Below are 54,039 nucleotides of genomic sequence, written 5' to 3'. Positions count from 1 at the left end.
TGTCGGGGCCACGCCATCGGCGCCGGCGCGCAGCCCGCCGCCCGCGCCGCCGACCGCGTAGCCGGCGTTCAAGGTGGGGCCGCCCGCGCCGCCGCCTCCGCCTATGCCACCGCCGCCGCCGGCGCCCGTGAATCCCCCGGTGCCGCCGTCTCCACCGCTTCCGATCAGGCCATAAGAGGCCGGCCAGGCGGCCGGTGAGGCCAGCGCCAGGGCGATGGCCAGCGTCAGGGGACGAAGACGGGGGCGGGCAACAGAGGGGTGGGGCATGGGCGGTTTGGCAGCTTTTCGAAAGAAAGGTAAGAGATGAGCAACAGAAACCACAAAAAAGTTCCTACCACCACCACGATTGTTGCTCGCGATAGAACAAACTGTCTCACCCCAGGGTAGGAATTGAGGTCAATAAAGGCTGGATCGGCGATAGGGCGACTAGGTAGAATCCCTAGGCATCCTCTCCCTATCTACTCGTCGAAAGGCAACAAAGCTCATGAGCAACGCTTATATCGAGGCCCTCAAGCAGCGCCGCACCCAGTACGCCCTGGGCCGCAACGTCTCCCTGTCCAAGGACGCCCTGGTCGCCCTGATCCAGGACGCCGTCAAGCACAGCCCGTCCTCCTTCAATTCGCAGACCTCGCGCGCCCTGGTGCTGTTTGGCGCCGAAAGCGAGAAGCTGTGGGCCCTGGCCATCGACGAAGTCCGCAAGGTCGCCCCCGCCGAGGGCTTTGACAAGACCGAGGCCAAGCTCAAGAGCTTTGCCGCCGGCGTGGGCACGGTGCTGTTCTTCGAAGACCAGGACGTCGTGCGCGGCCTGCAAGAGAAATTCGCCCTCTATGCCGACAACTTCCCGGTGTGGTCGGAACAGGCCAGCGGCATGGCCCAGCTGTCGGTGTGGTCGGCCCTGGCCAATGCCGGCGTGGGCGCCAGCCTGCAGCACTACAATCCGCTGATCGACGCCGCCGTGGCGCGCGAGTGGAAGGTGCCGGCTTCCTGGAAGCTGCGCGCCCAGATGCCCTTTGGCTCGAACGAAGCGCCCAAGTCCGAGAAGGCCTTCATGGATGACGCCGACCGCTTCATCGTGGCGGGCTGACCGCCGTCCGGCAATGCGACAGGGGCCCCCTCGGGGGCCCCTGTCTTTTTTTGGCCGCCGGGCCGGCCGGGACAGCGCATCCCGACGGGTCCGCCGGCATGAGGCGCGGCCTGCGGCGCTCAGGTTTTATCCGCCGTCTTGGTATCGAAGTCGCTGGCGTCGTGGCGTTCGTGCAACTGCTCGGACAGCGGGCCGCGCAGGCGGTTGACGATGCGGCCGCGGTCGACGGCGGGGCGGGCGAGCAGGGTGTCGGCCCAGCGCTGGACGTGGCGGTACTCGTGCACGGCGAGAAATTCGGCCGCGTCATAGAGCCAGCCCTTGATGAGGCCGCCATACCAGGGGAAGACGGCGATGTCGGCGATGGTGTACTGGTCGCCGGCGAGATATTCATGTTCGGCCAGGCGCCGGTCCAGCACATCGAGCTGGCGCTTGGTTTCCATGGTGAAGCGGTCGATGGCGTATTCGATCTTCACGGGCGCGTAGGCATAGAAGTGGCCGAAGCCGCCGCCCACATAGGGCGCGCTGCCCATCTGCCAGAACAGCCAGGACAGGCATTCGGCACGCGCCGCGGGGTCGGCGGGCAGGAAGTCGCCGAATTTCTCGGCCAGGTAGAGCAGGATGGCGCCGGATTCGAACACCCGTATCGGCGTGTCGCCCGAGCGGTCCACCAGGGCCGGAATCTTGGAGTTGGGGTTGATGTCGACAAAGCCGCTGCCGAACTGGTCGCCCTCGCCGATGCGGATCAGCCAGGCGTCATACTCGGCCTGCGCGTGGCCACGGGCCAGCAGCTCTTCGAGCAGGATGGTGACTTTCTGGCCATTGGGCGTGCCCAGGGAGTAGAGCTGCAGCGGATGGCGGCCCACGGGCAAGGTTTTCTCGTGTGTGGCGCCCGCGATGGGACGGTTCAGGCTGGAGGCATTGGAAGCGGTGCTGGCGCTGTTCTTGTTCCAGGTCCAGACCTTGGGCGGGAAGTATTCCGTCGTCATGAGTGCGCGTTCCGTTGGGAGGAGGACAAGGGGATTCTGCCGTGTTTTCCGGCCGCCCCCCCGATTACCCCTACCGCGCCCGCCAGTTTCCGCTTCGCCTTTCAGGCGGCCAGGTGCTGGCGCACCAGCTTGAGCAGTAGGGGCAGCGAGCGGGAAAAAAAGTGGTCCGCGCCGGGCACCACGGTGACCGGATGGCCGTTGGGCCGCGCCCACTCCAGCAGCGGGGCCAGCGGCGCCTGGGCATCGTTCTCGCCATGGATGAGCACGACTTCTTCGGGCAGCGGTGGCGTGTCGTAGACGCGCTCGGCCGGCACTTCGCCCACGGGCAGGCCGGCCAGGACCACGCGGTCGGCCGGTGTGCCGGCGTCCAGCAGGGCGCGCGCCACGCGAGCCTGGACGTAGGCGCCGAAGGAGAAGCCCACCAAGGCCAGCGGCAGGGCGGGGGCCTGGGCGCGCAGGGCGCGCGCCAGGGCCAGGATGTCTTCGCTTTCGCCGTCGCCATGGTCATAGTGGCCGGCGCTGCCGGCCACGCCCCGGAAGGCCGGCCGCAGGGCCAGCCAGCCGTCGTCGCGCAAGCCGTGGGCCAGGCGGTGCGGGATCTTGTGGCGCGGGCTGCCGCCCAGCAGCGGCTGGGGATGGGTGACCAGGGCGATGCCGCGCGGCGCCTGGGCCGGCGCGTCGGCCAGCACTTCCATGGCGCCGGCCGGGCCGGCAAAAAAATGGGTTTCGGTTTTGCCGGCGGCAGCGGCGAGCATGGACCCGGGGGCTCCGTGGATGAAGGCAGCCGCCATGGTAGCCGGCGCCGCGGGCAGGCGCAGGCATGGGTATTTACCCTCGGTTCGCGCGGGATCGCTCTCTAGGTAGTTACCACTAGGCGGCGGCCCCTCTTCCAGGAGGCGCCGGCGGGTTTCCGGGCCGGGTATAACCCTTTGGAATAGGGTGTGCAGGTAAAGGACTTTGACGCCATGGATCATGGGCTTTTAGTCTGCGCCTGACCGGACAACGGCCACGCCGGGGCGTGGCGATATTCAAGGGGGAAATCCATGAAGCGGAAAGTCTTGATGCGTTGCGGCCTGGCCTTGGCGCTGACGGCCTGTGGCCTGGGGTCTTCGGCCTGGGCCGAAGAGCGGCCCATGCTGCGCCTGAGCTCGGGCGCGGCCGACAACGCCACGCTGGACCCGCATCGGGCCACGTCCACGGCCGACAAGGGCGTGGCGGCCGAGATGTTCAATGCGCTGGTGCGCTTTCCGCCCGGCAGCGCCGATCCCAAGGCCCTGGAGCCCGACCTGGCCGAACGCTGGGAAGCCTCGCCCGACAGCAAGACCTGGACCTTCCACCTGCGCCGCGGCGTGCAATTCCATGGCGGCTACGGCGAGCTCAAGGCCGAGGACGTGGTGTACTCCATCCAGCGCGCCGCCGACCCCAACCGCTCCAGCTTCGCGGCGACCTTCGGCCTGATCGACAAGGTCGAGGCCGTGGACGACCACACCGTGCGCTTCACGCTCAAGTATCCCGACGCCGCCTTCCTGGGCCGGGTGTCCAACTATCACGGCGGCAATATCGTGAGCAAGAAGGCGGCCGAGAAGCTGGGCGACAAGTTCGGCGGCAGCCCGGTGGGCACAGGCCCCTTCGCCTTCGGTCAGCACGTCACGCAGCAGTACGTCAAGCTGGTGGCCAACGACAGCTATTTCCGCGGCAAGCCCAAGCTCGCCGGCATCATGTACCGCATGATCCCCTCCGACAGCGCGCGCGAGCTGGCCTTCACCTCGAATGAAATCGACGTGATGCAGGGCAAGCGCGAGCAGCGCTGGGTCGAGCGCTCGGCCAAGCGCGGCATGCAGGTCGATATCTTCGAACCGGCCGAGTTCCGCACGCTGCACATCAACCGCAACATCAAGCCGCTGGACAATCTCAAGGTGCGCGAGGCCATCGCCGCCGCCATCAATGTGGACGAGATCGTGCGCTACGCGGGCAAGGACGTGGCCGACAAGGGCTGCTCGGTCGTGCCCAATGGCTACCTGGGCCAGGACTGCGGCGCGGGCGCCTATGCCTATGACGCCGGGCGCGCCAAGCAGCTGCTGGCCGAGGCGGGCTTTCCGGACGGCATCCAGATCAAGTCGGTGGTCTCCAATATCTCGGCCCAGCAGCCCATCATGGAAATCGTGCAGGCGCAGCTGGCCAAGGCCGGCATCAAGCTGGACATGGAGGTGGTCGATCACGCCACCTACCAGGCCAAGAGCCGCCAGGACTTGAGCGCCCTGGTGTTCTACGGCGCGGCGCGCTTTCCCAATGCCGATACCTATCTGACCGAGTTCTATGATTCGGCGGCCGCCATCGGCGCGCCCGGCGCGATGTCGAATTTCTCGCATTGCTCGGTGGCTGACGAAGCCATCCGCCAGGCTCGCATCGAACCCGATGCCCAGAAGCAGCTGGCGCTCTGGAAGGACGCCCAGGCCAGGATCCGGGCCGATGTCTGCGCCGTGCCGCTGTTCGGGCTCAAACAGGTCTGGGTGCACAGCGAGCGCGTGAACTACGGCTACAAGCTGGACGGCGCGCTCAATCTGCAGCCGCCCATCACCGAGCAGACGACGGTCACTGCCCCTTGAGGACTTCGCGAGAGACCTGCGCGGCCACGTCGCGCACCTCCTGCACGAAGTCTTCGACCAGCGCCGCATTGCGCGACGCCTGCGCCCGGCACAGTTGGAAATGGAAATGCAGCTCCGGATCGAAACGCCGCAGCACCAGGCGGCTTTGCATGCCCTCGGCAAACAGCGGATGGATAAGCGAGACGCCCAGGCCGGCGGCGACGAATTCGCAGGCCGTGGGCGCGGTGTTGGTGTCCAGCGCCACGTTGACGGGCAGGCCCGCGGCGTCGAAGGCCTGCTGCACCAGCTGGTGGGTCTGGCTCTCCGGCCCGAAGGAAATAAAGGGCAGGCCGGCCAGGTCGCGCGGACGGATCACGCGCTTGCGCGTGAGGACATGATTGGGAGGCAGGGCGCAGACCAGGGGCTGGCGGAACAGCGGCTCGCGCTCGATATAGGGGTTGTCCACGCGGCTGCCCACCAGGGCCACGTCGATGTGGCGCGTGGCCAGCCAGTCGGCCAGAAAGAGCGAGCCGCGGCTCTGGATGGAGATGCGCACATCGGGATGGCGCCTGAGAAACTGCATGCTCACGCGGCGGATGAAGGCGCCGGCCAGGGCCGGCAGCACGCCCACGTTGAGCGTGCGCTGCTCGGCGCGGCGGATGGATTCGACGGCTTGCTCCAGCTGGCGCAGGCCGTTGAAGACCCGGTCGACCTCGCGGTAGAGGCGCATGCCCTGCGCGGTGGGCGCGAGTTTGCCGCGCACCCGCTCAAACAGCGCCAGGCCGCTGTCGGCCTCCAGATGGGTGAGCAGTTTGCTGACGGCCGGCTGGGACACGCCCAGCGCCGTGGCCGCCTGGCTGACCGTGCCGTGCTCGATCACTGCCTTGAAGGCTTCGATCTGGCGCAGGTTGAGGATGTTTTTCATGACATGAGCAAATCCGGACATGAACACAGAGGGTAGTAAAAAAGGTTATATGCCGGCAGCGGGTGGCGCAAGCGCCGAGGCCGATGTCATCGTGGCCGGCGCCGGCATGGTCGGCGCGGCCATCGCCTACGGCCTGGCGGGGCTGGGCCAGCGCGTGCTGCTGGTCGATGGCGGCGACACCGACTATCGCGCCGCCAAGGCCAATTTCGGGCTGGTGTGGCTGCAGGGCAAGGGCCACGGCAATCCGGACTATCAGCGCCTGTCGCACCGCTCGGTGCTGGACTGGCCGGATTTCGCGCGCGAGCTGCAGGCCGAAAGCGGCATTGATCTGCAATACGAGCGCCGCGGCGGCCTGCATTTCTGCCTCGGCGAGGCGGACCTGCAGGCGCGCGCGGCGCGCATGCAGGCCTGGCGCCGGCAGGCGCCCGAGGTCGGCGATTGCGTCAGCGTCCTGGCGCGTGACGAGTTGCTGCGGCGCTTTCCGGGCCTGGACCTCGGGCCGGAGGTCAGCGGCGCCAGCGTGGGCGAGCTGGACGGACACGCCAACCCCTTGCGCCTGCTGGCGGCCTTGCAGGCGGTATTCCTGCGGCGCGGCGGCACGCTGTGGGGCAATGCGCCAGTGCGCGCCATCCGGCCCTTGGACGGCGGCGGTTTCGAGATCGAGGCCGGCGGGCGGCGCGCGCGCGGCGCGCGGCTGGTCATCGCCGCCGGCCTGGGCTCGGCCGCCCTGGGCGCCCAGGTGGGGCTGGCGGTGCCCCTGCGCCCGCAGCGCGGCCAGATTCTCGTGACCGAGCGGCTCGCGCCGCTTCTGCCCGTGCCGGCCAGCGGCATCCGCCAGACCGGCGAGGGCACCGTGATGGTGGGCCTGACCCAGGAAGAGGCCGGCTACGACCTCTCCACCACCACGGAGGCGGCCGTGCACATGAGCCGCAATGCCCTGCGCATCCTGCCCGCCCTGGCCCAGGCCCGGCTGGTGCGTCACTGGTCATGCCTGCGCGTCATGACCCCCGACGGCTGTCCGGTCTACGCGCAATCGCAGCCGTTTCCCGGCGCCTTTGTGGCGCTATGCCATTCGGGTGTCACGCTGGCCGCCTTGCACGCGGGCCGCTATGCCCGCGCCCTGGCTTCGGGCGCCCCTCCTTCCTTCCTGGATGTCTTTCATCATGAGCGCTTCAATGTTCAGAAAGTTGCATGAATCCGGTGCCGCGTCATTGACGCTCACCATCGACGGCCAGCCCGTGCGGGCCGAGCCCGGCGAAAGCGTGGCGGCGGTGCTGTTGCGCCAGGACACGCCGGCCAGCCGCAGCACGCCGGTCAATGAGAGCCCGCGCGCGCCCTATTGCATGATGGGCGTGTGTTTCGAATGCCTGGCCATCATCGATGGCGTGGCCTCCACCCAGGCCTGTATGGTGCCGGTGCGCGATGGCATGCGCGTCGAGCGCCAGCACGGCAAGCGGAGCGTGCAAGCATGAAGCGCGAATTCGATGTCGTGGTGATCGGCGCCGGCCCGGCCGGCATGAGCGCGGCCATCCGCCTGCGCGAGCAGCACATGCGGGTGCTGGTGGTCGACGAGCAGCCCGCGCCGGGCGGCCAGATCTGGCGCGCGGTGGAAACCGTGGCGGGCACGCGCACCGGGCGCCTGCTGGGCGATGAATACCGCGCCGGCGCGGCCCTGGCCGAGCGTTTCCGCCAGTGCGGCGCCGTCTATGAGCCGCAAACCCAGGTCTGGCAGATCGAGACCGGCTGGCATGTCTATATGACACGCGGCGGGCGCGCCCAGGCCGTGCGCGCGGACCAGGTCCTGCTGGCCATCGGCGCGCAGGAGCGTCCCGCGCCTTTCCCCGGCTGGACCTTGCCCGGCGTGCTGACCGTGGGCGCGGCGCAGATCCTGCTCAAGACTTCCAACCAAGTGCCCGCCGCGCCGGTCTGGGTGGCCGGCAGCGGCCCCTTGCCCCTCTTGTACATGGCGCAGCTGCTGCGCGCCGGCGGCCAGATCGCCGGCTGGCTGGACACCTCGGCGCCGGGCGCCTGGCGCCGGGCCTTGCCCTGGGCCGGCGCCGCCCTGGCCTCGTGGGGCGATATCCGCAAGGGCCTGGGCTGGCTGCGCGAACTCAAGGCCGCCGGAGTCAGGCGCGTGCGCGGCGTGACGGGGCTGCGCGCGCTGGGCGAGGGCGCCTTGCGCGAGATCGAATACACCCTGGCCGACGGCAGCCTGCGGCGCGAACCGGCCTCGGTGCTGCTGTCGCACGAGGGCGTGGTGCCCTCCATCCATATGACGCGCGCGCTGGAGTGCGCCCACCATTGGGATGCGCGCCAGTCCTGCCTGGCGCCCGATCTGGACGACTGGGGCCAGACCAGCCGCGAAGGCGTGTATGTGGCCGGGGATGCGGCCGGTATCGGCGGGGCGCTGGCGGCCTGCGCGCGCGGCGAACTGGCCGCGCTGGGCATGGCCCTGCGGGCCGGGTGCATGACGGCGCAGGCGGCCGGGCAGGCCGCCGCCCCCTTGCGGGAGAAACTGCGGGGCTTGTTGCGCATCCGGCCCATGCTCGATGAGATGTACCCCCCCCGCGCCGGGATTTTCAACCCGCCGGACGAGACCATCGTGTGCCGCTGCGAAGAGCTCACGGCCGGCGATATCCGCCGCGCCGCGCGTATCGGCCAGCCCGGGCCCAACCAGGTCAAATCCTATACCCGCGCCGGCATGGGGCCCTGCCAGGGCCGTCAGTGCGGCTACACCGTCGCCCATATCGTGGCCGCCGAAGAAAGACGGCCGGTTTCCGAAGTGGGTTTCTACCGCATCCGGCCGCCGCTCAAACCCTTGACGCTGGGCGAGCTGGCCTCGCTGGATGTCGGCGACGACGGCGTGGTCCTGGCCGGCGCGCCCGAATCGCCGGGCGAGGCGCCGGCGGCCAGGGAGCCGCGGCCGTGAGCGCGCCGGTTTTCGATGTCGCCGTCATCGGCGGCGGTCTGCACGGCCTGTCGGCCGCCCTGCATATCGCGCGCCAGGGCAAGCGGGTCGTGGTGATCGAGCGCCACTGGACCGGCCGGCATGCGTCCGGCGCCACGGCCGCGGGCGTGCGCACGCTCAACCGCGACCGCCGCGAGCTGGACCTGTCGATGGAGGCGCTGGACATGTGGCACGACATGGCCTCCCTGGTGGGCGATGATTGCGGCTTTCATGCCCATGGCCAGATCTGCGTGGCCGAAACCGAGCAGGGGCTGGCCAAGCTGGCCGGCCGGGTCGACAGCCTGAGGGCGGCCGGCTATGCGCATGAAGACATCATCGATGCGGCCGAATTGCGCCGGCTGCTGCCGGCCCTGAGCCCGCATTGCGTGGGCGCTTCGATCGCCCGGCGCGATGGCGCGGCCGATCCGCACCGCGCCCTGCGCGCCTTTCGCGCCAGCGCCGAGGCGGCCGGCGTGACGCTGGTCGAGCATTGCGCCGTGACCGGACTGCGGCGGCAGGGGGCCGATTGGCGTGTCGTCACCGAGCGTGGCGACTGGGTCGTCCCGGCCGTGGTCAATGCCGCCGGCGCCTGGTCGGCGCGCATCGCCGCCATGGCCGGCGATGAGATTCCGCTGGCCACCAAATCGTCCATGATGATGGTGAGCGAACGGCTGCGGCCCTTCATCAAGCCGGTGGTCGCCATCGTCGGGCGTTCGCTGTCCTTCAAGCAATCCGACCAGGGCACGCTGGTCATCGGCGGCGGGCTGCAGGGCACGCCCGACCTGGATCGCGAGACGTCGACGGCGCGCATGCGCGTGCTGGCCAAGGGCGCGCGCGCGGCCACGGATCTTTTCCCCATGGTGCGCGACATCCGCATCGTGCGCGTATGGGCGGGCCTGGAAGCCAAGACCGAAGACCTGCTGCCCGTGATCGGGCCCTCGCCCCGCGCGCCGGGCCTGTTCCATGCCTTCGGCTTTTCCGGCCATGGCTTTGAGCTGGTGCCGGTGGTGGGCGCGGTGATGGCCGACCTGGTGCTGCGCGGCGCGACCGCGCGCCCCATCGGCGCGTTGCAGGCCGCGCGCCTGATGGGAGGGCAACCATGATCCGCTATGCCATCAAGCGGCTGCTGCTGGCGATACCGACGCTGCTGGCCATGCTGACGGCGGTCTTCATCCTGGTGCGCCTGGTGCCGGGCGACCCGGCCGCGGTGATGCTGGGCGACCAGGCCAGCGCCGAGGCCCTGGCCGCGCTGCGGCTGCGCCTGGGGCTGGACCTGCCCACGCACGAGCAATACCTGCGCTTCCTGGGCGATATGCTGACCGGCAACTTTGGCGTGTCCATGGCCAGCGGCCGCACCGTTCTGCAGGAAGTGGGGCAGGTGCTGCCCTGGACGCTGCAGCTGACGGCCGCCGCCATCCTGATCGGCGTGGTCTTCGGCCTGCCCCTGGGCATCTGGGCCGCGCTGCGCCGCAATGCCTGGCCCGACTACCTGGGCCGCCTGCTGTCGCTCACCGGCCTGTCCTTCCCGGCCTTTGTGTCGGCCATCCTGATGTTGCTGGTCTTCGCCATCCAGCTGCGCTGGTTTCCGGTCATCGGCAGCTCCGCCGCCACCGACTGGGGCACGCAGCTGCGCAATCTGGCGCTGCCGGCCTTCAACCTGGGCCTCATCATGATGGCCTATGTGATGCGCGTGACCCGCTCGTCCATGCTGGGCGTGATGGGCGAGGACTATGTCCGCACGGCGCGCGCCAAGGGGCTGCGGCCACTGCGCCTCATCATGCGTCATGGCCTGCGCAATGCGCTCATCCCCATCGTCACCGTGGTGGGGCTGTACTTCGGCACGCTGATCGGCAATTCGGTGCTCACCGAGATCGTCTTCAACCGTCCCGGGCTGGGCAAGCTCATCCTGGGCGCGCTGAACACGCGCGACTACACCCTGCTGCAAGGGCTGATGGTGGTGTTTGCCGCTTGCGTCATCCTTGTCAATCTGCTGACCGACCTGGTGTACGGGCTGGTCGATCCCCGGGTGAAATACAAATGAGCGCCCTTGCTTCCTCCGCGCGGCCCAATGCCCTGCTGCAGGCCCTGTCCCGCAACCGCCTGTCCTGGGTGGGTATCGGGTTGCTGCTTTGCATCGTGCTGGCGGCCGTGCTGGCCCCCTGGCTGGCGCCGCATGATCCGCTGCAGCAGAACATCGCCTACCGCCTGGAGCCGCCCTCGGCCGAATTCTGGCTGGGCACCGACAGCTACGGCCGGGATGTGCTCTCGCGCTTGATCTACGGCGCCCGCGTGTCGCTGCTGGTGGGCTTCGTGGCCATCATGATCGCCATGTGCATCGGATCGGCCCTGGGCATCCTGGCCGGCTATGCCGGCGGCCTGGTGGACCAGATCATCATGGGCCTGGTCGATGTGCTGCTGTCCTTCCCGACCCTGCTGCTGGGGCTGATGGTCGCGGCCATGCTGGGCGCCAGCCTGGAGAACCTCATCATCGCCATCGCCATCACCGAGATCGCGCCTTTCGTACGGGTGGCCCGCGCGCCGACCATCGCGCTCAAACAGCGCGATTTCGTCGAGGCCGGGCGGGCGCTGGGCTTCGGGCCGCTGCGCCTGATGGGCGTGCACATCCTGCCCAATATGGTCTCCGACGTGGTGGTGCTGGGCTCGCTGTGGATGGCCTCGGCCATCCGCAGCGAAGCCTCGCTCAGCTTCATCGGCCTGGGCGTGCCGCCGCCTGCAGCCACCTGGGGCAGCATGATCCGCGAGGGTTTCGAGAACATCCTCGACGCCTGGTGGCTGACCGTCTTCCCCAGCCTGGCCATCCTCTTGACGGTGCTGGCGCTCAACCTGCTGGGCGATGCCCTGCGCGACGCCATCGACCCCAAACTGCGTACGGAGCGATCATGACCCATCCCGTACTGGAGCTGCGCGGACTGCGCACCGAGTTCCGCATCGGCGGCGCCTGGCATGCCGCCGTGCGCGATGTGTCGCTGGCGGTCGCGCCCAACGAAACCCTGGCCGTGGTGGGCGAGTCCGGCAGCGGAAAAAGCGTCACCGCGCTGTCGGTGCTGCGCCTCTTGCCCGGGACGGGCGCGCGCCACGGCGGCGGCCAGATCCTGCTCGAAGGCCGCGATCTCGCCGCGCTGCCGGAAAAACAGATGATGCGGCTGCGGGGCGATGCCATCGCCATGATCTTCCAGGAGCCCATGACCTCGCTGAATCCCACCATGACGGTGGGCGACCAGATCGCCGAGGCCATCCGCCAGCATCGCGGACTGTCCTGGGCCGAGGCCCGCAAGCTGGCCTTGCAGGCCTTGCAGGAAGTCAAGATCCCGGCTGCCGGGAAGCGCTTCGACGACTATCCGCACCAATTCTCGGGCGGCATGCGCCAGCGCGTGATGATCGCCATGGCCCTGGCCTGCAAACCGCGCGTGCTGCTGGCCGACGAACCGACCACGGCGCTGGACGTCACCATCCAGGCGCAGATCCTGACGCTGTTGTCGGAGCTGAAATCGGCGCATGGCATGGCCGTGGTCTTCATCACCCACAACCTGGGCGTGGTGGCGCAGATCGCCGACCGCGTGGCCGTCATGTATGCCGGCGAAGTGGTCGAGACGGCCGGCGTCCAGACGCTCTTCGAACGGCCCCTGCATCCCTATACCGAGGCCTTGCTCAAGGCCATGCCGCGGGTGGACGCGGACAGCCAGTCCCTGGCCTCCATCCCGGGCTCGGTGCCGGCCATCACCGCCATGCCGCCGGGCTGCGCCTTCGCGCCGCGCTGCCCGCTGCGCCAGCCGCGCTGCGAGACGCAGCGGCCGCGGCTGGAGACCGTGGCGCCCGCGCACGAAGTGCGCTGCGTGGTGAGGGCGGAGGCCGTCCGGACATGACACGCCCGAAACTCAGCGGCAAGGAACACAAGATGGACGATATTCTCCAGGTCAGGAACCTGGTCAAGCGCTTCGAGAGCGGCGGCGGCTGGCTGGGCGGACAAAAGCAGATCGTGCGCGCGGTCAACGATGTGTCCTTCAGCGTGCGGCGCGGCCAGTCCCTGGGGCTGGTGGGCGAATCCGGCTGCGGCAAATCCACCGTGGCCCGCACGCTGCTGCGCCTGATCGAGCCGGATGCGGGCAGCATCGTCTTCGACGGCCAGGATATCCGCCGCGCCAGCGCCCAGGCCATGCGGGCGCTGCGCCGCCGGGTGCAGATCGTGTTCCAGGATCCTTATGCCTCGCTCAATCCGCGCCGCACCGTGCGCCAGGCGCTGAGCGAGCCGCTGCGCGTGCACCGCATGGGCAGCGCGGCCGAGATCGCGCGCAAGGTCGAAGCGGCCATCGTCGAGGTGGGGTTGCCGGCCTCCGCGCTGGACCGCTATCCGCACGAGTTCTCCGGCGGCCAGCGCCAGCGCATCGGCATCGCCCGCGCCCTGGTGCTGGATCCCGAGCTCATCGTGGCCGATGAGCCGGTCTCGGCGCTCGACGTCTCGGTGCAGGCGCAGATCCTGCAGCTGCTGGAGCGCCTGAAACGCGATCGCGGGCTGTCCTTCGTCTTTGTCTCGCATGACTTGGGTGTGATCCGCCACTTCTGCGACACGGTCTGCGTGATGTATCTGGGCCGCATCATCGAAACCGGCCCCACCGCCCAGGTGCTGGACCGCCCCAGGCATCCCTACAGCCGCGTGCTGCGCGACTCCTCGCCCGTGCCGGATCCGAAGGCGCGCATCCGGCTCATGAAGATAGAAGGCGAAATCCCGGCGCCGACCCATCTGCCGCCGGGCTGCGCCTTCCATCCGCGCTGCGCCCGCGTCCAGGCCGATTGCAAGACCGCCGTGCCGTCCTTGGCCGCGCCGGACGGGCAGTGGCCGGCCGCCTGTTTCCATCCCTTGGACTGAACACCGTCCGGGCGGCGTCGCCCGCCCGGACGGCCGCGGCGGCTCAGGCCGCGGCAAGGGCGGCGCGGCCGGCCTCGGTGTCCTTGGCCGGCGGCAAGCCGAACATGCGGCGGTACTCGCGGGTGAATTGCTGGACGCTCTCGTACCCCACGGCGAAAGCCGCGGCGCTGGCCGCCAGGCCGTCGGCCGTCATCAGGCGGCGGGCCTCGATCAGGCGCAGTTGTTTCTGGAACTGCAGCGGGGACAGGGAGGTCGCCTCGCGGAAGTGCTGGTAGAACGACGAGGCGCTCATGCCCGCGGCCTCGGCCAGGCGCCGCATCGGCAGCGGCTGCGCGAACTCCGCGCGCAGCAAGGCGATGGCGCGCGCCACGCGCTGGGCCTGGCTGCCCGGCCAGCCGAGGCGGCGGATCACCGGGCCGTGCCTGCCGACCAATAGCCAATAGTGCATCTCGCGCAGCCGTTGCGCCTGCAGCACGGGCAAGGCGGCCGGACGTTCCAGCAGGTGCAGGAGCCGCAGCGCCGCGTCGGCCACCTCGGCGTCCGAGGGTTCGGCGCGCAGGTGCGCCCCGGGGGCCGGCGGCCCCAGCTTCATCTCCGCGGCAAGCTCGGCGATCGTCCCCCGGTCAAGGTCCAGCACCAGCGAAAGATAGGGTTCGGCGGCGCTGGCGCGCGTGACTTGGCTGACCGTGGGAACGTCGGAGGTGATCAGAAGCGAATCGCCCGCGCCGAACTCGACCGACTGCGCGCCCATGGCCACGCTTTTGCGGCCCTGCAGCACCAGGCAGGCAAGCGGCCGCGAAATGGCGTAGTCGATCCCGCTGGGCCGCGTCGCGCGGATGACCGTCAGCCCGGCAATGGGCGTGCGGGCCACGCCGTTGGGGGCGGCATGCGCCTGGGCATAGCGCCGCGCCGCGTCGAGTAGGGAGTCATTCATGCCAGGGGTACCTTGCCTTCTTGCGTGGACATCGTAGTCCATCCCCGCGGCGGGCGCGAACAGCTTTGGAGGAAAAGGCCAGGAGTTCCGAGATTCAGGCAAAAGGGGCCGGCGCCCGCGGCCACACAATGAAGCCCTGTTTTCACCCCCTGTCACGGAGCAAACCATGAGCACCATTTCCCTCGTCACCGGCGCCAGCCGGGGTCTGGGCCGCGCCACCGCGCTGGCCATCGCCCGCAAGGGCGGCGACGTCATCATGACGTATCAGAGCCGCCAGGCGGAAGCCGGCGCCGTCGTGGCCGAGATCCAGGCCCTGGGACGCAAGGCGGTTGCCCTGGAGCTGGATGTGGGCAAGGCATCGGGTTTCCCGGCTTTCGCCGCCCAGCTGAGGGCGGTCCTGCGCGCCACCTGGCAGCGGGACAGCCTGGACCATCTCGTCAACAACGCCGGACACGGCGAGGTCGCCGCGATCGCCGAGATGAGCGAGCAGGCGTTCGACAAGCTGGTCGACGTGCACTTCAAGGGCGTGTTCTTCCTCACGCAGGCCTTGCTGCCGCTGATCGCCGATGGCGGGCGCATCGTGAACCTGTCCTCCGGGCTGACCCGCGTATCGGCCGAAGGATGGTCCGCCTACGCGGCGGTCAAGGGGGCGGTCGAAGTGCTGACCGTCTACATGGCCAAGGAACTGGGCCGGCGCGGGATCTCGGTCAACGCCGTGGCGCCCGGCGCGATCGCGACGGACTTCTTCGGCGGGGCGGTGCGGGACACGCCGGCGTTCAATCGCTACTTCGCCGACATGACCGCCCTGGGCCGCGTCGGGATGGCCGACGACATCGGCCCGATGATCGCCAACCTGCTGTCCGAGGATAACCGCTGGGTGAATGCGCAGCGCATCGAAGTCTCCGGCGGACAGGGCATCTGAGCGCCGGGCGCTTGGCCGCCGCCGCGTGAGGGGTCTGGGCGGGCGGAAGGGTATATTTTGCTGTCCGCCCCCCGGGGTGGCAGGCCATTCACCGCACAAGGAGATGCCCATGAAGATCCCGTTTCTGGTCCTGGCGCTGGCCGCCACGGCGGCGCAGGCGGCGCCGGCCTTGCGCACGCCGCAGGCCGGCGTGCTGTGCGACCGATATTTCTGCGCGGACCAGCAGGGCGTCTCCGGCGAGTTGACGCGCAAATACCTGGGCGCCGAGGCCGCCGCGAGCCTGGCCGCGCAAGGCGACTTCGACCGCAGCGCCTTCACCTATGCCAATGGCGTGTTCTGCGACACGCGGGAGCGTGTGTGCCGCGAGGATCGCTATTTCGATCCCGACGGCAAGCGCAGCGGCGCAGTGGATCCGGTCCACACCCGGCTGCTGTTTCCGCAGTGAGGCTGGCCGCGGCTCAGGCGCCCCGCGTCACCGGGGCCACGCGCGCCCACTCCGCATCGGTGTACAAGCGCGAGCGCAACAGGAAGCGCCGGCCCTCGGCGCTGTCCAGCGAAAAGGCGCCGCCGCGCCCGGGCACGGCATCGATGATGAGTTGCGTGTGTTCCCAATAGGCGAACTGGTCTTCGCCCATATAAAAGGGGCAGCCCTCCAGTTCGCCCAGCAGCACATCCGTGGCGCCGACCATGAAACCGCCGGCTGGATAGCACATGGGCGAGCTGCCGTCGCAGCAGCCGCCCGATTGATGGAACATCAGCGGCCCATGCTTGGCCTTCAGGGTTGCGATGAGGTCGCGCCCGGCATCGGTGGCGACCACGCGCGGCGTGCGCGGCATCATGCGCTGTCTCCGGGTCGGGGGCGGGGAAGCCCGCGGGCCTCCCCGAGGGGTTTCAGAAAAAGCCCAGCGCCTTGGGCGAATAGCTCACCAGCAGGTTCTTGGTCTGCTGGTAGTGGTCCAGCATCATCTTGTGCGTTTCGCGCCCGATGCCGGACTGCTTGTAGCCGCCAAAGGCCGCGTGCGCCGGGTAGGCGTGATAGCAGTTGGTCCACACCCGGCCGGCCTTGATGCCGCGTCCCATGCGATAGCAGGTGTTGATGTCGCGCGACCATACGCCGGCGCCCAGGCCGTAGAGGGTGTCATTGGCCAGCGCCAGGGCGTCGTCGGCGTCCTTGAAGGTCGTCACCGCCACCACGGGGCCGAAGATCTCCTCCTGGAAGACGCGCATGCGGTTATTGCCCTTGAACACCGTGGGCTGCACGTAATAGCCCTCGGCCAGGCCGCCGGCCAATTGCGCGCGCTCGCCGCCGGCCAGCACCTGGGCGCCTTCCTGCCTGCCGATGTCCAGGTAGGAGAGGATTTTTTCCAGTTGCTCGGCCGAGGCTTGCGCGCCCAGCATGGTGTCGGGGTCCAGGGGATTGCCCTGCTTGATGGCGGCCACGCGCGCGAGGGCGCGCTCCATGAACTTATCGTAGATGGACTCCTGGATCAGCGCGCGGCTGGGGCAAGTGCAGACCTCGCCCTGGTTGAGCGCGAACATCACGAAGCCCTCGATGGCCTTGTCGAAGAAATCGTCATCGGCCGCGGCGACGTTGTCAAAGAAGATATTGGGCGATTTGCCGCCCAGCTCCAGCGTGACCGGGATGATGTTCTGCGAGGCGTACTGCATGATGAGGCGCCCCGTGGTGGTCTCGCCGGTGAAGGCGATCTTGGCGATGCGCTTGCTGGAGGCCAGGGGCTTGCCGGCCTCCAGGCCGAAGCCGGTCACGATGTTGAGCACGCCCGGCGGCAGGATGTCGCCGATCAACTCGGCCCACATCAGGATGCCCAGCGGGGTCTGTTCGGCGGGCTTCAGGACCACGCAATTGCCGGCCGCCAGCGCCGGCGCCAGTTTCCAGGCCGCCATCAGGATGGGGAAGTTCCAGGGGATGATCTGCCCCACGACGCCCAGCGGTTCGCGGAAGTGATAGGCCACGGTGTCGGCGTCGATTTCCGACAGGCCGCCCTCCTGGCCGCGGATGACCGAGGCGAAGTAGCGGAAATGGTCGATGGCCAGCGGGATGTCGGCCGCGCGCGCTTCGCGGATCGGCTTGCCGTTGTCCCAGGTCTCGGCGGTGGCCAGCAGCTCCAGGTTGGCTTCCATCACATCGGCGATGCGCAAGAGCAGCCGCGCGCGTTCGGCCGGCGCCGTGGCGCCCCATTTGGGCGCGGCGCGGTGCGCGGCGTCCAGCGCCATCTCGATGTCGCGCTCCTTGGAGCGGGCGTGGCACGACAGCAGCTGGCCGGTGACCGGCGTGAGATTGTCGAAGGTCTCGCCATCGGCCGGGGCCTGCCAGCGGCCGTCGATGAAATTGCCGTACGTCTTCTTGAGGTCCAGCCGCGTGCCGTAGCTCTCGGGCGTGATGCGGGTCGCGATGTCCATGCTTGTCTCCGGGTCGTGGTTTGTTGTCGGGGCGGGGAGGCCCTGTCCTTCTCCAAGCAAAGTCCGTGCCAGTAGACAGGGCCGGTTGGCGCGTGCGACAGTAGGGCGGCGCGGACCCGCCGCGCGGCGTGCCGGCGGGCCGGCCTGTCGCGTTTTGCGACAGCGCCGCGCAACAGGTGTCGCAGAACGCCGAGAGACGGAGACAATCCATGGTCCATCGACAACGGGCGCTGAGCCAGGCGCGCGCCCTTTTCACCGAGCAGGGCGTCTTGCCCAGCGGGCTGGTGGCCGAGCCCATCCTGCGTTCCTGGCGCCGCTGCGCCGAACTGGGCATAGACATGCGCGGCGCGCGCCAGGACGACCCCCTGACCGCCGCCGAGCTGCGCGCCGCGCGGCAGCGCAACGAGGCCTTGCGGCGGGCGGCCGAACCCGCCCTGGCCCGGCTGCGCGCCGCCGGCGGCATCATCATCCTGACCGACGCCCAGGGCCTGGTGCTCGATTGCGAGGGCGACAGCGGCTTTGCCGAGCGCGCCCGGCGCGTGGCCCTGATGCCGGGGGCCAGCTGGGGCGAGGCCGCCGCCGGCACGAATGCCATCGGCACCGCGCTGGCCGAGGGCCGCGCCCTGGTGGTGCGAGGCGCCGAACACTACCTCGAATCCAACCGCATCCTCACCTGCATGGCCGTGCCGGTGTCCGATAGCGAGGGCCGGACCCTGGGCGTGCTGGACTTTTCCTGCCAGACGGCCCTGGCCCGCCCCGAGCTGCTGGCGCAGGTGACGGCGGCCGTCGACGACATGGAGCGCGCGATCTTCGAGGCCGCCCATGGCCGCCACGACGTGCTCCGTCTCGAAGACCGGGCCTTGCTGGCCTTCGACGGCGAGCGCCTGGCCGGCGCCAACCGCCATGCGCGGGCCTTGCTGGGCCTGGATGGCCAGGCCATCGGCGCCCTGCGTTATGCCGATCTGTTCGACGGCGATCCCGCCCAGGGCCTGGCGCGCACCCGCGAGGGACGCGCATTGCGCCTGCGCGAGCCGCGCCGGGCGGCCGTGGCGCCGGCCGCGGGCCTGCCCACCGGCCGGCCGGGCGTGTATTTCGAGGCGGCCACGCTGGCCGCGCTGGCGCGCGCGGTCCATCTTTGCGATGCCGGCGTGTCGCTGCTGGTGCAGGGCGAGACCGGCGCGGGCAAGGAGGTGTTCGCCCGCGAACTGCATGCGCGCAGCCGCCGCGCCCGGGGCCCGTTCGTGGCCATCAATTGCGCCGCCCTGCCCGAGAGCCTGATCGAATCCGAACTCTTCGGCTATGAAGAGGGCGCGTTCACCGGCGCGCGCCGCCAGGGCAGCAAGGGCCTGTTGCGCCAGGCGCATGGCGGCCTGTTGTTCCTGGACGAGATCGGCGACATGCCGCTGGCCTTGCAGGCCCGCCTGTTGCGCGTGCTGCAAACGCGCGAAGTCTCGCCCTTGGGCGGCGGCAAGCCGGTGGAGGTGGATTTCGCGCTGGTGTGCGCCACGCACCGGCCGCTGGCCCGGGGCCAGGGCGATGCCCCCGTGCGCGCCGACCTGTACTACCGCATCGCCGAATACACCGTGTCGCTGCCGCCGCTGCGCGAGCGCGCGGATCTGCCGGCGCTGCTGCGCCAGATGTGGGCGTCCCAGCCGGGCCCGGCGCTGCCGCCGGCCATCGAGGCCGAGCTGGCCGCCTATGCCTGGCCCGGCAATTACCGCCAGCTGAGCGCCGTGCTGCGCACGCTCAAGGTCCTGGCCGGCCCGGACGGCGTGGTCGAGCGCGACATGCTGCCGGCCGACATCCGCGACCAGGCTCCCGCCGCCGCGGCCGATCTTCAGGCGGTCACCGAGAGCGCCATCCAGGCCGCGCTGGCCGCCCATGGCGGCAATGTCAGCCGCGCGGCGCGGGCGCTGGGGGTGCACCGCAGCACGCTATACCGGCGGCGCATGCACTAGGCGCGGCGGTGCCGCGCGGCGAAAGCATAGGGTTAAATTGATGGGATACAATTAGTTTGTATGCCATCTAATTTTTCCTATCATGCCTGATTCCTCCACCGCCGCGGCGCGCTTCGGCTCGCTGCTGTCCCAGGCCGCGCGCAGCTGGCGCCGCGCCGCCGACCGCCGTCTGCTTCCCTTTGGCCTGACCGACGCCACCTGGCTGCCGCTGCTGCGCGTGTCGCGCGCCGGCCGCCCGATGCGCCAGAAAGAACTGGCCGCCTCGCTGGGCCTGGACGGCTCTTCCATCGTGCGGGTGCTTGACGCGCTGGAGGCCGGCGGCCTGCTGGCCCGCCGCGAAGATCCCGATGACCGGCGCGCCAAGGCGCTGACCCTGACACCGGCCGGCCAGGCCGTGGTCGAACAGGTCGAGGCCGTGGCGCGCCAGGTGCGCGAGGCCGCGCTGGCCGATCTGCCGCCCGAAGCGATCGCCGGGGCGTGCGCCTTGCTCGAACACATTTGCGAGCGGCTGGACGCCGAAGGAGAGGGCGCATGAACACCCCCGTACCCCGCGTGCAGCTATGGATGCTGGCGGTCTTCACGTTCAGCGGCACGCTGGCCATGCACATCTTCGTGCCGGCGCTGGCCATGGCCGGCAAGGACCTGGGGGCCAGCAATGCTTCCATGCAGATGACGGTCAGCCTCTACATCCTGGGGTTGGCCGGCGGCCAGCTGATCTACGGCCCCTTGTCGGATCGCTTCGGCCGCCGCCCGGTGCTCATGGGCGGCCTGGTCGTCTACACGCTGGCCGGCCTGGCCGCGGCCCTGGCGCCCGGCGCCCATGCCCTGATCGCCGCGCGGCTCTTCCAGGCGCTGGGCGGCTGCGCGGGCCTGGTGCTGGCGCGCGCCATCGTGCGCGACACCGCGGCCGACAATTCGGCCGCCAAGCGCCTGGCGCTGATGAACATGATGGTGATGATCTCGCCAGCGCTCGCGCCGCTGGCCGGCAGCTTTCTGGCGGCCACGCTGGGGTGGCGCTCCATCCTGGCGGTGCTTTGCCTGCTGGGCGTGGGCAACCTGCTGCTGGCCTGGCGCAAGCTGCCCGAGACGCTGGCCCAGGCCGCGCCGCTGACGCCGGCCCGGCTGCTGCGCGACTACGGCGCGCTGTTCCGTTCGCGGCGTTTCGTGGGCTATACCCTGGGCGGCGGCTGTGCCACGACGTCCATGTATGCCTTCGTGGCGAGCGCGCCCTTTATTTTCATCGAGCAGTTGCACCGTCCCGAGCACGAGGTGGGCGTCTACCTGGCCATCCTGGTCTCCGGCGTGTGGCTGGGCAATGCGGTGTGCGGGCGACTGCTCAATGTCATCCCCATCGACCGCCTGCTGACGGGCGGCAATCTGTTGAGCGCCGTCAGCGTGCTCGCGCTGCTGGGCTGCGTGCTGGCCGGCGTGATGGACACCACGCTCACCATGGTGTTGATGTTTATCTTCTGCGTGGGCGCGGGAGCCTGTTCGCCGGCGGCGCTGACGCTTGCCATGAGCGTCAACCCGCAGGTGATAGGCTCGGCCTCCGGCCTGTATGGCTGCACCCAGATGGCCATCGGCGCGATCTGCACCAGCCTGGCCGGCCTGGGCGGCTCGCCCCTGCGGTCGGCCGTGCTGGTGATCGCCGCGGCCTGCGTGCTGTCGCAGCTGGCCTTGCGCATGGCGCAGTCCCGCGCCGGCGGCCGGCAGCCCGCATATTGATTTCTACGGCGTTCGCATTGGCGTTATGCTCTGCGAGTCGCGTACCCCTGATGAGAGCTGGAGACAGAAATGAGTCAAGACAAACCCAAATTCCTGGTTGAGCGCCACCCGAACCCGGTGGCGCCCGCCGAACGCGAGCGCTTGCTCCAGGACCCGGGGTTTGGCCGGATTTTCACCGACCACATGGCCACCGTGCGCTACAGCGCCGACCGCGGCTGGCATGACGCCAAGATCGTTGCGCGCGGCGATCTGAATCTCAACCCGTCGACCCTGGTGCTGCATTACGCCCAGGAGATCTTCGAGGGGCTCAAGGCCTACCGCCTGCCCGACGGCGGCGCCACGCTGTTCCGCCCCGACGCCAATGCGCGCCGCTTCCGCAACTCGGCCGCCCGCCTGGCCATGGCCGAGTTGCCCGAGGACATCTTCGTCGAGTCCGTCGAGGCCCTGGTGCGCCTGGAGCGCGACTGGATTCCCTCGGCCGACGGCGCTTCGCTCTATCTGCGTCCTTTCATGATCGCCACCGAGGTCGCGCTGGGCACCAAGCCGTCTTCCGAATACCTGTACGCCGTCATCGCCTCGCCCGTGGGCGCCTACTTCAAGGGCGGCGGTTCGGCCGTCACCATCTGGGTGTCCGACAACTACACCCGCGCCGCGCCCGGCGGCACTGGCGCGGCCAAATGCGGCGGCAACTACGCGGCCAGCCTCCAGGCCCAGGCCGAAGGCGCGCGTGAAGGCTGCGACCAGGTGGTCTTCCTCGATGCGGTCGAGCGCCGCTGGATCGAGGAGCTGGGCGGCATGAACGTCTTCTTCGTCTTTGCCGACGGCTCGCTGCAGACGCCGCCCCTGACCGGCACCATCCTGCCCGGCATCACCCGCGACTCGCTGATCACCCTGGCCCGCGACCTGGGCATGACGGTGCGCGAAGAGCCCTACGCCATCGACCAATGGCAGGAAGACGCCAAGAGCGGCAAGCTGGTCGAGTCCTTTGCCTGCGGCACGGCCGCCGTGGTCACGCCCATCGGCCAGGTCAAGGGCCGCAAGCACGGCTTTACCATCGGCACGGGCGGCGCGGGCGAGATCACGCTGCGCCTGAAGGCCGCGCTGCAGGACATCCAGCGCGGCCGCAGCGCCGACAAGCACGGCTGGCTGCACAAGGTGGACTGAGGCCACGCTCCCGGAAGCCGCGCGATGCGCGGCTTTTTTTTGCGCCGGCCCCGCTTGCGCCCGGGCAAGCGGGGCCGGCCGTGTTCAATGCGCCAGCAGGCGCTTGACCTCGTCTTCCTTGAGCGCCTTGCCCATGGCCAGCAGGAAGACCTTGAACATCAGGCCGCATACCCAGGTCGCCAGCGTCAGCGTGAAGAAGACCGCCACGATCCAGTCCGCCACCGGATGGCCGCCGGGCAGCAGGGCCGGCTGATAGATCGACACGCCGGCGATCACCACCCAATGGCTGGTGCAATAAAAGCATTTGGCCAAGTGGCCCAGCTGCGGATGCCAGCGCAGCATCCGCTTGCGCCAGGGCTCGAAGATGGCGGTCTGCGTCATCGTCATGGCGATGCTGGCCGAGGCCAGCGCCAGGGCCACGCAGGTCCACAGGGCTTGCAGGATGGGGGGATTCATAGCGACTCCAGACAGGGAAAAGCCTCGCGGCGGATTCTTGCATCAACAAAAGATACATGAAAGCGCGCACACGGGTGAAGATATCCCCAGGCCGCGTAGGGGATCCGCGCGCCCGGGGGCGTCTAGTGGTCCAGTCCTTGCGGGAAGGCCTGCATGCGCTGGCCGAAGTCGCGCGCCAGGTCGGCCAGGGTGACGGCGCGCAGGCGCTTGACGAGCAGGGCCTCGGCGTCGGCCAGGGCGTCGGCCAGGGCCGCGTTGACGGCGTGCTCGACCGCGCAATCGGGGTTGTTCTGGTCCAGGCCGATGGCATAGAGACGTTCGATGCCGACGGCTTGGTAGATGTCGTAGAGACTGACCTGGGCCAGGTCGCAAGCCAGGCTCCAGCCGCCGCGATGGCCTTTCTCGGAGCGCACATAACCGGCCTTGCGCAGGCCGGCCAGGGTGCGGCGCACGACGGCCGCATGGGTGCCCAGCATGGCGGCGATGCGCTCGGAGGTCATGGGCGGGTCATCCCGCGACATATGCAGCAGCACATGCAGCACGCGGGACAGGCGGCTATCGGTTCTCACGCGGCTTCCTGCATGGAGTGGTGCGCCGATTGTAGCCGGGGCCTCAGGCCGCCAGCCGCTGTGGCGCTTCCTGGGCCAGGGTCATCTGGTAGAGGGCGGCGATCAGGTCCGATTGGGTGACCAGGCCTTGCAGACGGCCGGCCGGGTCCAGCACGGGCACGCAGTGCAGGCCGTCGGCCATGGGGCGCGCAAGTTCGACGGCGGGCAGGTCGGGGGTGGCGAAAGCGCCCTCGGAGCGCATGCATTCGGCCAGCGCCGCGCCGCGCGCCTGTCCGGCCAGGGCATCGTGTTCGCTCAAGAGACCCAGATATGTGCCGCTGGCGGTCTCGACGACGGGCAGCACGCCCAGGCGATGGCGGCGCATGAGGTTCAATGCGTGCTCCAGGCTGTCGTGCGCGTGGAGGCTGACGACGTCGCGCGACATGATGTCGGCGCAATGGACCCGGCCGTGGCGGCGCGCCGCGGCGCGGGTTTCGGCCGCCAGGACGATGGCCTGCAGGTCTTCCTCGCTGATGTCCAGCAGCTCGTCATGGGCCGCCAGGGTCTGGCGCAGGTCTTCGGGAGAGAAGCCCAGGCGCTGGCTGGGGATCGGGTCGCGGGTCTGGTGCGGCGCGGCGCTGTCCTGCGGGCGCCGGGGGTAGTGGCACCTGAGCAGGCCGTTGAAGGCGATGGCGATGCTGACCAGCACAAGGGAATTGATGCCCACCGGCCAGAGCGCGAAGCCGAAGCCCAGCTGGCTCACGGCGGGCCCGCCCAGCACGGCGGTCAGGGCCACGGCCCCGCCGGGCGGATGCAGGCAGCGCAGCGCGAACATGGCGGCGATGGCCAGGCCGCCGGCCATGGCGGCCGCCCAGGCGGTGTCGGGGATGCACAGGGCGCAGGCCACGCCCACCAGGGCGGACACGATGTTGCCGCCCAGGATGGACCAGGGCTGGGCCAGCGGGCTGGCCGGCGCGGCAAAGAGCAGGACGGCCGAGGCGCCCATGGGGGGCACGAACCAGGGGCTGGCCTGGCCCAGGGCATGGCGGCCTATCCATTCGGTGCACAGCAGACCGAGCAGCGCCCCGATGGCGCCATAGCATTTTTCCCGGGGGCTGGCCCCCACGGGGACGGGGGCGAAGGCGCGCAACCAGTTGGCAAAGCGGGCAGACAAGACTTTCTCCTCGTGGCCGGCCGGCCACGCGGGGGAGGACTGTAGCATGCGCTCCAAACCCTTGTCTGAATAAGCTTATGACGCCTGGGCGGCGGGCTGGCGGGCGCGTCCGCATTTTGGTTCAATCGGCAGGCCATCCGCGAGGCGGGCGGCCGCTTCCAGGAGCATGCGATGTCTTCTTCTTATTTCCGGCCGGTGGCGCTCGAGCACGCCAGCCGGCTCATCAATCACGGCCCCACCGTGTTGATCACCACGCGCCATGGCGCGGTGCGCAACATCATGGCGGCGGCCTGGTCCATGCCGGTGGAGTTCACGCCCCCGCGTGTGTCGGTGGTGATCGACAAGCACACCTATACGCGCGAGCTGATGCAGGCCAGCGGGCATTTCGGGCTGCTGATCCCGGGCGCGGCGCTGGCGGACCTGACCTATGCGGTGGGCAGCGTGTCCGGCCGGCAGGGCGACAAGTTCGCGCGCCATGGCATCGAGGCCTTCGAGGGGCCGGCGCTGGGCCTGCCCCTGTTGGAGGCCGGCATGGCGGCCTGGATGGAGTGCCGCTGGATCCCCGAGACGCATACCGAGGACGCCTACGACACCTGCTTTGCCGAGGTGGTGAGCGCGGCGGCCGACAGCCGCATCTTCGCGGACGGCCACTGGAATTTCACGGAGGCCAACCGCGAGCTGCACACCTTGCACCATCTGGGCGCGGGCAATTTCGCGGTGGCCGGCACGCCCATCAAGGCGCGCGGGGGCTAGGCCGCCGCGGCGCTCAGATGCTCGTGGAGGATGGTCGAGCCGATGCCGATGAGCGCCAGCCCGCCCAGGATTTCGGCACGCTTGCCGGCCATGGCGCCCAGCACCCGGCCCAGCATGACGCCCAGCGTCACCATGGTCAGCGTGGCCAGCCCGATGGCCAGGGCGGTCAAGACAATGTTGTTGTCGATGAAGGCCAGGCTCACGCCCACGGCCATGGCGTCGATGCTGGTGGCAAAGCCGGTGGCGGCCAGCAGCCAGAAGCCATGGCGCGAGGCCGGCGCGGCGGCTTCGGCCTCGCCGGCCAGCCCATTGCGTATCATCATCACGCCCAGCACGCAGAGCATGCCGAAGGCGATCCAGTGGTCCCAATCGGCGATGAATGTGGCCGCGATGGAGCCCAGCGCCCAGCCGATCAGCGGGGTGATGGCCTCGATCACGCCGAAGATCAGGCCGGTGCGCAAGGCCTCGGCGAAACGGGGTTTGTGCAGGGCGGCGCCCTTGCTGACGGCGGCCGCGAAGGCGTCGGTCGACATGGCGAAGGCCAGCACCACGGTGGACAACAGATTCATCTGATACTCCTGCCGGGCCGCTACGCATAGACCTCGGCCCTGCCGCCCGGCGCGGCAGGGAAGGTCCATGGTCTCGCCAGGCCGGCAGGCTGCCCGCGCCATGGCCGTGTCGGGCCAAGCCTGTTGACGCGGGCCCTTCCCGTGGCGGAAAGGCGGCTACTCCCCAAAAGGTGCAGCGAGTGTAGCAGGGACGCCGATGACCTGCCTGCCGGCGTGTCCGCGCGGCTGGGTATCATAAAGCCATGATTCCCGTAGGCATTCCTTCGATCTGGTTCTTCCTGTTGCCGCTGCTGTCCCTGCTCGCCCTGGTCTGCCTGGCGGTCTGGGGCCTGGGCCTGGCGTTCAGCCGGAGCTGGCGGCGGGCGTTGCGCCGGCATCCCTGGCTCGGCCTGGCCGCCTTCCTGCCGTTGGCCCTGCTGCTGGCCTATGGCATCGACTTCGCGCTCTCGGTGTGGCGCTACCAACAGGAGGTGGCGCGCCAGGAAGCGGCCCGCCTGGTGACCCTGGGCCAGGCGCGGACGATCGAAGGCATCGCCATGCCGGCCGGCACCCGGCTGCAATTGATGCGCGAGGGCCGGCCCGAGACCTTTGTCGAGGCAGTCTTCCCTCAGGCCGTGGCGGTGCAGGGCCTGCAGGCGCGCCGGCTCGCCCGCCGCGTGTCGGCCCGCTACGACGGGCGCGGCGACGCGGAGATCGGCAGCGAGGCGGTCTCGATGTCGGTGTTCGGCGAGGGGGCGCAGCAGGTGCAGGGCTGGCTGTGCGATGCCGGGCAGGCCATCGAGTTCGAGTTCAAGGCAGGCCAGCCGGTGTTCGAGCAATGCACGCTGGCCGCCGGCGATGACCATGCGCTGGCCGTGTCCGGGGCCCGGCTGCGGGCCTCCACCGGCACGGTCTACGTCGACGGCCATGTGGACCCGGACCGCTGGAGCATAGACCTGAAGCCGGGGCAGGTCCTGCAGCTGGAAGGCATGTGGCTGGCCGAGGCGCATCTGCGCCTGCGGGCCGATGGGGGCTTGCATGCCTTGTCCTCGGCCACCTTGATTTGCCCGCACGCGCTGGGCGCCTTGCGCTATCCCGCGGGCACCCAGGTGCAGACCGTCGCGCGGGGCTGGCAGGGCCGGCGCCCCTGGCTGTTTACGCCGCCGCGCGAGACGCCAGCCCGCTATGCCGGGCACGCGGACGTCGACGGCACGCAGTCGGTGGTGCAGACGCGCCAGGGCGAGGTGCTCAGCATTGCGCCCAGCCGCGAGCTGGGCGTCAGGGAGTGGATGACGTTCGGCCCGGACGCCGCTTTGCCGGCTTGCCCGCGCTAGCCTTGGGCGCCGGCGCGGCGGCCGTGTTCAAGCGCTCCAGCCAGGACAGCGTCTCCACATAGGCCATGAACTGATGCAGATAGTCGGGCGAGAGCGCGCGCATGTGCGACAGCGCCCGGTGCACCAGATGGTCGGAGTTCAAGGGGCCGGCGTTTTCGGGCAATTGCTCCATGGATTGGCGCAGCTGCTGGTCGGCGCTCAGGCGCGTCCAGATGGCGCGGAAGTCATCCAGCAGCGGCAGCTCGGGATAGTGCTCGCGCAGGCCGCCGGACGGCATCGCGGCGCGCCCGGCGATATGCGCCAGCAAGTCCGGCAGCGGCGCGGCGGCCGGCTGCGCGGCGGACGGCATGGCCGCGGCCGGCGCGTCGGCCAGGCGGGCATAGTCTTCGATGAGGCGGGCCAGCCTGTCCTCGACCGCGCGGCGCGCGCCGCCTTGCAGCTGCCCGGCGCGCCGCGCCAGGGCTTCAAGCACGGCGAAGCGCACCGGATCGGCGCGATGGGCGCCCTGTTCGCGCCAGGCCTGCAGGCGGGCGGCGCTATCCACCCGCGCTATCCCCGGGCTTGCCGGCGCCGGCCTGGCGCGGCACGGGCGCGATTTCCACGCGGCGGTTCCTGGCCCGGCCTTCGGCATCGGCATTGGAAGCCACGGGCTGCTCGGCGCCGAAGGCCGCCGCGAACAGCGTGTTGGCCGGGATGCCGGCCTCGATCAGCGCGCGCGTGACCGTCAGCGCGCGTTGGGCCGAGAGGTCCCAGTTATCGGCAAAGCGCCGGTTGAATTCGCTCACGGGCTGGTCGTCGGTAAAACCGCTCACCATGAGGATCTCGTCGCGGTCGCGCAGATAGGCCGTCAGCGGCGCGGCCAGGCTCTTGAGCACGTCGCGCCCTTCGGGTTGGAGCTGGTCGGAGTTCAGCGCAAAGAGCACGCTGCCGCTGATGCCGATGCGGCCGTCGACCAGGGTCACGCGGCCGGCGGCCAGCGGGCCGGCCAGGGCCTGCTCCAGCGTCTCGCGCCGCTCGGTCTCGGCCTGGCGCTCCTTGACTTCTTCGTCCAGCTTGACCGAGAGCTGCAATTGCACGCCGATGATGCCCACCAGGATGAGCACGAAGGCGCCCAGCAGCACCGACATCAGGTCGCCAAAGACCGCCCAGGCGGGGGCCGGGGTCTCCGGGCCGGCGTCGAACTCGTCTCTCATGCGGCCTCGGCACCGTCGCGGTTGAGCTGCTGCAGCTCCTGCATGATCTGCTTTTGCGACAGCAGGGAAAGATCGACGACCTCGCGGGCCTGGGCCACGTAATAGGCCAGCTGCTCGTCGCTGCGGGCCAGCGACTTGGCCAGCGCCGATTCGATGCGTTCGAGTTGGGCGACCAGCTTGCCGTTGGCTTCATCGAACAGGCGCACCGCCACGCCCAGGGCCTCGCCCAGGCTGGCGACCTCGGCCGCACTGCCAGTGACCTGGTCGGCCACGGCGCCCAGCTTGCCGGTCTCGCCTTCGACATGTTCGGTGAAACGCTGGCCCACGCGCTCGAGCAGATCGGCCGAGGACGCCACCAGGGCATCCACCGCGGCGCGCTGTTCATGGCTGGCGTGGTTGATGGCCTTGAGCAGGGTGTCCACGGTGTCGAGGAGATGGCCGCGTTCTTGCAGCATGGCGTTGTCGCGCGCCATGCTGTCCGAAAGTTTCTGGCGCAGTTCGGCGAGCATTTCGGCGGCGGCCTTGGGCGCCTGCGAGGCCGCCTCCAGCAGACGCTCGATTTCGGTGATCATGTGCTCAGACCGCGCCGCGGCCTGGGTCGTGAGGTCGCCGACGGCGGCCGAGAAGTTATCGCAGATCTCCTGCTGGCGCGCCAGGGTACGGTTGCCGGTGTCTTCCCATTCGGCGCGCAGCGCCGCGGCCACGCCGGCCAGCGACTCGGTCCAGGCGGCCAGGCGCGCCTCGTCGCGGGCCGCCAATTCGCCGTGCAGACGGCCATGGGCCTGGTCCACCGTGGCCAGCAGCGAGGCCGAGTGGCCCTCGAAGCGTTCGGCCGCCGCATCCAGGGCGGCGCGGTGGGCGTCGGCCAGCGTGGCGCTGGCCGCGTCGTGGCGGGCCAGGGCTTCGTGCCAGGCCTGGGCGAGCTGTTCGGTGGTCCGGTCCATGCGGGCGGCGACGTTGTCGACCAGGCCGGCCGAGCGGGCCTCGAAAGCCGCCGCGAAGCCGTCCAGCGTCTCGCGCAGCCGCGCGGCCAGCTGGGCCTGGCCCTGCGCCTGGCCGGCCAGGGCGGCTTGCCAGCCCTGCAGGGCACCGGCCGTGCCCTCGGACACGGCGTGGGCCGCGCCCTCCAGGCGGGCGGAGAGGCTTTCGATGAGGTTGCCGGAACGCGCCTCGAAGGTGGCGCAGAACTGTTCCAGCGCGGCGCGCAGCGCCTGGGCCGCGTCCTGTTGGCCGCGCTGCTGCTCGCCCAGCGCGGCCTGCCAGGCGCCCAGGGCGGACTGCACATTGCCGGCGATGGCGCCGGCCGTGCCGTCCAACCGCATGCCCACGCTGTCGACCAGGGCCGTGGCGCGGCTGTCAAAGCCCGTGCTGAACTGCTCCAGGGCCAGGCGCAGGTCCTGGGCCAGCGCCGCCTGGGCCGCCTGTTGTTCGGCCAGCGCGGCCTTCCAGATGTCGGCCACGCCGGCCGTGGCGGCCGCGACGCTGTCGGTGGTGCCGGCCATGCGGGCGGCCACATCGTCCAGCAGGCGGGCCGAGCGGGTCTCGAAGGTGGCCGCAAAACGGCCCAGCGCGGCCTCGAGCTGTTCGGCCTGCGCGGCGTGTCCCTGCCGCTGCTGGTCCAGCGCCTCGGTCCAGGCCTGGGCCGTTGCCTGCGAGCCGGCGGCCAGGGCCGAAGTGGCGTGTTCCAGGCGGGCCGAGACGTCGGCCAGCAGGGCCGAGGCGCGCTGCTCGAAGCCGGCGGCGAATTGTTCCAGCGCCCCGCGCAAGTCCTGGTTGAGCGCCTGGTTGGCGGCCGCTTGGCCGGCCAGGGCTTCGGTCCAGTTGCCGGCCAGGGCCGCGCTGGTCTGTTCCAGGCGCGTGGACAGGCGGTCCATCTGCTGCTGCAAGGCCTGGGTGACCGTATCGCGCCAGGCGGCGGTTTCGCGCGCCAGGGTCTGCATGGTGGTCTGCACGGCGGGCTGGATGGCCGCGCCGGCGGCCTGGGCGCTCTCGGCCACGCTGTGCGTGAGCGCGGTTTCCACCGAATTGGCCAGGCGTCCGTACACGGCCTCGGTCTTGCCGTGGAAGGCTTCCTGGCCGGCCAGCAGACGCTGGTTGAGGGCCTGGCTCTGGCTTTCCATCGAGGCCATCATGGCCGCCAGCCGGTCGGCCAGCAGCGGCAGGGCTTCGGCCTGGCCGCGCAGCAGCTTGAAGCTCTCTTCGCGCTGGTGGGCCAGTGAATAGCCGCGTAGCGTCGTGGCGGCCTTGGTATCGAGGTATTCGCCGGCCTGCAGGCGGGCGCGGCGGCACAGGGCCGACAGCAGGCCCAGCATGGCCGAGGCCGCGACCCCGGCCACCGAGGTGCCGAAGGCAAAGCCCAGGCCCTTGACCGGCGCGGCCAGCGAGGCGCGCATGGCGGCCAGGTCGGTGGCGCTTTCCAGTGCCAGGCCCGTGCCGCGCAGCGTGGCCACCATGCCCAGGAAGGTCCCCAGCATGCCCAGCAGCACGAGCAGGCCCACCAGATAGGGGGTGAGGGCGGGGCCGGGCAGGCTGGCGCGTTCGCCCTCGATGCGCAGCCTGGCCGCGTTGCGCAGGCTGGGATGCAGGCCGTCCAGCCAGCTGCCCAGCTGCGGCGGCGCCTCCGACAGGCCCTCCAGCGCGCGCGTCAGGCCGCGCGTGGCCTGCTGATAGCGCAGCAGTTCCAGGGCGCCGGCCAGGTAGCAGACCCCGATCAGGGCGGTGATGGACAGGGCCAGCGGATTGCCGCCGATGTAGCCGGCGCCTATCCAGCCGATGGCGGCCAAGCCCGCGAGGAAGACGATGAGAGGGAGGATGCGAGTCATGAGGGCCTGATTAGCGGGCGCGAAGGGCGGCAAGCAACCCCTCGACCGGTTGTAGTCGAACTTCCAGTTCGGCGAGCAATACGCTCTGCATGTCCTTGCGGAAACTTTCCAGCCAGCCGCCCCGGCGGGCGTCAGGCTGCTCCGCCAGCGCGGCCTCTTCGGCCTCGCGCAGGCGGTGGAAATGCTTTTCGAGCAGCCCCGGCACCGTCGCCAGCAGGCTGCGCTCGCGCGGCAGCAGGCCGCGTTCCATGATGGCGTCCATCACGGCCAACTGCGTGAGCGCCGGCGTGCTGGCCGCCAGCGTGGCGCGCAAGCGCGTGCGCAGGTTGCCGATGCGCGTTTCCATGGTCTGCTGCAGGGCCAGGTAAAGCTGCCGGTAGGTCTTGTAGTCGTCTTCGGCGGGCGCGTCCTTGGCCTGGAAGGGCGAGGGGCCGCGCTGCTTGATGTCCCGGGCGATGGCATTGGACAGGCCGGTGCGCAGCAGGACGAGGTCGCGCTCCTGGACACGGTCCAGGCGGGCCTCCCCGGGCACGGGCTTGCTGTTGAGCGCCGCGGCCAGGGCAAGGCCATCGGTCCAGCCCAGCCATTGGCTGAGATGGTCCGACAGGAGTTGGCCGGATTCGGGAACATCGGCGTCGGTCAACCGGGTCAGCAGACGGATGAAAGCCGGTCCGCCGACGCCGGGGCGCCGGGACGATTGCACCATGCAACAGAACCAAAAAGCCAGGAGTTTACACGCGCCCGGCCGCCGTGCCCGCCCGGACCGGCGCGGGCCGGGCGGCCGGGCGGGGCGGCGAGAGCGCAGCCGGCGGGGGCCGCGGCCGGCGCCCGCGCCGGGAAACCGCGGCATACCTGGCCGCCGCTTGACGACGATCAAAGGGCGCGCCCGCGGATCGGCCCCCCGCGCTTGATCGGACGGATAGACCTATATAAAACTTGTATCAATATTTCACAAAAGGGTGGGCATGAAGCTGCGCGATTGGAGGATAGGCGTGCGCCTGGGGGCGGCGATCTGGGTATTGCTGCTGCTGATGGGCGCGATGATGGGCGTCAGCCTGTGGGGCGTGGGCCAGATGCGCGAAGCCGGACAACGCCTGGACGGCGCCATGCAGCGCGTGGCGCTGGCCGCGGAATGGCAGGGCGTGCTGGATTCGCACATGGAGGCGGTCTCGGCCTTTCTGCAGACCGCCGACGCCGACGAAGCGCAGCGCCTGCTCGCCAAGTTCGACGCCCAGACCCGGCGCAGCAATGAGATCAAGGCGGCCCTGGAAGCCGGCATGGACGAAGACGCGGCCCAGGTGCTGGCCGCGATCAGCGCCGCCATGACGCAATACCGCCAGGTGCGCGCCGAGGCGGCCGGCATCAAGCAGCGTGACGACGCGGCCGACCGGCCCGCGCTCAACGCCCTGGTGAGCGGGCAGTTGCGCCCGACCATGCAGGCGTATATCGACGCGGTGGGACGCTACGGCCATCTGTCGCGCCAGCGGGCCGCGCAGGCCGGCGAGCAGGCCGGACACGCGGCCGGCATGGTGCGCATGCTGATGTTTTCTTTCGGCGTGGCGGTGCTGGGCCTGGGCGGCCTGCTGGGCTGGCTGGTGACGCGCAGCATCGTGCGTCCCATCGCCTACGCGGTCCGGATCGCCGAGACGGTGGCCATGGGCGATCTGACGCAGCGCATCGAGGTGCGCGGCAAGGACGAGACCGGCCGCCTGCTGCTGGCGCTGCGCGAGATGAACAGCCAGCTGGGCAAGACCGTGGCCGGGATACGGGCCGGCGCCGAGACCATTTCGGCGGCCTGCGCGCAGATGGCGGCGGGCAATGGCGACCTGGCTGCGCGCACCGAAGAGCAGGCGGCCTCGCTGGAGCAGAGCGCGGCCTCGATGGAGCAGCTGGCTTCCACCGTGAAACAGAACGCCGATAACGCGGTGCAGGCCAACCAGCTGGCGGCAAGCGCCAGTGAGGTGGCGCTGCGCGGCGGCCGCGCCGTAGCCGATGTGGTGGGCACCATGCAGGCCATCTCGTCGAGTTCGAGCCGGATCGCGGAAATCGTCGGCGTGATCGACGCCATCGCCTTCCAGACCAACATCCTGGCCCTGAATGCGGCGGTCGAGGCCGCGCGAGCGGGCGAGCAGGGCAAGGGCTTCGCCGTGGTGGCCGCCGAAGTGCGGTCGCTGGCGCAGCGCAGCGCCACCGCCGCCAAGGAGATCAAGGGCCTGATCGAGGCTTCGGTGGGCCAGGTCGGCGCCGGCGCCCGCCTGGTCGAGCGCGCCGGCGCCACCATGCAGGACATCGTCGCCGCGGTCAGGCGCGTCGCCGACATCATGGGCGAGATCACGGCCGCCTCGGCCGAGCAGTCCATCGGCATCGAGCAGGTCAATCAGGCCGTGGCCCAGATGGACACGGCCACCCAGCAGAACGCGGCCCTGGTCGAAGAGGCCGCGGCGGCCTCCCATGCCATGCAGGAGCAGGCCGCCGCGCTCATGCGCTCGGTCAGCGCCTTCAAGCTGGCGGCCGCGCCGCGAGCCGCCAGCGCGGCGCCCGCGGCACCCATGGCGCCCTTGGCGCTATTGGCCGCCTGAGCGCCGGCGTCAACGGTAGACGTCGGCCCGCGCCCGCTGCAGATCGTGGCGGGCCTCGTCCAGCTTGCGCTGCGCCTTGGCGATGTCCTTGACCTTGCCTTCGGCCTGTTCGTCGGCCAGCTCGGCCTCGCGTTCCTTGACCTTGGCCTCGGCGGCGCGCAGCTTGTCCTCGCGTTCGCGCCGCAGCTGGGCGTCATTGCAGTCCTGCGAGGCCGCCAGGGCGCGTTCCAGCCCGCGCAGCCGCTGGGTATTGCCGGTCTCCCGTGCGTAGGCGATCTCGCGCTCGATGGCCTGTTGCTTGGCCGCGCAGCCGCGCGGCACTTCCTGGGCCTGGGCGCCGCCCAGGCAGAGCGCGAGGACCAGGGGGGCATATTGGATGCGTGACATGCCGGTTCTCCACGTCAAAAGCCAAGCATACCGGTCCTAGCCGCGATAGGGCGGGGCGGCGCCGAAGAAAGCCAGCCGCAGGCCGGCCAGCGCGGCGAGGATCTCCGCCAGCCCGCGCGCCGGCGGCTCGCGCCTGACCTGGGTCAGGGCCGTGTCCAGACAGCGCAGGGCCTGCTCGTCGGGGCCTTCGCGCCGCTTGCGCCGCGCCTCGAACAGGCGCGCCATGGCGCCCAGCAGGTCGTCCATGGCCGCGCGCGGCGCCAGCGGCAGCTCGTCGCGCAGGCGCCGCAGCTCCACCAGGTTGACGGCCGCGCCGAACTCAAAACTGGTGCGCAGCGCCCGGGCGCGCACGGCCGGCGCGGTGGCGCTGGCGCGCGGCGCCAGCATGGCCACGCGGTCATACATCCGGCGCGCGAAGGCGTCGCGCGTGAGCGCCAGCCGGCCGCGCGCCACATCGCCGAGCTCGGCCCAGCCGCCGGCGATCAGGCGGCGCACGCTGGTGTCGGGGTTCATGGCGCGCACGAAGCTGATGACGATGGTGGGAATGGCAAAGCCGATCACCGAGGCGATGGCTCCGTTCAGATAGCTGTCGAAGACTTCGCTTTGCACATTGTGCAGGTTCAGCAGCAGGATGCTGTTGGCGATCATGGGCAGCGCGATGCCGAAATGCGCCATCGAGGCCTGCATCATGCCCAGCGGCAGCAGGAACACGGCCAGCACCATGACCAGCAGGGCGAAGTGATGGATCAAGGGCAGGACGCCGAAGAGATAGAGCGCCACGATCAGCGCCGAGAGCAGCGTGCACTGCAAAAACGTCTTGAGCGCCGGCACGGGATCGTCCATGAAAGACAGGATGCAGGCGCCGACCGAGGCCATCTGCACGGCGAGCACGCCGGAAGGCCAGCCCGTGCCGATCCAGACCAGGGCGCAGAAGCCGACCGACAAGGCGGCCGCCACCCCGCAGCGCAGCGCCACGCCATGGTCGCGCAGCTCCGCGCTGGGCAGGCGGCGGGCCGTGCGCCGGCGCGGGGTCTCGCCGCGCCGGATATGGCGCCAGAGGTCATGCGCATCCTGGCGCAGTTCGATGAGGCGCTCCAGGCGCATGGCCAGGCTGCCGCGCAGAATGCCCTCCCAGGCCGCCGTGCCGGACGAGCCGGCGGGCGCGGCCGCGCGCAGGCCGGCGATGGCCGCGCGCAGGGCCTGCAAGTCGGCTTCGTCGGCGCCGGGCCGCAGCCAGCGCTCGAGCACCGCGGTCAGCTGGGCGATGTCGGCCGGACGCTGGCCGCCGGCCAGGCCGCAGAGCGCCGTGACGCGGTCGGAGATGGCGCCGATGATGGGCAGCATCAGCGCCATGCGGTCGTGCAGCACGCGCAATGCGCCTTCGCCGCCACGCAGTTGGGGCTTCTCGTAGGCCAGGTGGACGAAGAGGGTGCGCAGCTCGGCCACGCCGGCGGCCAGTTGCTGCATGTCCTGCGGCAGGCGCTTGCGGCCGTCCTCGCCGTGCAGGCTGTCGATCAGCAGATTGGCCGAGTCGCGCAGCCAGTCTTCGATGCGCATGGCGATCAGGCCGCCGACGTGGCGCGGCAGCACCAGGTGGCTCACCAGGGTGGCGCACAGGATGCCCAGCGTGATTTCCTCGCAGCGCGCCAGGGCCGTGTCGAAGACATTGAGCGGTTCGGCGGCGCTGGAGAACCCGACAATGGCCGCGGTATAGCCGGCCAGCATGAAGATGTAGCTGCGCGGCCGCCGGTCCAGCATGGAGATATACAGGCAGAGGCCGACCCACAGGGCCAGCACGCCCGACATGAGCAGCGGCGCATTGACCAGCCGGGGCACCAGCAGCACCGCCACGGCCGCGCCGAACAAGGTGCCGATCACGCGGTAGACGGCCTTGGAGGTCAGCGCGCCGGACAACGGATGGGCAATGATGTAGGCGGTGGCCATGGCCCAGGCCGGCCGCTGGAAATCCAGGCTCAGCGAGAGGTAGAGCGCCAGCATGGACGCGATGAAATTCTTGGCCGAGAAGATGGCGTCGCTCAGGCTGGGACGGTAGCTCAGTATCCGCGCGATCATGCCTGGGGGCCTGGCGCGTTGAGGGTTTCAAGCCGCTGCTGCACAGCGCGCAGCACGCGCTCGGCGATGGCCAGTTCGGCCGGGTCGATGCCGCTGACGACTTCCGCGCGCACGCGGTCTACGATGCGCGCGATATCGGCCGCCTTGGCCTGGCCCGCGGCCGACAGCGTCACGCAGCGCGCCCGGCGGTCCTCGGGATCGGCCAGCCGCTCGATGAGGCCGGCGGCCTGCAGCGCGTCGATCACGCGCACCAGCGAGGCGCCTTCGATGCCGATCTCGTCGGCCAGCACGCCCTGGCGCAGCGGCACGCCATGCACGCGCAGCACCAGCAGCGGCCAGGCGCTTGCCTGCGACAGGCCCTCGACAGCCAGGGCCTGGTCGATGCGCTTGCGCCACTGGCGCCCGCTGTTGACCAGCAGGCGGCCGATGGAGGCGGGAGGTGTCATGGCGGTCTCGGATAGATATTTAGTATTCTAAATATTATCATGCTAGATATATGTGTCGCATGAAGACCACATTGGGGGTGGGGGTCCTCATGGATTTCCCGGGGTATCGCGCTAGAATGCACAGCATCGGCGCAATGCCGATGTCTTTTTCCCTTATCACCCTCGACACACAGGGAGGCTAGAGATGCACAAGCAAGCCCACCCGCGCGTGTTCCCGCGACACTCCTAAGTCGTCGCCCGCGCGGCCTCCGCACCCGGCTCCTGCCTGGCGCGCGGACCGCCGCGACCCGCTCCGATCCTTTCGACATCCTGAGCCGCCACTGCCGCGGCCGACAGCGATTTTCTTTTCTTTATCGAGCGCCGGCCTGACGGCCGGTTTATCCAATATGGCTAGAACCTACAAAGAACGACGTGGCCAGACATTCCGCAATGTGCTGGGATTCACTTTCCGCCACTGGGCCAAGCAGCCCTGGCGCCTGAGCATCGTGGCCGTGATGGCCCTGCTGTCGGCCGTGGCCGACGTGCTCACCCCCATGTATGCCGGCCGCCTGGTCGACGCCGTGGCATCGGGCGCGCCGGGCGATGAGAGCGCCTGGCACGCCGCGCTGGCCGCCTTCTGGCTGCTGGTGGCGCTGGGCGTGGGCGGCACGCTGCTGCGCCAGGCGGCATTCCAGAACATCATTCCCTTTACCCTGGGCATGATGCGCGGCATGGCCACCGACTCCTTCCACCGCGTGCAGCGCCTGTCTTCGGACTGGCATGCCAACAGCTTCGCCGGCTCCACGGTGCGCAAGATCACGCGCGGCATGTGGGCGGTCGACCTGCTGAACGACACGCTGCTCACGGCCTTGCTGCCCTCGTTCGTGATGCTGGTGGGCGCGACCGTCCTGCTGGGCTTGACCTGGCCGGTGATGGGCCTGGTGGTGGGCCTGGGCGCGGTGCTGTACATCGGCATCACCGTCCTCATGACGCTGCGCTTCGTGGCGCCGGCCGCGCGCCTGTCCAATGCCTGGGATACCCGCATGGGCGGCGCGCTGGCCGACGCCATCAGCTGCAACGCGGTGGTCAAGGCCTTCGGCGCCGAGGCGCGCGAGGAAACCCGGCTCGAAGGCGTGATCGCCAAATGGCGGGCGCGCACGCGCCGCTCCTGGGTGCGCGCCACCATCAATGGCGGCCTGCAAGGCGCCATGATGACGGCCATGCAGGCCGCCATGATGGGCGCGTCGCTCTATCTCTGGGCCAATGACAAGGCCAGCGTGGGCGACATCACCTTTGCGATGACGATGTTCTTCGTTCTCAAGGGCTATCTGCGCGAAGTCGGCATGGACCTGCGCAATCTGCAGCGCTCGGTCAACGACATGGAAGAACTGGTCATGCTGGATCGCCAGCCGCTGGGCGTGGACGACCGGCCGGGCGCGCGCGCCATCAAGGTCGGCGACGGCGAGATCCGCTTCGACCACGTCACCTTCCGCTACGGGGCCCAGCAGCAGCCGCTGTACGAGGACTTCTCCATGCGCATCGCGCCGGGCGAACGTATCGGCCTGGTGGGACATTCGGGCTCGGGCAAGACGACCTTCATCAAGCTCATCCAGCGGCTGTATGACGTCGACGCCGGCCGCATCACCATAGACGGGCAGGACATCGCCCAGGTCAAGCAGGCCTCGCTGCGGCGGCAGATCGCCATCGTGCAGCAGGAGCCCATCCTGTTTCACCGGACGCTGGCCGAGAACATCGCCTATGCGCGCCCGGACGCCTCGCGCGCCGAGATCGAGGAGGCCGCGCGCCAGGCCAGCGCCCATGATTTCATCATGGCGCTGCCCAAGGGCTATGAGACGCTGGTGGGCGAGCGCGGCGTGAAGCTGTCAGGCGGCGAGCGCCAGCGCGTGGCCATCGCGCGCGCCTTCCTGGCCGATGCGCCCATCCTGATCCTGGACGAGGCGACGTCCAGCCTGGACAGCGAAAGCGAAGTCCTGATCCAGGAAGCCATGACGCGGCTGATGCAAGGACGCACCACGCTGGTCGTGGCCCACCGCCTGTCCACGGTGCGCGCCCTGGACCGCCTGCTGGTGATGGATCACGGCAAGGTCGTCGAAGAAGGCAGCCACGACATGCTCATCCGGCGCGAGGGAGGCATCTACCGGCGCCTCTTCGAACGCCAGGCCCTCGAACTGACCAGGGGCCTGGAGGATGTGCTGCTGGAGGCCTGAAGCCTGGGCAGGGCGGCAATAAACCGATATGCGGCGATAAGAAAGCCCGCCTTGCCGAAATTAATGTAAGCGCCACAGGCATTTGACGCTTTGTTGACCTGCGTTGCCTACACTGGACCTGTGCCCGCCATGGGCACAGGCCCCTTGGAAGGCGCTCGTCATGGATGATGGTTCTTTATCGCTCTGGACCGCTCGGCGGCGCATGACCCTGAAGCAGGCCTTGCTGTTGTTGGGCACGGTCTGCGCCATGCCGGCCTGCCTGGTCGCCGCGGCGGTCGCCTATGAGGACTACGCCCTGCGCGCCAGGCAGGTCTATCAATCCGTCGTCGAGACGGCGCGGGCGATAGGCTCGGGCCTGGAGCACGAGCAGAACGGTGTCCAGGCCGGGCTGCGCATGCTGGCGGCCGCGGATGAGCTGCGCGGCGGCGACCTGCGGGGCCTGGGCGGGCGCATGCTGCAGATCATGCGTTTGCAGGGCGTGGACGGTTTCGTGCTGGCCGACGGGCAGGGCCGCGTCCTCCTGGCCGAAGGCGACACGCAATGCCCCGCGCGCATTCCCGATACCCTGCTGGCCGGCGCGCTGCGCGAGGACGGGCTCGTGGTCTCGGGCGTGCTGGCCAGCGCCGTGCCGCAGCGCGCCTGCATACTCATGGGCCTGCCGGTGCGCTTGGCGGGCCGGGACGGCCATGGCCTTTACGCGCAGATCGGTTCCGGACGCCTGAGCCAGGCTTTGCAGCGCTATCCCCTGGGCGAAGGCTGGGTGACCGCGGTGCTCGATAAGGACGGCCGCATCGTGGCCCGTTCGCGCGATGACCGCCGCTTCGTGGGCGGTTTGGCCGTTCCCGCCCTGGTGCAGGCCACGCGCGAACGTGCCGAAGGCACGCTGGAGACCCTTACCCTGGAGGGGGTGCCGGCCCTGACCGCTTTCACGCATACGTCCGCCGGCACGGTGGCCGTCGGCGCGCCCGCGGCCGTCTTGCGCGCCGGGCTGTACCGGTCCATGTCGCTGGGCCTGCTGGCCGGCCTGGTGGTCCTGGCCGCGGCGCTCGCGGTGGCCTATATCCTGGCGCGCGCCATCACCCGGTCGGTGCGCGGCCTGATCGCGCCGGCCGAAGCCCTGGGGCGCGGCGCGCCGGTCTCGGTGGCCGGGACGGCCTTTCGTGAAACCGAAGAGCTTGGCGCCGCGCTGGTGCGCGCGTCGCGCACCCTGGCGCGCACGCGCGAGCAGGCCTATCACGACCCGCTCACCGGGCTGAGCAACCGCCTGCTGTTCCGCGAGCTGGCGCAGCTGACCCTGCGCGCGGCCGAGCGCGAAAAACGCCCGGTGGCCCTGCTCATGCTCGACCTGGACGGCTTCAAGGGCGTCAATGACCGGCATGGGCATGCGGCGGGCGACCGTGTCCTCACGCAGGCGGGCAAGCGCATGGTCGACACCGTGCGCGGCAGCGATGTGGTCGCGCGGCTGGGCGGCGATGAGTTCGCCATCCTCCTGCCGGGCGCCGACGCGGCCGCGGCGGCGCGGGTCGCGACCTTGCTGATCGCGGTGCTGTCCTATCCCTTTCCCGATGTGAGCCCGCCGGTGAGCGCCTCGGTGGGCATCGCCCGCTATCCGCAGGACGGCACGGCGCTGGAGGTCCTGCTCGAACGCGCCGACCGCGCGCTGTACGAGGCCAAGCAGGCCGGCCGTTCTTGTTATCGCGGCACGGCGCAGAAGCAGGACGAGCCCGGCGTACTGCCGGGCTGATCGCCCGGTTTGCGCCTTGGCCGCGGCTTGGAGTAATGTCGGCCGAGGGCGGGCGTCGCCCCGCCAACGGGAGCCGCATTGCAAAACACCCGATCGCCCCGCGCGTCCTGGACCGCGCGCCTGGCCGCGGCCGCGCTGCTGAGCGCGCCGCTGCTTGCCTATGCCTGCACGCGCGTGGTCTACCTGGGACCGGCCGGCAATATCATCACGGCCCGCTCCATGGACTGGAAGGTCGATGTGGGCACCAACCTGTGGATCTTCCCGCGCGGCATGGCGCGCGATGGCGCGGGCGGCCCCGGCACGCTGCGCTGGACTTCCAAGTACGGCAGCGTCATCGCCAGCGGCTATGACGTCTCCACCACGGACGGCGTGAACGAGGCCGGCCTGGCGGCCAATCTGCTGTGGCTGGTGGAGTCGGAATATCCCAAGCCGGACGGCAACAAACCGCCGCTGTCCCTGGCCGCCTGGGCGCAATATGTGCTCGACAACTATGCCTCCGTGCAGGAGGCGGTGGCGGCCCTGGAGCAAGAGCCCTTCACGATCGTCACCGACAAGGTGCCGGGCGAAAGCCGGCTGGCCACGCTGCACCTGTCGCTGTCCGACAGCACGGGCGACAGCGCCATCATCGAGTACATCGGCGGCAAGCAGGTCATCCATCATTCGCGCGACTACCAGGTCATGACCAACTCGCCCATCTTCGAGCGCCAGCTGGCGCAGGAAGCCTATTGGCGCGAGATCGGCGGCACGGTCATGCTGCCGGGCACCAACCGCTCGGCCGACCGCTATGCGCGCGCCATGTTCTATATCAACGCCATTCCCAAGAGCGAGAATCCGGACATGGCCCTGGCCAGCGTGTTCAGCGTGATACGCAATGCCTCGGTGCCCTTTGGCATCACCACGCCCGACCAGCCCAACATCTCCTCGACCCGATGGCGCACCGTGGTGGACCACAAGCGCAAGCTCTATTTTTTCGAGTCGGCCGTCAGCCCCAATATCTTCTGGGTAGACCTCAAGCAGGTGGATTTCTCGGCCGGGACCGGCAAGGTCAAGAAGCTCGACCTGGGGCCCGACCAGGGCCGCGCGCAGGCGGGCATGGCCAACGCGGCCTTCGAGGACAGCCCGCCTTTCGTCTTTCTCGGGATATAGGTGGGCGGGCTGGGGCGGGCAGGTTTGGGTTATGCTCGCCGGTTTTCCGGCCGCCTGGCGGCCGCCGCCGGAGGATAGTCTTGACTTCAACCCCTTCCCGCCGGGCGCAAGGCATGCCCGCCGCATCGGTCAGCACGCCGTCCGGCCTGAGGCGCACGCTGTCGGCGCGCCATCTTTCCATGATCGCGGTGGGCGGCTCCATCGGCACCGGCCTGTTCGTGGCCTCGGGCAACACCATTGCCCAGGCCGGCCCGGGCGGCGCCCTGCTGGCCTACGGCCTGGTCGGCCTCATGGTCTACTTCATCATGACCAGCCTGGGCGAGCTGGCCGCCAGCATGCCGGTGTCCGGGTCTTTCGCCACCTATGGCGCCCGCTATGTCGAGCCAGGCTTCGGCTTCGCCCTGGGCTGGAACTATTGGTACAACTGGGCCGTCACCGTGGCCGTGGACCTGGTGGCCGCGCAGCTGGTGATGGCCTATTGGTTCCCGGACGTGCCGGGCGTCTATTGGAGCGCGCTCTTCCTGGCCATCACCTTCGGCCTGAACGCGCTGTCGGCGCGCGGCTTCGGCGAGGCCGAGTTCTGGTTCGCGCTGGTCAAGGTGATCGCCGTGCTGGCCTTCATCGCCATGGGTGTGCTGATGCTGCTGGGCATCGTGCGCGGCGGCGAGACCGGCGGCTGGCATAACTGGACCGTGGGCGATGCGCCGTTTGCCGGCGGCTTCGCCGCCCTGATCGGCGTGGCCATGGTGGTGGGCTTTTCCTTCCAGGGCACCGAGCTGATCGGCATCGCGGCCGGCGAGTCCAAGAATCCCGCGCGCGACCTGCCGCGCGCGGTGCGCCAGGTGTTCTGGCGCATCCTGCTCTTCTATGTGCTGGCCATCGGCGTGATCGGCCTGCTGATTCCCTATACCGATCCCCAGTTGCTGCGCAACGAGGTGGGCGATATCGCGGTCAGCCCCTTCGCCCTCATCTTCGACCGCGCCGGCCTGCTGGCCGCCGCTTCCATCATGAACGCCGTGGTGCTGACCTCGGTGCTGTCGGCCGGCAACTCGGGCATGTATGCCGCCACGCGCATGCTCCACGCGCTGGCGTGCGAAGGCAAGGCGCCGGCCGTCTTCGGCCGCGTCTCTGCCCAGGGGGTGCCCATCATGGCGCTGCTGGCCACGACCGCCATCGCGGCGCTGTGCTTCCTGTCCTTTCTGTTCAGCCCCAACGAGGTCTATATCTGGCTGCTGAACACCTCGGGCATGACGGGTTTCATCGCCTGGCTGGGCATCGCCATCAGCCACTACCGCTTCCGGCGCGGCTACCTGGCCCAGGGCGGCAGGCTGGATGCGCTGCCCTATGTTTCGCCCTATTTCCCTTTTGGCCCGCTGTTTGCCTTCACGCTCTGCCTGGTCATCACCCTGGGGCAGAACTACCAGGCCTTCCTGCAGGACCGGATCGACTGGACGGGCGCGGCCGCCACCTATATCGGCATCCCGCTGTTTTTCCTCATCTGGGGCGGCTATCGCCTGGTCCGCGGATCGCGCTTCGTGCGCTATGCCGAGATGGAATTCCCCATCCGCCGGCGCGGCGAAGGCTGAGGCGCCGAGACTTGGCCGGCCAGCACCTGGCGCAGTTGTTCGCGCAGCCAGGCATGCAGCGGCGAGGTGTGCAGGCGGCGTGGCCACACCATGCGCAGCTCGATGTCGCGCAGGGGCGGCGGCAGCTCGAGAATGGCCAGCGCGAAATGGCACGCATGGCGGCGCGCCACGCTGGCCGGCATGGTGGTGGCGTAGTCGCTGTCCACGATGACGTAGGGCGCTGCGCCGAAATCCGACAGAAAGGCGGAAAACTGGATACGTTCGCCCGGCGCCAGCGGCTTCATCGCGCGCTCCAGCTGGGTTTCGTGGCCGTACATCTGCGAGAACGCGAACCAGCGCAGGCCGGCCAGGTCGGCCAGCCTGAGCTGTTTGCGCGCGGCCAGCGGGTGGCGCGCCGATAGCACGCAGACGCGGCGCTCGCGCAGCAGCGATTCATCGTGGAAACGGGCGGGCATCGGCCCGAACAGGCCCACCGCCAGATCGAGCCGCCCGGCATCCAGGTCATCGGCCTGGACCGCGCCATGGATGGCCTGGAAGCGCGGCACCAGGCCAGGCGCCTGCTGGTGCAGTCGCTGCATGAGAGGCCCGGCCAGCAGAAACTCGCTGTGCGCGCCCAGGCCGATATTCACCATGCCCGTGGCGCGGGCGGGATCGAAGGCCGCGGGCGGGCGCAGCGCCGCGTCCAGGCTGAGCAGCGCGCCGTGCACGGCGGCATGCAGCTCCAGCGCTCTTTCGGTCGGCACGAAACGGCCCTTGACCACGATCAGCAGCGGGTCGTCCAGCCGGCGCCGCAGCCGGGCCAGCTCGCGGCTGATGGCCGGTTGCGTCTTGTGCAGCTGGCGCGAGGCCGCCGTGGCGCTGCGCGTGCGCATCAGCGCATCGAAGGTCAGCAGCAGATTCATATCCAGCCGCCGCAGGGCGGGCAGGGCAGGGCTATCGCTCATGGTCCATGCGCATGAAGAAAAGACAGGGCCATAGCATAGCGAAAATGGTATGGCGGACTTGACCAATCGGCATTGGGCGCGCGCGCACGGCGCCGCTACAGTGGGGCCATGAAGTCCGGTCCTTGCATGGCCGGACCGTCCCGAGGAGACTTGAGCATGTATTCCCGCTATGCGCGCGGCCTGTGGGCGGCGCTGCGCCACGGCGCCGCGGCCATGGTCCTGGCTGGCGCGGCGCAGGCCGCCGGCTATCCCGACCGGCCCATCACGCTGGTCGTGCCTTTCCCGGCCGGCGGCACGCCGGACATCCTGGCGCGCATTCTGAGCGAGCCCATGGCGGCCCGCCTGGGCCAGCCGCTCATCATCGAAAACCGCGCCGGCGCCGGCGGCAATATCGGCGCGCAGGCCGTCATGCGCGCGCCGGCCGACGGGCAGACGCTGCTGATGTGCGCCTTCGGCTGCGCGGTCGCGCCCTCGCTCTACCAGCCGCCGCCCTATGACATCCAGAAGGATTTCGCGCCCGTGGCGATGCTGGGCACCGTGCCCAGCGTGCTGGTGGTCAATCCCAACGTGCCCGCCCGGACGGTGGGCGAACTCATCGCCTACGCCAAGGCCCATCCGGGCGCCCTGAACTCGGCGTCGTCCGGCATCGGCGGCTCGGCCCACCTGGCGACCGAGCTGTTCAAGCAGCGCGCCGGCGTGGACATCGCCCACATCCCCTACAAGGGCGCGGGGCAGGTGGCCGCCGACCTGCTGGGCGGCCAGGTCGATATGTATTTCGACAACCTGCCGGCCTCCCTGCCCAGCATCCGGGCCGGCAAGCTGCGCGCCCTGGCCGTGGCCAGCGAGACGCGCTCGGCCTCCATTCCCGAGGTGCCCACGTTCGCCGAGGCCGGCCTGCCCGGTTTCCTGATCACGCCCTGGTTCGGCATCCTGGCGCCGGCCGGCACGCCGCCGGCGGCGATCGAGAAGCTGCGCGCGGCCTTCACCGCCTCGCTGGCCGCGCCCGAGGTGGCGGCCCGCATGCGCGAGCTGGGTGTGCAGGCCGCGCCCGAGGTGCCGCTGGCCGGATTCCTGGCCGAGGAGCGCGCGCGCTGGAAAACCGTCATCGAACGCAACCACATCCGAGCTGAATGACACTGCCCAAGCCACTGCGCCTGCGCGACATGGGGTCCTTCCATGTCGGCGGGCGCGAGATCGAACTCAGCGGCCTGCCCCGGCGTGAAGTCGTGCTGGCCGAAGGCGGCCAGCCCGTGCCGCTCAACCCCAATGGCCACTATCGCGTCGAGCAGATGTACGCGCAGTACTTTCTGTGCGATCCGCCCAACGGCCGCGAACCCTTGGCGTTCTGGCACGGCGGCGGCATGACGGGGGCAGCCTGGGAGACCACGCCCGACGGCCGGCCCGGCTGGCTGCATTACTTCCTGGCCGAGGGCTGGGATGCCTATCTTTGCGATGCGGTCGAGCGCGGCCGCGCCGGCCATGCCTCGCATGTCTGGCCGGAGCCGGCCATTATCCAGACCCAGGAGGACGTCTATACCCGCTTCCGTCTCGGGCCGCCCGGCTCGCGGCCGGGGCAGGGCGCCTACGCCAGGCAGCAGTTCCCCCTGCAGGCCTTCGGCGCGCTGGCCGCGCAGATGGTGCCGCGCTGGGCCCATACGGACGCCGCCATCCTGGACGCCTACCGGGCCTTCCTGCGCCGCGTCGGCCGCGCCACGCTGGTCTGTCATTCCCAGGCCGGGGTGTTCGGCTTGCGCCTGGCGCAGGAAATGCCCGGGCAGGTGCGCGCCGTGGTGGCCCTTGAGCCGGCCAGTATCCCGGCCCTGCCGCCCGGCGCCGACTACCGCACGCCCACGCTCATCCTGATGGGCGACAACATGGACGAGGACGCCCGCTGGCCCCATATGCGGGCGCGCATCGAGGCCTTCGCGGCCCGCCACCCCAGCGTCACGCTATGGCGGCTGCCCGAGATGGGCCACGAAGGCAATTCGCACATGCTGATGATGGACCGCAACAGCCTGGCGCTGGCCGGGCGCGTCCGGGACTGGCTGGCGCGGCTATAGGCGGCTCAGATCTTGCTGCCCTTGGTCACGGCCAGCGCCAGGTGCAGCGTGTCGGTGATGCGCTTCTTGGCCGCGGCCTTGCCCTCGGCCGGCAGCGCCAGGTGCTTGGCCAGATATTGCAGCAGCGAGTCGGCCACGTCCTCCAGCACGCCCAGCGCTTCTTGTGGTTTTTGCTGGCGCATGGCGAACAGCGCGATGTGGGCGGCGTTCAGCGCCAGGTCGCCCAGGGCTTGCGGGTCGGTGGCGGTGGCGGGCGGGGTGGCGGATGCGCTCATGGTCGGCTCCTGTGGCCAGGGATGCGGCGACGGCGGCAAACGCCGGCGCCAAAAGGCGAGACTATAGGGAAATCGCGGCCGCGGGACAAACCGGCGGCCGCGGGCGCAAGTTCCGCGCGCGGCCGGCCAGCGCCAGGCGGGTGTCCAGGCAGGCGCCGTCCCAGGCATACGAATCTTCGTATGGATAATAAGAAAATATGATTTGAACCGGCATGGCTGCCTCCCCATAATGGCGGCACTCTAAAAAGTCCTATGCGGAGACAAACCATGCCCACAGCCAAGCTGCTGCGCGGGGCGAGGCACGCCCTTGCCCTGGCCCTGCTGAGCGTCCTTGCCCCGGCCCAGGCCGCCGACGCCTATCCCAGCCGCCCCATCACCCTCATCGTGCCCTTTGCCGCCGGCGGCGGCGCCGATGTGGTGGCGCGCCTGATGGCCTCCAAGCTGCCCGCCCACCTGGGCGGCCAGACCGTCATCGTGGACAACAAGGCGGGCGCCTCGGGCAATATCGGCGCCGGCCAGGTCGCGCGCGCGCCGGCCGATGGCTATACCTTCCTGCTGACCAACAGCACGCTGACCATCAACGCGGCGCTGAACATGCGCGGCACGCCCGACGTGCGCAAGACGCTGGCGCCGGTGTCCCTGCTGGTGAGCGCGCCCGTGGCCCTGGGCGTGAACCAGGCCGTGCCGGCCAAGACCGTGCCGGAGCTGGTCGACTACATCAAGAAGAACGGCGACCGCCTGAGCTACTCCTCCTGCGGCAACGGCACGCCGCAGCATTTCACCGGCGAGTCCTTCAAGCAGTCGGCCAAGCTGGACATCGTGCACGTGCCCTACAAGGGTTGCGCGCCGGCGGTCAATGACGGCCTGGGCAACCAGGTGCCCATCCTTTTCAGCACCATCCCCAACCTGGCGCCGCATGCCGACGCCGGCAAGCTGCGCCTGCTGGCCGTGGCCTCGTCCAAGCGCGTCTCCTTCATGCCCGGCATTCCGGCCATCGCCGAGACCCCGCCCTTCGGCGACCTGGACATCTCGGTCTGGTTCGGCCTGTTCGCGCCGCAAGGACTGCCCCAGGACGTGAAGGAAACGTTCGAGAAGGCCGTGACCGCCACCATGGCCGATCCGGCGGTGCAGAAGGAATTCCGCGACCGCTATTACGAAATCGAGAAGACCGGCTCGGCGGCGATGGCCGAGCAGATCGGCAAGGACCTGAGCATGTACGACGCGCTGTCCAAGCAGTCCGGCATCACCCTCGAATAACGCCGCAAGGAAAGACGATGAACGCAGAAATCAAGAGCTGCATCGACGACCTGGTCGTTGCCAACCGCGTGCTGGCCCGCTTCGGCGTGCTGGACGGCTTCGGCCACGTCAGCGTGCGCAACCCCCAGGACCCCACGCGCTTCTTCCTGTCGCGCTCGCTGGCTCCCGAGCTGGTCACGGCCGACGACATCATGGAGTTCGGCATGGACTCCGAGGTGGCTGGCGCCGATGACCGCAAGCCCTATCTCGAACGCTACATCCACGGCGAGATCTATCGCGCCCGCCCCGATGTGAACGCCGTCGTGCACAGCCACTCGCCCTCGGTGATCCCGTTTGCCGGCTCCTCGGTGCGGCTGCGGCCCATCTACCACATGGCGGGTTTTCTGGGCGGCGGCGCGCCGGTGTTCGACATCGCCTGCTGCTTCGGCCATACCGACATGCTGGTGCGCAACCGCGACCATGGCCGCGAACTGGCCAAGACCCTGGGCGACGGCCATATCTCGCTCATGCGCGGCCACGGCTTTGTCGCCGTGGGCCCGGGCATTCCCACCGCTGTCTACCGCGCCGTCTACACCGAGATGAACGCCGGCATGCAGCAAAAGGCCATCGGCCTGAACGGGGACATCACCTTCCTGACCGCCGAAGAGGCGCGGCTGGCCGACGAGATGATGGCCGGCGTGATGAACCGGCCCTGGGAACTCTGGAAGAAAAAGGCCTTCGAGTAAGGGCGGGCTGGCGCGCGTGCGCGCTTTGCCGCGGGAGGGCCGGCCATCACGCCGGCCACTGCGGATTCCAGACGATTTCCCAGAGATGCCCGTCAGGATCCTGGAAATAACCGGAATACCCGCCCCAGAACGTGTCGTGCGGCGCTTTGACGATCGTCGCGCCGGCCGCGCCGGCCTGGGCCATGACGCTGTCGACGTCGGTCTTTGACGAGACGTTGTGACCCAGCGTCATTTGCGTCGGGTTGAACGGCGCTGCCGCCAGGCCGGTGTCATGTGCAAGGCTGGCGCGCGGCCAGAGCGCCAGGCGCAGGCCGGGTTGCAGATCCAGGAAGACAACGGCGCCGTGCTCGAACTCGGTGCCGATGATGCCCTCGGTGGGCAGGCCCAGGCCATCCCGGTAAAAGCGCAAGGAGACGCCAAGGTCTTCCACGCCGAGGGTGATGACGGTCACGCGGGGTTTCATGCGGATGCCTCCGTTCGAATGCCCAGTGTATCCTGGCCGCCGGCCGTGCCGGGGGGCAGGGTAAAATCCGCTCCCCATGCGCTTTTCCGATTTCGACCAACGCCTCGCCGCTCTCGGCGCCCTGCCTGTCCATCGCGGCCGGCTCGTGCGCGCCTGGCTGCAAGGGCAGGCGCTGGATGTCGGCACGCGGCGCCAGCGCTCGGCGCATTTTCTGCCGCTCGCGCTGCGCGGCGCCGTGCCCGCCTTGACGGCGGAACTGGCTGGCCTGGCCCGCGTGCGCGCCGAGCACGCCGGCCACGACGGTTCGCGCTTGCTCGTCGAACTCGCCGACGGGCAGATGGTGGAAAGCGTGCTGTTGCCGCGCGGCGGGCTGTGCGTGTCCACCCAGGTGGGTTGCGCGGTGGGCTGCCGCTTCTGCATGACTGGCAAGAGCGGTCTGCTGCGCCAGGTCTCGAGCATGGAAATCCTCGCCCAGGTCGTGCTGGCAAGGCGCCTGCGCGCCGTGAAAAAAGTCGTCTTCATGGGCATGGGCGAGCCGGCGCACAATCTGGACAACGTGCTCGAAGCCATCGACCTGCTCGGCACCGAAGGCAATATCGGCCACAAGAGTCTTGTGTTTTCCACCGTGGGCGACTTGCGGGTGTTCGACGCCCTGCCGCGCCAGCGCATCAAGCCCGCGCTGGCGCTGTCGCTGCACACGACCAAGGCCGGGCTGCGCGAGCACCTGCTGCCGCGGGCGCCGAAAATTCCGCCGGAAGCGCTCATCGAACTGGGCGAGCGATATGCCCGCGCCACCGACTACCCGATCCAGTATCAATGGACGCTGCTCAAGGGCGTGAACGATGGCGATGATGAACTCGATGCCATCGCGCGGCTGCTCAAGGGCAAGTACGGGGTGCTCAACCTCATTCCCTTCAACAGTCTCGAAGGGGATGACTACCAGCGCCCCGATGCCGAACGCATCCGCGAGATGGCGCGCCAGCTGCACCGCCGGGGGGTGCTGGCCAAGGTGAGGAATAGCGCCGGGCAGGATGTGGACGGCGGGTGTGGCCAGTTGCGCGCGCGCGCCGTGGTCCCCCTGCGCCGCCAGCCGACGCAAGCCGTTTAGGCGGGACGACCCCTCCCGGACCCGCGCGCCGGGCACGGCCGCGCCTTCGGGTTCTTCCCTATGTTGCTGCCGGGCGCTTGCAAAGTAGGATGTCCAACATCCAACAACTAGATGACGAGACAGCCCCCATGATGTTTTCTCCGCTCAAGCGCTTTGTGGTCCTGGATCTGTCGCGCGTGCGCTCGGGACCGGCGGCGGTACGGCAATTCGCCGACTGGGGCGCCGATGTGATCAAGATCGAGGAGCCCAGCGAGGTCAAGGACGACAAGCCGGGCGGGGCGGCCAAGTTCAGCGATTACCAGAATACGCATCGCAACAAGCGCAGCCTGACGCTCAATCTCAAGCATCCCGAGGGCCGGGCGGTCTTCCTGGAGCTGGTCAAGCGCGCCGATGTGCTGGTGGAGAATTACCGGCCTTCGGTCAAGGCCAAGCTGGGCATCGACTATGCCTCGCTGTCGCGCATCAATCCGGGCTTGGTCTACGCCAGCATTTCCGGCTTTGGCCAGGACGGCCCTTATGCGGACCGCCCGGGACTGGACCAGATCGCCCAGGGGCTGGGCGGCTTGATGTCGGTGACCGGCGAGGCCGGGCGCGGGCCGATGCGGGCCGGGATCCCCATCGCCGATCTGAGCGCCGGCCTGTTCGCGGCGATCGGCATCCTGATCGCGCTGCTGGACCGCGAGCAGACCGGCAAGGGACGCTGGGTACAGACCTCGCTGCTGCAGTCGCAGATCTGGATGATGGATTTCCAGGCCACGCGCTGGCTGATCGACGGCGAAGTGCCCGGGCAATCGGGCAATGACCATCCGACCAGTTCGCCCACCGGCGTCTATCCCACCGCCGACGGCTATATCAATATCGCCGCCATGGGTTCGAGCATGTTCGCGCGGCTGTGCGAGGTGCTGGAGATGCCGGCCCTGGCGGAGGATCCGCGTTTCGCCTCGGCGGGGCTGCGGGTGGAGAATCGCGCGGCGCTCAATGCGGAGATCGTGGCGCGCACGCGCCGGCACGGCAGCGCGGAGTGGATAGAACGCCTGAACGCGGCTGGCGTGCCTTGCGGCCCCATCCTGGGCATGGACGGCACGTTCGAGAACGAACAGGTGCGGCATCTGAAAGTGACGCGCCGGGTCGCCCATCCGCAGCGCGGCGAGATCGATATCCTGGCCCAGCCCGTCATCTTCGGCGACACCGAGCCCGGGCCGGTGACGCCGGCGCCCGAAACCGGGGCGCATACCGACGACATCCTGCTGTGGCTGGGCCTGGACGAGGCGGCGCGCGGGCGTTTGCGCGCCGTCGGGGCAGTGTGACACCATCGGGGCTTTCGCTTCCTTCAGGATTCCCATGGCAACGTCCGCGTCCGATGCGCTGTTCGGCAGTCTCAACCGGCCCGAGAACCTGGCCGACGAGATCGCGCAGCAGATCCGCCAGAAGATACTCAGCCAGGCTTTCGAGCCGGGGCAGCGCCTGCCCACCGAGTTCGAGCTGGCCCAGCGTTTCGGCGTCAGCCGCAATGTGGTGCGCGAGGCCATCGCGCGCCTGAAGCTGTCGGGCTATGTGGAGACGCGCCGCGGGGTGGGCAGCTTCGTGGCCGCGGGCGGGCAGGCCAATTTTGAGATCCTGCCCGAGGACCTGCTGCGCGCCGAGGCGCTGGAGCAGATCTACCAGCTGCGCGTCGAGATCGAGGCCGGCGCCGCGGCCCTGGCGGCCCAGCACCGCAGCGAGGCGCAGCTCGAGGCGCTGCGCGCCGCGCTGGCCCAGGTGGACGCGGCCCGCGAAGACTGGCGCCAAGGGGCCGACCGGGCGCTGGATTTCCATATGGCGGTCTGCCAGGCCAGCAACAACCCGTATTTTGTGCGGCTGCTGTCGCTGTTCGGCCGGGCCATCGGCGACGCGGTGCGCACGCTGCGCTATGGCAGCACGGGCACCGAACGCATCGCCCAGGTCGAACAGGAGCACCACCGGATTTTCGACGCTATCGCCGCGCGCGATAGCGAAGGCGCCCGCGCGGCGATGCGCGAGCATTTGAGCAACGGCATGCTGCGCCGCCAGGCGCAGCTGCGCACACGCAGCGACGGACACCAGCATGGATAGCCAGCGCATTTTGCAGGATCGCATCACCGAGAATCTCATCGTGGAAAAACGTGGCGCGGCCGGGTGGATCACCTTCAATGATCCGGCGCGGCACAACGCCGTGTCCTTCGCGATGTGGGAGGGGATCCCTATCGCCTTGCAGGCGCTGGCCGAAGATCCGGCCATCCGCGTGGTCGTGCTCACCGGCGCGGGCGAGCGCGCCTTCGTCAGCGGCGCCAATATCTCGCAGTTCGATACCCTGCGCTCGGGCGAGGAGGCGGTGCAGGCTTATGAGCGCGTGGCCGAGGCCGCCCAGCTGGCCCTCTACGACTATGACAAGCCCACCATCGCGCGCATCAAGGGATACTGCATCGGCGGCGGGCTGAACATCGCGCTGTGCTGCGATTTGCGCGTGGCCTCCGAAGACAGCAGTTTCGCCATCCCGGCCGGCAAGCTTGGCCTGGGCTATCGCATGACGGCCATCCGCAACCTGGTCACGGCCGCCGGGCCGGCCCGCGCGCTGGAGATCTTCCTGACGGCGGCGCGCTACACGGCCGCCGAAGCCGTGCACCTGGGCCTGGTGCACAAAGTGGCGCAAGCCGGCGAGCTGGACCTGGCCCTGCAGACGTATATCGACCAGATCGGCGCCAATGCGCCGCTCACGCTCATGGCCGGAAAGAAGATGATCCGCCAGATGCAGCAGCTCGGGCCGCAGGTCGACATGCAGGCCATGACCGAGCTGGTGCTGGCCTGCTTCGAGAGCAATGACTACCGCGAGGGCCGGCGCGCCTTCGCCGAGAAGCGCGCGCCGGTGTTCACCGGCACCTGATTCCCCTGTACCGGATTGTTGTTGGATGCCGGCCCGGCCGGCAGGACCGCGTGCGCCCGCCACGCGGCGGGCGCACGCGCCCATCGCGGGACGCCAGGCCGGGCGTGGCGGCCAAAAAAAAACGATTACGGAGACTTCCATGAAACAAACCCTGGCAGCCCTTCTGCTGGCATCGGCCCTGCCGGCCGCGCAGGCGGCCTATCCCGAACAGCCCATACGCATCGTCATCGGCTATGCCGCCGGCGGCACCACCGACATCCTGGCGCGCGCGCTGGCCGAACAGCTGGGCAAGACGCTCAAGCAGTCCATCATCGTGGAGAACAAACCGGGGGCGGCCGGCAATATCGCCGCGGCGTCGGTGCAGCAGGCCGCGCCCGACGGCTACACGGTCTTCATGGCCACGGTGTCCAGCCACGGCATCAACCCGGCCCTGTACAAGAAGTCGCTCGGCTATGACCCCGTGGGCGGCTTTGCGCCGGTCGGGATGGTGGCTTCGATTCCGCTGGTGCTGGTGGCCAACCCCAAACTGCCCGCCACCGACGTGGCGGGCCTGGTGGCGCTGGCCAAGTCCAAGCCGGGCGAGATGAACTACTCATCGAGCGGCAATGGCTCTCCCGTGCACCTGGCCGGCGCCATGTTCGCGCAGCAAGCGCATCTGGACATCGTGCACGTGCCCTACCGTGGCGGGTCGCTGGCCAATACCGCCGTGATGACGGGCGAGGCGCAGTTCAGCTTCGCCACGCTGCCCGGCGCCATGCCCCAGGTCAAGGCGGGGG

Annotated in this window: 53 protein-coding genes and 1 riboswitch; of the genes, 32 read left to right on the top strand and 21 right to left on the bottom strand. The window is 69.6% G+C overall.

All coding sequences use genetic code 11. The features are described from left to right. A partial coding sequence (locus AXA74_RS24285; protein WP_211269878.1) for a hypothetical protein occupies positions 1-267 on the bottom strand: 267 nt, incomplete at its 3' end. A 217-nt stretch (positions 268-484) separates the two neighbouring features. Here AXA74_RS24285 and AXA74_RS19065 point away from each other — a divergent pair. Further along, on the top strand, positions 485-1,084 hold the full coding sequence (locus AXA74_RS19065; RefSeq protein WP_029581379.1) for a nitroreductase family protein: 600 nt from the start codon (positions 485-487) through the stop codon (positions 1,082-1,084). Positions 1,085-1,203: 119 nt separating this feature from the next. Here the strand turns inward: AXA74_RS19065 and yghU are convergent, their stop codons facing one another. Beyond that, entirely contained in the window at positions 1,204-2,070 is an 867-nt protein-coding gene (gene yghU / locus AXA74_RS19060) for a glutathione-dependent disulfide-bond oxidoreductase (protein WP_029581378.1), read from the bottom strand. A 101-nt stretch (positions 2,071-2,171) separates the two neighbouring features. Beyond that, complete coding sequence (locus AXA74_RS19055) at positions 2,172-2,825, bottom strand: alpha/beta hydrolase (RefSeq protein ID WP_032979439.1); 654 nt, start codon at positions 2,823-2,825, stop codon at positions 2,172-2,174. Positions 2,826-3,113: 288 nt separating this feature from the next. On the opposite strand from AXA74_RS19055, the gene AXA74_RS19050 reads away from it, so the two are divergent. Beyond that, complete coding sequence (locus tag AXA74_RS19050; protein ID WP_029581376.1) at positions 3,114-4,676, top strand: ABC transporter substrate-binding protein; 1,563 nt, start codon at positions 3,114-3,116, stop codon at positions 4,674-4,676. Here the strand turns inward: AXA74_RS19050 and AXA74_RS19045 are convergent. After that, complete coding sequence (locus tag AXA74_RS19045; protein WP_029581375.1) at positions 4,663-5,580, bottom strand: LysR family transcriptional regulator; 918 nt, start codon at positions 5,578-5,580, stop codon at positions 4,663-4,665. The two genes, AXA74_RS19050 and AXA74_RS19045, sit on opposite strands and share 14 nt — an antisense overlap. A 91-nt stretch (positions 5,581-5,671) precedes the next feature. Here AXA74_RS19045 and AXA74_RS19040 point away from each other — a divergent pair, with 91 nt between their 5' ends. From AXA74_RS19040 to AXA74_RS19005, 8 genes are read left to right on the top strand one after another with little or no spacing between them, the layout of a single operon-like run. Further along, complete coding sequence (locus AXA74_RS19040; protein WP_032955770.1) at positions 5,672-6,775, top strand: NAD(P)/FAD-dependent oxidoreductase; 1,104 nt, start codon at positions 5,672-5,674, stop codon at positions 6,773-6,775. After that, positions 6,756-7,052: a (2Fe-2S)-binding protein gene (locus AXA74_RS19035; protein ID WP_029581373.1), complete on the top strand. Its 297-nt coding sequence runs from the start codon at positions 6,756-6,758 to the stop codon at positions 7,050-7,052. The genes AXA74_RS19040 and AXA74_RS19035 overlap by 20 nt, the downstream gene beginning before the upstream one ends. Then, on the top strand, positions 7,049-8,509 hold the full coding sequence (locus AXA74_RS19030; protein ID WP_080700974.1) for an NAD(P)/FAD-dependent oxidoreductase: 1,461 nt from the start codon (positions 7,049-7,051) through the stop codon (positions 8,507-8,509). The genes AXA74_RS19035 and AXA74_RS19030 overlap by 4 nt, the downstream gene beginning before the upstream one ends. Then, the gene (locus AXA74_RS19025; protein WP_032979440.1) at positions 8,506-9,630 is read left to right on the top strand and encodes an NAD(P)/FAD-dependent oxidoreductase; all 1,125 of its coding nucleotides are present in this window, start codon (positions 8,506-8,508) and stop codon (positions 9,628-9,630) included. The genes AXA74_RS19030 and AXA74_RS19025 overlap by 4 nt, the downstream gene beginning before the upstream one ends. Then, positions 9,627-10,568 (top strand): ABC transporter permease, encoded by a 942-nt coding sequence (locus AXA74_RS19020; RefSeq protein ID WP_029581370.1) that lies wholly within the window; start codon positions 9,627-9,629, stop codon positions 10,566-10,568. The genes AXA74_RS19025 and AXA74_RS19020 overlap by 4 nt, the downstream gene beginning before the upstream one ends. Further along, a complete protein-coding gene (locus AXA74_RS19015) occupies positions 10,565-11,431 on the top strand; it encodes an ABC transporter permease (RefSeq protein ID WP_029581369.1) in 867 nt (288 codons plus the stop codon). Before AXA74_RS19020 ends, AXA74_RS19015 begins: the two co-directional genes overlap by 4 nt. Continuing rightward, entirely contained in the window at positions 11,428-12,411 is a 984-nt protein-coding gene (locus AXA74_RS19010) for an ABC transporter ATP-binding protein (RefSeq protein WP_029581368.1), read from the top strand. Before AXA74_RS19015 ends, AXA74_RS19010 begins: the two co-directional genes overlap by 4 nt. Further along, positions 12,408-13,412 carry an ABC transporter ATP-binding protein gene (locus tag AXA74_RS19005; RefSeq protein ID WP_048940294.1) on the top strand — a complete coding sequence of 335 codons (1,005 nt, stop codon included), beginning with the start codon at positions 12,408-12,410 and terminating at the stop codon, positions 13,410-13,412. The genes AXA74_RS19010 and AXA74_RS19005 overlap by 4 nt, the downstream gene beginning before the upstream one ends. A 43-nt stretch (positions 13,413-13,455) precedes the next feature. Here the strand turns inward: AXA74_RS19005 and AXA74_RS19000 are convergent, their stop codons facing one another. Further along, the gene (locus AXA74_RS19000; protein ID WP_029581366.1) at positions 13,456-14,346 is read right to left on the bottom strand and encodes an AraC family transcriptional regulator; all 891 of its coding nucleotides are present in this window, start codon (positions 14,344-14,346) and stop codon (positions 13,456-13,458) included. A gap of 166 nt (positions 14,347-14,512) precedes the next feature. Between AXA74_RS19000 and AXA74_RS18995 the strand changes: the two genes are divergently transcribed. Both AXA74_RS18995 and AXA74_RS18990 read left to right on the top strand, forming a co-directional pair. Further along, positions 14,513-15,268, top strand: coding sequence for an SDR family NAD(P)-dependent oxidoreductase (locus tag AXA74_RS18995; RefSeq protein ID WP_032955747.1), 756 nt, complete (start codon positions 14,513-14,515; stop codon positions 15,266-15,268). Between the two features lie 109 nt (positions 15,269-15,377). Further along, the gene (locus AXA74_RS18990; protein ID WP_376740349.1) at positions 15,378-15,713 is read left to right on the top strand and encodes a YcgJ family protein; all 336 of its coding nucleotides are present in this window, start codon (positions 15,378-15,380) and stop codon (positions 15,711-15,713) included. A 13-nt stretch (positions 15,714-15,726) separates the two neighbouring features. Here the strand turns inward: AXA74_RS18990 and AXA74_RS18985 are convergent, their stop codons facing one another. Together AXA74_RS18985 and adh are read right to left on the bottom strand one after the other, a co-directional pair. Beyond that, on the bottom strand, positions 15,727-16,107 hold the full coding sequence (locus AXA74_RS18985) for a DUF779 domain-containing protein (RefSeq protein ID WP_032955745.1): 381 nt from the start codon (positions 16,105-16,107) through the stop codon (positions 15,727-15,729). A gap of 52 nt (positions 16,108-16,159) precedes the next feature. Beyond that, positions 16,160-17,689 (bottom strand): aldehyde dehydrogenase, encoded by a 1,530-nt coding sequence (gene adh / locus AXA74_RS18980; protein WP_048940293.1) that lies wholly within the window; start codon positions 17,687-17,689, stop codon positions 16,160-16,162. Positions 17,690-17,898: 209 nt separating this feature from the next. Between adh and AXA74_RS18975 the strand changes: the two genes are divergently transcribed. From AXA74_RS18975 to AXA74_RS18960, 4 genes are all read left to right on the top strand, one after another. After that, positions 17,899-19,647, top strand: a complete 1,749-nt coding sequence (locus AXA74_RS18975) for a sigma-54-dependent Fis family transcriptional regulator (protein ID WP_032962962.1) — start codon at positions 17,899-17,901, stop codon at positions 19,645-19,647. A gap of 82 nt (positions 19,648-19,729) precedes the next feature. Beyond that, complete coding sequence (locus AXA74_RS18970; RefSeq protein ID WP_029581361.1) at positions 19,730-20,182, top strand: MarR family winged helix-turn-helix transcriptional regulator; 453 nt, start codon at positions 19,730-19,732, stop codon at positions 20,180-20,182. Continuing rightward, the gene (locus AXA74_RS18965) at positions 20,179-21,372 is read left to right on the top strand and encodes a multidrug effflux MFS transporter (RefSeq protein ID WP_029581360.1); all 1,194 of its coding nucleotides are present in this window, start codon (positions 20,179-20,181) and stop codon (positions 21,370-21,372) included. The genes AXA74_RS18970 and AXA74_RS18965 overlap by 4 nt, the downstream gene beginning before the upstream one ends. A 69-nt stretch (positions 21,373-21,441) precedes the next feature. Further along, positions 21,442-22,536, top strand: coding sequence for a branched-chain amino acid aminotransferase (locus AXA74_RS18960; protein WP_029581359.1), 1,095 nt, complete (start codon positions 21,442-21,444; stop codon positions 22,534-22,536). An 84-nt stretch (positions 22,537-22,620) separates the two neighbouring features. Here the strand turns inward: AXA74_RS18960 and AXA74_RS18955 are convergent, their stop codons facing one another. The 3 genes from AXA74_RS18955 to AXA74_RS18945 form a co-directional block, all read right to left on the bottom strand. Next, positions 22,621-22,992, bottom strand: a complete 372-nt coding sequence (locus AXA74_RS18955) for a hypothetical protein (protein WP_029581358.1) — start codon at positions 22,990-22,992, stop codon at positions 22,621-22,623. Between the two features lie 122 nt (positions 22,993-23,114). Beyond that, complete coding sequence (locus AXA74_RS18950) at positions 23,115-23,561, bottom strand: Rrf2 family transcriptional regulator (protein WP_029581357.1); 447 nt, start codon at positions 23,559-23,561, stop codon at positions 23,115-23,117. Between the two features lie 43 nt (positions 23,562-23,604). Next, a complete protein-coding gene (locus AXA74_RS18945) occupies positions 23,605-24,714 on the bottom strand; it encodes an HPP family protein (RefSeq protein WP_126623608.1) in 1,110 nt (369 codons plus the stop codon). A 171-nt stretch (positions 24,715-24,885) separates the two neighbouring features. Here AXA74_RS18945 and AXA74_RS18940 point away from each other — a divergent pair, with 171 nt between their 5' ends. Further along, the gene (locus AXA74_RS18940; RefSeq protein WP_029581355.1) at positions 24,886-25,467 is read left to right on the top strand and encodes a flavin reductase family protein; all 582 of its coding nucleotides are present in this window, start codon (positions 24,886-24,888) and stop codon (positions 25,465-25,467) included. On the opposite strand, the gene mntP is transcribed toward AXA74_RS18940, so the two are convergent. Beyond that, complete coding sequence (gene mntP / locus AXA74_RS18935; RefSeq protein WP_032979443.1) at positions 25,464-26,036, bottom strand: manganese efflux pump MntP; 573 nt, start codon at positions 26,034-26,036, stop codon at positions 25,464-25,466. The genes AXA74_RS18940 and mntP overlap by 4 nt on opposite strands. 7 nt (positions 26,037-26,043) lie before the next feature. Then, positions 26,044-26,208, bottom strand: a riboswitch (yybP-ykoY riboswitch). A gap of 70 nt (positions 26,209-26,278) precedes the next feature. On the opposite strand from mntP, the gene AXA74_RS18930 reads away from it, so the two are divergent. After that, on the top strand, positions 26,279-27,349 hold the full coding sequence (locus AXA74_RS18930) for a hypothetical protein (protein WP_032971851.1): 1,071 nt from the start codon (positions 26,279-26,281) through the stop codon (positions 27,347-27,349). On the opposite strand, the gene AXA74_RS18925 is transcribed toward AXA74_RS18930, so the two are convergent. From AXA74_RS18925 to AXA74_RS18910, 4 genes are read right to left on the bottom strand one after another with little or no spacing between them, the layout of a single operon-like run. After that, entirely contained in the window at positions 27,294-27,893 is a 600-nt protein-coding gene (locus AXA74_RS18925) for a DUF2894 domain-containing protein (protein ID WP_223850553.1), read from the bottom strand. The genes AXA74_RS18930 and AXA74_RS18925 overlap by 56 nt on opposite strands. Further along, positions 27,886-28,542, bottom strand: a complete 657-nt coding sequence (locus tag AXA74_RS18920) for an OmpA family protein (RefSeq protein WP_029581351.1) — start codon at positions 28,540-28,542, stop codon at positions 27,886-27,888. Before AXA74_RS18920 ends, AXA74_RS18925 begins: the two co-directional genes overlap by 8 nt. After that, entirely contained in the window at positions 28,539-31,364 is a 2,826-nt protein-coding gene (locus AXA74_RS18915; RefSeq protein WP_032979451.1) for a DUF802 domain-containing protein, read from the bottom strand. The genes AXA74_RS18920 and AXA74_RS18915 overlap by 4 nt, the downstream gene beginning before the upstream one ends. Positions 31,365-31,374: 10 nt before the next feature. Beyond that, on the bottom strand, positions 31,375-32,070 hold the full coding sequence (locus tag AXA74_RS18910; protein ID WP_029581349.1) for a DUF3348 domain-containing protein: 696 nt from the start codon (positions 32,068-32,070) through the stop codon (positions 31,375-31,377). Between the two features lie 259 nt (positions 32,071-32,329). Here AXA74_RS18910 and AXA74_RS24810 point away from each other — a divergent pair, with 259 nt between their 5' ends. Further along, positions 32,330-33,943: a methyl-accepting chemotaxis protein gene (locus AXA74_RS24810; protein ID WP_080700975.1), complete on the top strand. Its 1,614-nt coding sequence runs from the start codon at positions 32,330-32,332 to the stop codon at positions 33,941-33,943. Positions 33,944-33,952: 9 nt separating this feature from the next. Here AXA74_RS24810 and AXA74_RS18900 read toward each other — a convergent pair whose 3' ends face one another. From AXA74_RS18900 to AXA74_RS18890, 3 genes are read right to left on the bottom strand one after another with little or no spacing between them, the layout of a single operon-like run. Then, entirely contained in the window at positions 33,953-34,330 is a 378-nt protein-coding gene (locus tag AXA74_RS18900; RefSeq protein ID WP_029581347.1) for a DUF1090 domain-containing protein, read from the bottom strand. A gap of 36 nt (positions 34,331-34,366) precedes the next feature. Further along, the gene (locus AXA74_RS23990) at positions 34,367-36,403 is read right to left on the bottom strand and encodes an FUSC family protein (RefSeq protein WP_029581346.1); all 2,037 of its coding nucleotides are present in this window, start codon (positions 36,401-36,403) and stop codon (positions 34,367-34,369) included. Then, entirely contained in the window at positions 36,400-36,849 is a 450-nt protein-coding gene (locus AXA74_RS18890) for a MarR family winged helix-turn-helix transcriptional regulator (RefSeq protein ID WP_223850552.1), read from the bottom strand. Before AXA74_RS18890 ends, AXA74_RS23990 begins: the two co-directional genes overlap by 4 nt. A 386-nt stretch (positions 36,850-37,235) precedes the next feature. Here AXA74_RS18890 and AXA74_RS18885 point away from each other — a divergent pair, with 386 nt between their 5' ends. The 4 genes from AXA74_RS18885 (at position 37,236) to AXA74_RS18870 (ending at position 43,532) form a co-directional block, all read left to right on the top strand. Continuing rightward, positions 37,236-39,056: an ABC transporter ATP-binding protein gene (locus AXA74_RS18885; protein ID WP_080700976.1), complete on the top strand. Its 1,821-nt coding sequence runs from the start codon at positions 37,236-37,238 to the stop codon at positions 39,054-39,056. A gap of 202 nt (positions 39,057-39,258) precedes the next feature. Next, positions 39,259-40,800, top strand: coding sequence for a GGDEF domain-containing protein (locus AXA74_RS18880; protein WP_048940291.1), 1,542 nt, complete (start codon positions 39,259-39,261; stop codon positions 40,798-40,800). A 78-nt stretch (positions 40,801-40,878) separates the two neighbouring features. Continuing rightward, positions 40,879-41,946 (top strand): linear amide C-N hydrolase, encoded by a 1,068-nt coding sequence (locus AXA74_RS18875; protein WP_048940290.1) that lies wholly within the window; start codon positions 40,879-40,881, stop codon positions 41,944-41,946. 113 nt (positions 41,947-42,059) lie between these two features. Next, positions 42,060-43,532: an amino acid permease gene (locus tag AXA74_RS18870; RefSeq protein ID WP_032955418.1), complete on the top strand. Its 1,473-nt coding sequence runs from the start codon at positions 42,060-42,062 to the stop codon at positions 43,530-43,532. On the opposite strand, the gene AXA74_RS18865 is transcribed toward AXA74_RS18870, so the two are convergent. Then, a complete protein-coding gene (locus tag AXA74_RS18865; RefSeq protein WP_048940289.1) occupies positions 43,487-44,476 on the bottom strand; it encodes a LysR family transcriptional regulator in 990 nt (329 codons plus the stop codon). The two genes, AXA74_RS18870 and AXA74_RS18865, sit on opposite strands and share 46 nt — an antisense overlap. Positions 44,477-44,632: 156 nt before the next feature. On the opposite strand from AXA74_RS18865, the gene AXA74_RS18860 reads away from it, so the two are divergent. Beyond that, positions 44,633-45,610: a tripartite tricarboxylate transporter substrate binding protein gene (locus AXA74_RS18860; protein ID WP_029581339.1), complete on the top strand. Its 978-nt coding sequence runs from the start codon at positions 44,633-44,635 to the stop codon at positions 45,608-45,610. After that, a complete protein-coding gene (locus AXA74_RS18855; RefSeq protein ID WP_032979444.1) occupies positions 45,607-46,536 on the top strand; it encodes an alpha/beta hydrolase family protein in 930 nt (309 codons plus the stop codon). The genes AXA74_RS18860 and AXA74_RS18855 overlap by 4 nt, the downstream gene beginning before the upstream one ends. Positions 46,537-46,541: 5 nt before the next feature. On the opposite strand, the gene AXA74_RS18850 is transcribed toward AXA74_RS18855, so the two are convergent. Continuing rightward, positions 46,542-46,811, bottom strand: a complete 270-nt coding sequence (locus tag AXA74_RS18850) for a hypothetical protein (RefSeq protein WP_029581337.1) — start codon at positions 46,809-46,811, stop codon at positions 46,542-46,544. Positions 46,812-47,078: 267 nt separating this feature from the next. Between AXA74_RS18850 and AXA74_RS18845 the strand changes: the two genes are divergently transcribed. Together AXA74_RS18845 and AXA74_RS18840 are read left to right on the top strand one after the other, a co-directional pair. Continuing rightward, positions 47,079-48,068, top strand: a complete 990-nt coding sequence (locus AXA74_RS18845) for a tripartite tricarboxylate transporter substrate binding protein (RefSeq protein ID WP_048940288.1) — start codon at positions 47,079-47,081, stop codon at positions 48,066-48,068. A gap of 17 nt (positions 48,069-48,085) precedes the next feature. Continuing rightward, positions 48,086-48,793 (top strand): class II aldolase/adducin family protein, encoded by a 708-nt coding sequence (locus tag AXA74_RS18840; RefSeq protein WP_032955421.1) that lies wholly within the window; start codon positions 48,086-48,088, stop codon positions 48,791-48,793. 46 nt (positions 48,794-48,839) lie between these two features. On the opposite strand, the gene AXA74_RS18835 is transcribed toward AXA74_RS18840, so the two are convergent. Next, positions 48,840-49,256, bottom strand: a complete 417-nt coding sequence (locus AXA74_RS18835; protein WP_032955422.1) for a VOC family protein — start codon at positions 49,254-49,256, stop codon at positions 48,840-48,842. A 76-nt stretch (positions 49,257-49,332) separates the two neighbouring features. On the opposite strand from AXA74_RS18835, the gene AXA74_RS18830 reads away from it, so the two are divergent. From AXA74_RS18830 to AXA74_RS18810, 5 genes are all read left to right on the top strand, one after another. After that, a complete protein-coding gene (locus AXA74_RS18830) occupies positions 49,333-50,364 on the top strand; it encodes an RNA methyltransferase (protein ID WP_032979445.1) in 1,032 nt (343 codons plus the stop codon). Positions 50,365-50,492: 128 nt separating this feature from the next. Beyond that, complete coding sequence (locus tag AXA74_RS18825; protein ID WP_029581332.1) at positions 50,493-51,671, top strand: CaiB/BaiF CoA transferase family protein; 1,179 nt, start codon at positions 50,493-50,495, stop codon at positions 51,669-51,671. Between the two features lie 34 nt (positions 51,672-51,705). Continuing rightward, a complete protein-coding gene (locus tag AXA74_RS18820; RefSeq protein WP_029581331.1) occupies positions 51,706-52,455 on the top strand; it encodes a FadR/GntR family transcriptional regulator in 750 nt (249 codons plus the stop codon). Then, positions 52,448-53,263 carry an enoyl-CoA hydratase gene (locus tag AXA74_RS18815; protein WP_029581330.1) on the top strand — a complete coding sequence of 272 codons (816 nt, stop codon included), beginning with the start codon at positions 52,448-52,450 and terminating at the stop codon, positions 53,261-53,263. Before AXA74_RS18820 ends, AXA74_RS18815 begins: the two co-directional genes overlap by 8 nt. Before the next feature lie 139 nt (positions 53,264-53,402). Beyond that, positions 53,403-54,039 (top strand): Bug family tripartite tricarboxylate transporter substrate binding protein (locus AXA74_RS18810; RefSeq protein ID WP_060833244.1); only part of this gene is annotated, 637 nt, incomplete at its 3' end.

Source organism: Bordetella hinzii LMG 13501 (assembly GCF_001548475.1).
Lineage (GTDB): Bacteria > Pseudomonadota > Gammaproteobacteria > Burkholderiales > Burkholderiaceae_B > Bordetella > Bordetella hinzii.
This window is presented reverse-complemented; position numbering and strand designations above follow the sequence as displayed.

What these genes read in the sequence shown, in the direction of transcription:
- AXA74_RS18840 (WP_032955421.1), top strand. Translation starts at nt 48,086, where the DNA reads ATGAACGCAGAAATCAAGAGCTGCATCGACGACCTGGTCGTTGCCAAC.
- AXA74_RS18970 (WP_029581361.1), top strand. Translation starts at nt 19,730, where the DNA reads ATGCCTGATTCCTCCACCGCCGCGGCGCGCTTCGGCTCGCTGCTGTCC.
- AXA74_RS19030 (WP_080700974.1), top strand. Translation starts at nt 7,049, where the DNA reads ATGAAGCGCGAATTCGATGTCGTGGTGATCGGCGCCGGCCCGGCCGGC.
- AXA74_RS19020 (WP_029581370.1), top strand. Translation starts at nt 9,627, where the DNA reads ATGATCCGCTATGCCATCAAGCGGCTGCTGCTGGCGATACCGACGCTG.
- AXA74_RS18890 (WP_223850552.1), bottom strand. Translation starts at nt 36,849, where the DNA reads ATGACACCTCCCGCCTCCATCGGCCGCCTGCTGGTCAACAGCGGGCGC.
- AXA74_RS24810 (WP_080700975.1), top strand. Translation starts at nt 32,330, where the DNA reads ATGAAGCTGCGCGATTGGAGGATAGGCGTGCGCCTGGGGGCGGCGATC.
- AXA74_RS18960 (WP_029581359.1), top strand. Translation starts at nt 21,442, where the DNA reads ATGAGTCAAGACAAACCCAAATTCCTGGTTGAGCGCCACCCGAACCCG.
- AXA74_RS18885 (WP_080700976.1), top strand. Translation starts at nt 37,236, where the DNA reads ATGGCTAGAACCTACAAAGAACGACGTGGCCAGACATTCCGCAATGTG.
- AXA74_RS18965 (WP_029581360.1), top strand. Translation starts at nt 20,179, where the DNA reads ATGAACACCCCCGTACCCCGCGTGCAGCTATGGATGCTGGCGGTCTTC.
- AXA74_RS18985 (WP_032955745.1), bottom strand. Translation starts at nt 16,107, where the DNA reads ATGATGCCGCGCACGCCGCGCGTGGTCGCCACCGATGCCGGGCGCGAC.
- AXA74_RS18835 (WP_032955422.1), bottom strand. Translation starts at nt 49,256, where the DNA reads ATGAAACCCCGCGTGACCGTCATCACCCTCGGCGTGGAAGACCTTGGC.
- adh (WP_048940293.1), bottom strand. Translation starts at nt 17,689, where the DNA reads ATGGACATCGCGACCCGCATCACGCCCGAGAGCTACGGCACGCGGCTG.
- yghU (WP_029581378.1), bottom strand. Translation starts at nt 2,070, where the DNA reads ATGACGACGGAATACTTCCCGCCCAAGGTCTGGACCTGGAACAAGAAC.
- mntP (WP_032979443.1), bottom strand. Translation starts at nt 26,036, where the DNA reads ATGAATCTGTTGTCCACCGTGGTGCTGGCCTTCGCCATGTCGACCGAC.
- AXA74_RS18995 (WP_032955747.1), top strand. Translation starts at nt 14,513, where the DNA reads ATGAGCACCATTTCCCTCGTCACCGGCGCCAGCCGGGGTCTGGGCCGC.
- AXA74_RS19015 (WP_029581369.1), top strand. Translation starts at nt 10,565, where the DNA reads ATGAGCGCCCTTGCTTCCTCCGCGCGGCCCAATGCCCTGCTGCAGGCC.
- AXA74_RS23990 (WP_029581346.1), bottom strand. Translation starts at nt 36,403, where the DNA reads ATGATCGCGCGGATACTGAGCTACCGTCCCAGCCTGAGCGACGCCATC.
- AXA74_RS18850 (WP_029581337.1), bottom strand. Translation starts at nt 46,811, where the DNA reads ATGAGCGCATCCGCCACCCCGCCCGCCACCGCCACCGACCCGCAAGCC.
- AXA74_RS18955 (WP_029581358.1), bottom strand. Translation starts at nt 22,992, where the DNA reads ATGAATCCCCCCATCCTGCAAGCCCTGTGGACCTGCGTGGCCCTGGCG.
- AXA74_RS19055 (WP_032979439.1), bottom strand. Translation starts at nt 2,825, where the DNA reads ATGCTCGCCGCTGCCGCCGGCAAAACCGAAACCCATTTTTTTGCCGGC.
- AXA74_RS18860 (WP_029581339.1), top strand. Translation starts at nt 44,633, where the DNA reads ATGTATTCCCGCTATGCGCGCGGCCTGTGGGCGGCGCTGCGCCACGGC.
- AXA74_RS18990 (WP_376740349.1), top strand. Translation starts at nt 15,378, where the DNA reads ATGAAGATCCCGTTTCTGGTCCTGGCGCTGGCCGCCACGGCGGCGCAG.
- AXA74_RS19005 (WP_048940294.1), top strand. Translation starts at nt 12,408, where the DNA reads ATGACACGCCCGAAACTCAGCGGCAAGGAACACAAGATGGACGATATT.
- AXA74_RS19050 (WP_029581376.1), top strand. Translation starts at nt 3,114, where the DNA reads ATGAAGCGGAAAGTCTTGATGCGTTGCGGCCTGGCCTTGGCGCTGACG.
- AXA74_RS18940 (WP_029581355.1), top strand. Translation starts at nt 24,886, where the DNA reads ATGTCTTCTTCTTATTTCCGGCCGGTGGCGCTCGAGCACGCCAGCCGG.
- AXA74_RS18825 (WP_029581332.1), top strand. Translation starts at nt 50,493, where the DNA reads ATGATGTTTTCTCCGCTCAAGCGCTTTGTGGTCCTGGATCTGTCGCGC.
- AXA74_RS18870 (WP_032955418.1), top strand. Translation starts at nt 42,060, where the DNA reads ATGCCCGCCGCATCGGTCAGCACGCCGTCCGGCCTGAGGCGCACGCTG.
- AXA74_RS19010 (WP_029581368.1), top strand. Translation starts at nt 11,428, where the DNA reads ATGACCCATCCCGTACTGGAGCTGCGCGGACTGCGCACCGAGTTCCGC.
- AXA74_RS18820 (WP_029581331.1), top strand. Translation starts at nt 51,706, where the DNA reads ATGGCAACGTCCGCGTCCGATGCGCTGTTCGGCAGTCTCAACCGGCCC.
- AXA74_RS18830 (WP_032979445.1), top strand. Translation starts at nt 49,333, where the DNA reads ATGCGCTTTTCCGATTTCGACCAACGCCTCGCCGCTCTCGGCGCCCTG.
- AXA74_RS18915 (WP_032979451.1), bottom strand. Translation starts at nt 31,364, where the DNA reads ATGACTCGCATCCTCCCTCTCATCGTCTTCCTCGCGGGCTTGGCCGCC.
- AXA74_RS18880 (WP_048940291.1), top strand. Translation starts at nt 39,259, where the DNA reads ATGACCCTGAAGCAGGCCTTGCTGTTGTTGGGCACGGTCTGCGCCATG.
- AXA74_RS18910 (WP_029581349.1), bottom strand. Translation starts at nt 32,070, where the DNA reads ATGGTGCAATCGTCCCGGCGCCCCGGCGTCGGCGGACCGGCTTTCATC.
- AXA74_RS18920 (WP_029581351.1), bottom strand. Translation starts at nt 28,542, where the DNA reads ATGAGAGACGAGTTCGACGCCGGCCCGGAGACCCCGGCCCCCGCCTGG.
- AXA74_RS19065 (WP_029581379.1), top strand. Translation starts at nt 485, where the DNA reads ATGAGCAACGCTTATATCGAGGCCCTCAAGCAGCGCCGCACCCAGTAC.
- AXA74_RS19000 (WP_029581366.1), bottom strand. Translation starts at nt 14,346, where the DNA reads ATGAATGACTCCCTACTCGACGCGGCGCGGCGCTATGCCCAGGCGCAT.
- AXA74_RS18900 (WP_029581347.1), bottom strand. Translation starts at nt 34,330, where the DNA reads ATGTCACGCATCCAATATGCCCCCCTGGTCCTCGCGCTCTGCCTGGGC.
- AXA74_RS18815 (WP_029581330.1), top strand. Translation starts at nt 52,448, where the DNA reads ATGGATAGCCAGCGCATTTTGCAGGATCGCATCACCGAGAATCTCATC.
- AXA74_RS18845 (WP_048940288.1), top strand. Translation starts at nt 47,079, where the DNA reads ATGCCCACAGCCAAGCTGCTGCGCGGGGCGAGGCACGCCCTTGCCCTG.
- AXA74_RS18930 (WP_032971851.1), top strand. Translation starts at nt 26,279, where the DNA reads ATGATTCCCGTAGGCATTCCTTCGATCTGGTTCTTCCTGTTGCCGCTG.
- AXA74_RS18975 (WP_032962962.1), top strand. Translation starts at nt 17,899, where the DNA reads ATGGTCCATCGACAACGGGCGCTGAGCCAGGCGCGCGCCCTTTTCACC.
- AXA74_RS18855 (WP_032979444.1), top strand. Translation starts at nt 45,607, where the DNA reads ATGACACTGCCCAAGCCACTGCGCCTGCGCGACATGGGGTCCTTCCAT.
- AXA74_RS18865 (WP_048940289.1), bottom strand. Translation starts at nt 44,476, where the DNA reads ATGAGCGATAGCCCTGCCCTGCCCGCCCTGCGGCGGCTGGATATGAAT.
- AXA74_RS19035 (WP_029581373.1), top strand. Translation starts at nt 6,756, where the DNA reads ATGTTCAGAAAGTTGCATGAATCCGGTGCCGCGTCATTGACGCTCACC.
- AXA74_RS19045 (WP_029581375.1), bottom strand. Translation starts at nt 5,580, where the DNA reads ATGAAAAACATCCTCAACCTGCGCCAGATCGAAGCCTTCAAGGCAGTG.